Origin of the sequence: Pedobacter frigiditerrae (genome assembly GCF_004331645.1) — a bacterium.
Taxonomy (GTDB): Bacteria; Bacteroidota; Bacteroidia; order Sphingobacteriales; family Sphingobacteriaceae; genus Pedobacter; species Pedobacter frigiditerrae.
On record NZ_SJSK01000004.1, the window covers coordinates 1 to 57,671 of the forward strand.

Here is a 57,671-nt window from a genome sequence, read left to right on the forward strand (position 1 = left end):
CCTTCCGGCGATAGCGGATTACATCTGTGCTTGGGGTTTTCTAGATCAATGGCATAAAATTTAGGCTTTACCTTATAGTTCTGATGGTATTTCAGCAGTTTATTGTAGGCAATTTTAGAGAGATCGTCAAACTTAAAATCATAGATGAACATTGAAAAACCCTTTTTGATGTGCTGGTCGATGATATGCCTGATCACAAAATAGGTCTTTCCTGCGCCCGGTGTTCCAGCAACTAAAATTCCCCTAAAAGGATTAACAATATTGATCCAACTGTCCCTCACCTTATTTTTAAGCCTATATTTTGCAGGTAGGTTTATGGAGTATTCATTTTCCAATAGGCGCTCCTCCTGAGGAAAGGTTTCATTCTCTGAATTGAAAACATCCTTACTTAGGCCGCTTTTGATCAGCCTGCTCAAAAGACCTCCGCCAGTCAAGATAAGCATGTAACCAATAGCTGTTATGCCCATATACAAGACTGTAATCAGTTTTGGCGGTGCATAGATATAAAAGCAGAGCGAGCTAATAAAATAAAGCAATAGTCCTGTTAACAGGTATGCAATGATTGAATTCTTCTGTATTTTTTCGTCTTTCTTCCCTTTAACGGCAACCAGCGAAACGGCCAATAAAAGCAGTGCAAATAGCTTGGGCATAAGTATGCCTTTGAATAGCCCAGTTCTGGAAATATTTGCAATCAAACGATCCGTAATTTCTGCCGTCCATCCCCATTGCTTAAAAGCAACATAACAGCATAGGTAAAAATGAATAGCTAATATGAAAATGCTAATCAGCCTTGTAAAGTCAATGATTTTTCTAAGTCCCTGAATGTCTTCGCCAGTGTTCATAATAATATTTTTAGTTTACATACTTAATCTCTGTTCGTTATCCTGTGATTTGTGCTTTCTGCGCTTGCGCTTCTTTCTAAGGCCAGTTCCGAGCGGCTCGTTATGTTCCTTTTCCAGTAACAGACCCAAATAGTTGGTAGGCTCAGGTAGCTTGAGGTAAGTTGTCAGTTCCGTATAAGGTTCAATACTTTTTTCTGGCTCTAATGACCTTGTCTGATTGTTGCCTACTCGCATATCTAGTTTTTCCTGCAGGTTTCCCTTCGCATTTGTGTTGGCATATTTAAAGGTCTCTGAAATCGGTCTGTCGAAGCCAAATTGTTTATCGAACAGTTTTTCTCCCGAATTTTTGAATGCCACACGGTCAAACTGACCTAGTTTTTTCGAGTGTTCAGTATTCCTGCCCCTTGATTTGTTCATCGGGCTCAGCTTGATCTTGTTGGTGATGTCCTTGCGGCTGACGATGACCTGAACGTGCATCTGTTCCCCTGGCTTTGCCGTTCCCCGTTTTACCTGCCCGCTTTTTACCTCTTTATCCTTATGTGAATAGTAGCGGTGGTTTTCCAGTTTGCCAAACCATAATAGATCATTACCAGAATTGATGTCGGCACGTTTAAAATTCTTTGCATATTCATCCATTGCCTTTGCGGCATAGGTTTTTAGTTTTTCCCGTGCACCATCTTCGCCATAAAGTTCCTTTAGGTGGCTTATCTCCTTTTGGCTGGGGCTGATATTGATGAGAAAAAATTTTGCATCTTCCCGTCCCAATTTTGCAATGTTGTTATCCAGCTTGTTTTTGACCTCGTACGATTGGACGGCATTGCTATTGCCATTAAACCACAGCATCGGTTCTTCTGGTTTGTAGAGCCTATTCTCTTTGTCCAGGTAATGAACCAAAGTTCCGCTACTGGCCTTATTGTTTCCCTTTTCACTATCGGTGATATTGATGTACATTTTTTAAAGGTTAGATATCTGTTTTCGTACACTTTCGACTAGCTCTTCTTTTTCCCTCGTCTTGAATGAGCCGAGTTCTTCGCGGTTCCTGATGTAACTATTTAATATTTGCAGGAAATTTACTTTCAGTTTTTCCTTTCCCTCGATTACTTTGATCAGCAGGTTTTCTGTTTCCTGAAGCTTGGCCTTTTGCTCCAGCTGATTTTTGAGGATGGATTTGTTCGCGTTCACCACCTGTTCGTTAAAATATTTTACAATATCCTTTTGATTGGAAATCATCTTGTCCATGGCCTCCTTCATCGGAATCAGTAGCAACTGCTCTTGAGTTTTGATAAAACTGGTGTAGGTTTTATGACTTTTGGCAAAAGAGCTTTTTAATAAATCGTCATTAATATCGGAGGGGTCTTTTTTGGTCCTGTAGAAGTATTCAACCATTTTAACAAACAGTTCGCGTTTGGTCATTCCAAGGGACGAGGCTACTTTTATGAACTTTATATCGAGCAATGCGGGATACTTCACCGTGTTTACATTATCCTTTTCCATGTCTGATTATTTGTTTTCAGCATTCAGAAGGGAATTCCTTTTTTGCGATTTGATGCCTTTCCAGAAGGCCAAAGAATTCCTGGAGAATTCTTGAAACCCTGTAGCAGTAGCGTAGGGGCTAAAAGTAAGGCTCTGCCTAACTTCCGCTTGCTCCTTTTCTTGAAGGAGAAAAGGACACTGCAAGGTACCCGAAGCAGTGCGGATAAACGATAGAATTGTGATTGAGGGTACTGTGTTTTTCATAACTAAAATTAAGTGACAGCAAATTTGGTAACAGTGGATTAGTGGTGTTGGGTCAAATTGGTATATTCCAAATAAAATCTTAAGTTTCTGTTAGATGTAAAACCTTTAACTTTATTAAAATTAAAGTGTATGAAAATTAAGTTACCTCAGGGTAGGGCGATACTAGGCTACCATGATTTTTTTGGAGAAGAACATCAAGAACGATTAGCATTATTGAAAGGTATTTGTAGGACAAACTTAATTGCTGAAATCGGCGGGCTCAATTATAGGCTCAAACCTAATAATCAACTACATAATGATTATAGTATTCAAACACAGGATAGAGAACTATTATATTTTAGTGGAGAACAACGGGAAATTTATGAAAGATATGGAAAAATGGCCCAGAAATTCAGTCGCAGACCTGGAGACTTTCCACTTTTGTTTACCAGGCAAACCTGTCTTTTTGCTTTGGAAGAGATTATTAATTCAGACATTGCAGTAATACCTGAATTCTCTATGAAAGATTCATGGGAAAATTTGTTAAAGTATCTTCTAGCGGTAAACACAGCTATAACAAAGATTAAAAGAGAAGCGAATGAGGGAGAACTAGATCAAGTTGGGGATTTAAGCGAGGTTAAAGTTGACGAAGCAAAACCACCTCTAAGCCTAGAGGATATTAGTGTAAAAACACTTGTGCTTAACGAGCTAAATGTTAGTTCCAATCAGCTATATGTTCCCTATCGGGCGTATAAGCTTTTGCAATTTCTTACTTTACATCAGGATATTGGCCCCATAACTAAAGATTATCTCACTGCACAGTATCAGATGAATTTTGAGCGGTTTGTCTTTGAGATAATGAGCTTATATATGGGAAATAATCCAGATGGCAAGAATAATGTCAAATCATCAGGTCTAGGCCTGCCGATAGACACTACATTTATCTATTACCCAAAAGAGGATAGCCAAAAGCTCTTTGAGACCTTTAGCCAAGTATATCCAAATACAGAATATGAAAAGTTACTTTCTATACGGAAATATCCTTTCTATAATTCAGGTGAGTCATTTCTACTAACAGATAACACCATTCTTCTTGAAAAATCCTATAGCCAGTTTATCAACGATTTTTGGTTTGACAAGGTTAAGCCGATAAAGGATGAGAACAATAACGCTGTTTTTAATATTAAACGTTACCGTTCAATAATCGGTGAATTTTTTGAGAGTTATTTAAAAAGCATTGTTAATCATATTATAGCAAATACAAAACACTTTAAAGTAAAGTGTTTTGATGAACTGGTGATGCAAATTGAAGGACAACAAAACGAACTTACAGACATCTATATTAGGTATGTCGACAAAGTGTTTCTCGCCGAAGCTAAATCAACTGGTATATACGATAAGGAAAAGTATAGTGGTGAACTAAACGAGTTTTATAAAGAAAGCAGGGAAAAGTTTTTTGATTCATTTGGGATGAAACAAATTGTGCGTGCAATTACCTTGTTACCAGATCATGTAAATAATATCGATCCTGGCTTCCCTAAAAAAGGAACAATTAAAATTTTCCCTGCTTTAGTTGTAAATGAAAAAGCGTTGCAAACGCCTTTGATGGCTCACATATTTAACAAACGATTTCAGGAGCTAATTGCACCACTTGATTTGGGGAAATACAAAGTTGCTCCTTTAAGTCTTATTCATATCAGTGATATGGAAAACATGGAAGAACATCTATGTGAAAATCCAAATATGCTTTGGAAAATATTAGAGCACCATACAAGGCACGATGTTTTTATGCCCCCTTTTTATAATTCGTTGAATGTACTTCAAATTAAACCTAATTATAAAAAGCCTTTACCGTTATATATCGAATTAATCGAAAAGTTTGGCACTAAAGAGGCGCGAAAAGTTGTGGAATCTTAACTCTAATAATTTATGATAACTTAAAAGGGATATACCAAACCTACTCACAACACACAAGTCTAAAACTTCATCATTGTTCCTTAACTGTCATACCAATGAGGAACATTTTACAACAGAAACGAAATATTACCCCCGAAAAAGCCGTTAAAATCTTATCGAAGAGTGGCATAAATATAGATAAAAATGATGCGGAGGAAGTGCTGGAACTGATGTATTTTTTAGCTAAATTGATTGTCGATCAAAACTTTAAGAAATGAAAATAGCTGATTTATACATACGGGTTAGCACAGATGAACAGGCCGACAAAGGGTATTCTCAACGCGACCAAGAGGAACGATTACAGAAGTACTGCCAAACGGCACATATCACGGTAAGGAAGGTAATTTACGAAGATCATTCAGCAAAAACGTTCCAGAGACCTGCCTGGCAAAAGCTCCTTATCTTACTCCGTAAACAAAAGCACAAAACCGACTTGGTGCTATTCACCAAATGGGACAGATTTAGCCGCAACGCTCCAGATGCCTATAACATGATCAGCAAACTAAAATCATTTGGCGTTGAACCTCAGGCCATCGAACAGCCACTGGATATGTCTGTACCAGAGAACAAAATGATGCTTGCCATTTACCTCACTGCACCTGAAATAGAGAATGACAGAAGAGGGTTGAATACTTTTTACGGAATGAGAAGGGCAAGAAAAGAAGGCAGGTGGCCTGGACTTGCTCCTGTCGGCTATATTAACCTCACTTCAGAGAATGGAAGAAAGTATATTGCCCCAAACGGTAAGCAAGCCCAATTGATGGAATGGGCATTTAAAGAAATCGTCAAAGGAAAATACTCCACTGAACAGATATTTAATCAGGCAGTGGTGGATGGTTTGGTATGTAGTAAGAACAATTTTCTCAGAAGCATCAGAAACCCGATTTACTGTGGGGAAATTTTGGTGCCAAAATATAAGGACGAAGAGGCGAGATTGGTAAAGGGACTGCACGAACCCATCATTTCAGGTTCATTATTTTTTGACGTACAGGATATTCTTGATGGAAAGAAAAGAACAATTAAAACAAAAATCTTTTCTGACGATAAGCTTCCGCTGAAAGGCTTTATGCTGTGTTCCAGATGCGAACGTACACTTTGCGGGAGTGCTTCTAAAGGACGGAATGAGTATTACTATTATTACCACTGTTCTTCTAAATGTGGTTGCCGATACAAAGCGGAAGTAATCAATAAAGAGTTTATGCATTTTTTGGATGACCATAGCTTGAACGTAAAAACTGCGGAGTTATTCAAAATGGTCATCTTGGACGAATATGCCAGCGATACCTTAGAAAACAAGGAATATAAGACCTACCTAGCCAAGCAGCTCACCGAGAGTAACAATAAGCTTACCAGGGCAAGAGAATTGCTGTTGCTTGGAGATATTGATGGCAGCGATTATAAGACATTAAAGCTGGAATGCGAAGACAATATTGTTAGAACAGAGGCAAAATTGGAAGAAATTGTGAAAAAGAAATATACTATTGCACAGCTGGAACCTATCTTGGATGATGCCATTTTTACGCTAACCAGATTATTTCCTATTTTCACGAAATCTGCGATTAATGATAAGAGAAGGCTGATTGGTTCGATGTTCCCCGAAAAATTCGATTTTGAAGCTCTACAACATCGAACCACTTTGTTGAACGAAACATTTGAACGTATCTTCTTGATAAACAAGAAATTAGAGAGCAAAAAAAAGGGGCAAAAGACTGTTAAAAATCTTTTGCCCCGCACGGGGTGGCTGATGGGGCTCGAACCCACGACCCTCGGCACCACAAACCAATACTCTAACCAACTGAGCTACAACCACCGTGTTTTTTCAGAGCAACAAAAGTACGACTTTTAACAAGCTATTCAAATTTTTTTGAAAATTTAAAGACACATTTATTTTAAATAATTATAAGCCAACACATTGAATTTAAATTTATAATTGAATTTAAGTTACAGAACTAAAAATACGAGCTAAAAAGCTAGCTTTGCACTGTTTATGATAGAGATTTATACAGACGGTGCTGCAAGTGGAAACCCAGGTCCGGGTGGTTATGGTGTAATTTTACGTTCGGGAGCTCATTACAAAGAGTTGAGTGGCGGTTTTAGAATGACCACCAATAACCGAATGGAGCTATTGGCTGTAATTGAAGGCCTAAAGTCTATCAAAAAGCCAGGTGCACAGGTAACCGTTTACTCAGATTCTAAATATGTGGTAGATTCTGTAGAAAAAGGATGGGTATTTGGCTGGGTAAAAAAAGCTTTTAAAGACAAAAAGAACAAAGACCTCTGGATTCAATACCTTAACTTGCATAAACAACATCAGGTTAAATTCATCTGGATCAAAGGCCATAATGAACATCCAGAAAACGAAAGGTGCGACAGGCTTGCCGTAGCGGCTTCTCAAAACAAATCTGCCCTAGGCATCGATGCTTTTTTCGAAGAAGAACGCAAAAACGCTTAATTAAAATTCTTTTTTTAAAAATAATTAGATAGTCTCATCAAGGACATTACTTGTTCCTACATCTAATTTTCACAAGGAGTTCACAGGGTCATAACAAGGTGTAAACAGGGTGATCACTATATCGCCGACCTAATTATAAGCGTGTAAACACCTAATTATTAATTAATTAACTCTTTTTTCTATTTGGACAAGTGTAAAACACTGCATACATTTGAACAAAACAAAAGCATATGGCAAGGTTAGTAAATGGAATATTAGGAGGCTTCTCTGGCAAGGTGGGTACAGTGGTAGGCGTTATAATAGATGAGAATTGTTTTATCAGGGGCCTACCTAGGAAAAGAACCAAATTTACCGCGAACGAATTAGAAAATCAGAAAAAATTAGCAACGGTTCAAGCGTACCTTGATCCACTTATAGATCTGCTAAAGGTAGGTTTTAACAATTACTATACCAAAACAGGTGGTTTTCGTGCTGCTGTTTCTTATTTTAGAAAAAATGCCTTGGTAAGTGATGATGCCGGGCATTACATTGACCCTGCCCTGGCTAAAATCAGTGGTGGCGACTTGCTTCAAGCCATTAATCCGAGTATGGTGAGTCCTGAACCGGGAAAATTATTGATTAATTGGGATACTACCGATGTCAATTCCCAAGATGAGGCCGACCAATTAATGGTATTGCTGTATGATGTGAAAAATTCAGCTACCCAGACTAAAATATTTAATGGAGCATTCAGGAGAGACGGCAGCCTAAGCATAGCAGTTAAGCCCAGAATTAGAAATAAAGAATTAGATGTCTACATTGGTTTTGTAGCAGCAGATCGTAGTTCACAATCAGATAGTCAGTATTTGGGGAAGATTATTGTTTAACCAGAGTATTCGCCTAAAGGCTTGGAGTTGTTTTACGCCAGGCACTATAAAGAAGTGGGCATAGCAGCTATTATTGCACTCTCATTTAGCATTTGAATACAATGTATATTTAAAAATAAAGCGCTATATCAAAATCGATATAGCGCTTTATTATATGATATTATAAAAACTTCTAGGCCGTTTTAAACATCTTATTTACAGCCAACTGAACCTTAATCATATCTTCAGTTATGGTTTTCTGAATATTTTTATCAAAAGACGCAACAAATCTTGGTTCAAGTAAAACTTTTTCAGCTTCGTTTGTAATGTTTAACCTAAAAATATGTTTACCAAACTTAAATCCAGCTCCAATTTTAGTAATGTTAGTTTCAACAGTTTGCACAAACTCATAACTATTACTTACTTGGTCAAGAAAGTCTTTAACCGCTTGAAAAACAAAATCGGTTTCAATATCTAATCCATTAATGATAATGGTACTATCTTTTAAAGCATTTTTAAGTACATCATCCCCTTTTACAGTTTCATGAATGTTTTGTAAGGGTTCTAACAAGTCTTCACTGAAAATGATACTCCTACTATCTGTAATCAATATTGCGTTAGAACTACCATTTATACCTGATTCTTGCTTTAGAAGTATCTCATCGTTACCATCCCTCACAATATATTCACTTGCTGATTTTTGCTCTACTTTCGAACCTGCTATTGCTTTTGCCAAGGTGCCAACAACATAGGCTAAAGCTGGGTATTCTTCTATTTTTTTCATCCAGTTATTTTTTTGCAAAGATACGGTAGCAAATCCATTATTCTAAGCGCAAAAATGAATAAAGCACAGTCTTTAAAAATCAACTGAAAACAACAAAATCCATTCCTCCTACTACGCCTAATTGTCAAAACAAGTCTGCCCTAGCAGTCGATGCTTTTTTTGAGACAGAAAGAAACAATACTTTTTTACTTTAAACATATTGCTTATTTTCAGTCCAAATTAACAACTCTCAAATGTTTGGCTACTGGAACGATTTTTATTTTATCCCCGTTATCTTGCAAGTAATCGCCATTATACACGCCCTTAAAACAGGTAGAAGAGAATGGCTTTACTTATTGATATTCTTACCTTTAGTAGGTGCAGTGATCTATTTTTTTATGGAACTACTTCCTGAGCTAACCCAAGGCAGGTCTTTAAAAAAATACTTTTTTCCAAAGCAGCAAATCAATGAATGGGAAAGGAAAGTACAAATCTCTGATAGTATTACTAATAAATTTGGGCTTTCCAAAGCTTATGCTGAGCAAAAACAATATGATAAAGCAATAACATTATCATTAAGTTGTCTTAAGGGTGCTTATAGCGATGATCCTGCCATTTTGCTTCAATTAGCCAGGCAATACTTTTACAATAACCAATACAAAGAGAGCTTAACCTATTTTGACCAATTTAATGTAAAAAATGGCAATAAATTGGTTATGCCAGAGGATGAACTTTTATATATACGAGCACAAGAAAATATTGGAGCACTAGCGATTGCAGATAAAGGCTATAGACAAATAATACGTACACAACACTCACTTGAAGCCATGTATCACTATGGTTTATTTTTTAAAAAACAGCAGCAAAAAGCTGAGGCTCGTGAACAATTTCTGCGTGTTAGAAGTGAAATTAAACTCTTGCCAAAATACTTGCGCAAACGCAATGCGATATGGGCAAGAAAATCATTTAGAGAATTAATTGCTTTAAAGTAAGATAGTCGGAAAGTCCGAAAGTCAGTAAAGTCCGGAAGAGCAGAAGACAGTCGAGAAGACTGAAAGTTCGGAAGAGGTTAAAAAGACCAAAGCCACATCTTCTTATAAAATTGCTGGCAACAGGTATTTTTCTACAATTTCATCGGCCTGGGCATGTGCGAATCCTTTACCGTATGCAGAAGCGGTAATAACGATTACCAGAGGTAGGTCTTTAAACATATAGATCTTGTTACCTCCATTTCCACTGCTGTAATAAACTTCGTATGATTTGCCCGCTATAACAAATGCCTTGTTCCAAAAAAGAAGCCCATAGAAACCAGGTCTATCAGCAGGAAGAACCTGCAAAGGCGAAAGGCTTTTCTTTACCCAAGATTCTTCGAGCAGTCGCTTGCCATTATATATGCCCCCATTTAAATACAATTGGCCGTATTTTGCAAAGTCGAGCGCTCGCAGCCTAAGTCCACCACCTCCAAATGGTTTACCTTGGGGTGTTCTAGCCCATTCAAATTTAGTTATGCTCAATGGTGCAAATAGGCTTTTATTAGCATAGGCTTCTACACCACCAGGGATATTTTTGTCGAGGATGTCCATCACCAAATTGGTACCAGCGGTAAAATAAGTCCATTTTTTGCCATTTTCACGTTCAACAACCATCGGAAGGTCGAGCGTAAATTTTGTATAATCGGCAGTCGGATACATGTTCTCTTCATTTCCTACTGAGCTTTCCACCTCATCATTGCCATCAAACGCAGCGCTCATGCTCAGTAGGTCTCCAATTTTCACACTATCTTTTTTGCTGCTATAGTTTGCATAATCTTGAAGTTTATAGAAATCCTTTAGCATTTGGTTCTCCGAAGCCATAAAACCATCTTTAATAGCCATCCCTGTAAGCGTAGCGGTAACTGATTTGCTCACAGACCTTGGGTCGTGCAAAGTTTCCCTTTTCTCGCCATTGTAATACTGTTCTAAAAGCAACTCCCCTTTCTTTAGCACAACAATACCATTGATCATGCGATAGGTTTGTTCTGCAATTTTCGTATTTAAGGCCACAATCAACTTTTTGTCCAACTTCTCTTTAGAAAGCTTAAAACCACTTTCGGCGGCTATGGGCTGTGTTCCCATTTTTGATGGATCAATTACCTTGGGAATCCTTGTCATGTTGATTTTTGCCTGCGCCAACACCGAACTATATTTGGGCTCATTTTGGTTAACATAAACACTGATTTGTATTGCTAAGACTTTGGGCTGGGTGTTTAAAAGTGATAGTCCAGCTTTTGCCATAAAGCGATCCCAAAGGTTAATGCTCCACAGCCCAGACCTGCTTGAGCTCATCAACACAATATCTAGTGGACGATTAGTGATTTTATCTTGTGGCAGTATAGCTCCTGGACCTAGGTTTTCAGTATAAACCTTTTTACCATCTACATAAAAATCGAAACTATAGTTACCCATAGCCAATAGTTCTTCCGTTTTTATTGAAGGAGCAAGTTTGGCAAGTTCAGCTTCAAGAGAAACACTGGGCGATAATAGGAAGTACAAATCTTTGTCTGAACCGATGTTATAGGAAGAAATTGCACGAGAGGTTTGCACACTGTCTCTTGCGGGTCTAAAATCAAAAAAAGTCAGTTGCTGCGCATGGGATTGCGAGGCAAAAAGCGTTGAAATAAAAAGAAGGGCAATGGCATAAAATCGCTGCATCATGTTTTTTTATTCAAAAGTAAGGCAGTAAAACAAGATAATATAGAACGAGATTAACATCAAGTTAAATTGACGAGCTTTTTGAAAAAAAGTGGTGTATCTCCACTACAGGCTTTAAAACACCTGATCATGTGACTCTGATCGGCAAACCCACACTGATGAGCAATAGTACTCAATGAATTGCCTTTAACTGAGAGCTGAGCAAAAGCCCTTTCTACTTTTAACAAGCGGATATATTCGGCTATGGTGCAGCCGAAGTACTTACTGAACGCTCTTGATAAATGTACGGGGTGAATGCCTAGCACAGCCGCCATCTCTTTTAATTTTGGTGGGTAGAGGTAATTGTCTTGAAGAAAATCGTTTATTTGATCTACCCATGAGGGCCTAAACTTTGATTCCTGGGCACCAACAAATAATGAATCCGTTGCTTCAATCACTATATTTTGAATGCCGAGTTGGGTCAAGTCATCTGCAATTGTACTTTCCCTTAATAGCTTATAAAACAAGATTTTGGTTCTCGGGCAACACACTTCAAAGCTCCCTTCCTTAACATCCTGATTAGGGTACATTTCCTTGATCCAAGTGTTTTGGAGTTCAAGGTGCATGCCGCGGGTTTCCCCTTTTGGTTTGATGTTATAATGTGATTCTTGAGCGTTATGAAACAACAGGCTTCCAGCAGTGAGGGCTACTTTTCCTTTTTTATTGCCCTCAATTACTTTTCCTTTAAGGATAAAGGTAAAATAAACATTCTCATGGTGATGCCAATCTACATACTCATGGGTATAAGCTGTATTGGTTAAAATCAGTCCACCTGTTTCCAGCTTCTGGTTTGTTATACCGAAGAACTCACCTGAACTTAATTTTTCCATTGCTTTATTTAGAACACTGTATAGAACGTTTGTTACAATTTTAGATTATATACAGTAGAACAGTTATTAAAGTGCTAACTATTATTAAATAGTAAAGCCACTTACTTTTGGATAAGTGGCTTTTTAAATATGTTCAACAAACACTGATTGATACTGCTTATTTTTTCTCTAAAACCAACACAACCTTATTGAAATCTGAAGCTGAATTAATGATTTTCCTAAATGCTTCATATTGGCTTATCGGATAATGTGTGTTTCGATAATCTTCAACTACATTTATGGTCAACACATTACCATTTAACTGATAATCAGACATAAAACCCATCGTTTGCTCGCCTTTATCTTTATAAATTTCATTTAATTTTAGATCATTTAAGTTCTTTACAGCATAACCGTCAGGTATAACAAGATTAATTTTTCTGTCTAAAATATGGGCATATTCAATATTCATAGGAAATTGCCTTTCCTTTTCTTGGTACATTTCTACCTGAGGACCAATCGCTAGCCCAATCTTTATCAATAACTTGTTACCTGTAGCCTCTATTAGATCTCCAGATTTTGTCTTTACATGTAAAACTACTGGCTCATTGTTAGTGGCTTTTTCAAACTCCTGATTGGTTACTTTTGAAAACAATACATTTTCAGAGCTTGTGAGCATTTTCGACAATTGTTTAATGATATTTTGTCTATCCTCATCATTTGCGTAATTGAAAGCATCACGCATGTCTACAGCTGCATATCCAGTATATGATTGTTTTGCATCAATCTCAAGTGAGTCAAGTTTTTTATTTAACTGAATTGTACTTTCAATGGTATGCACACTTTTACTGTAGTGTTGCAACTCAATGTTTCTCACGTCGGCAATTGCTGTTGACACATTGCCCAGAGTAGTGGTACGGAAAAACACACCGTTGCTATTTCCCCATACTGGTGGAATCCATGGATAGCGATAATCTGGTCTTGTTGGAGCAATAAATTTATTTTGTGTTGGAAAAAAGAATAAGCCGTAATCACAGTTATTCCAATTTTCGAATTTGTAGTCAATGGTTGAACTGGATCTGTTGCCAGCCAAAACATGTTGATACTTAATACCTAGGTTTTGGAAAATAGCAGAATAAAGGCGCATCATACCTGTTTGACCAGCAATCTTATTTTTAATAATTACCGACAGTGCATTTGATTCATCATCATCTAGGTCTTCATTATAACCGAATTTTGTTTTAATATAATTCTCAACAGCTATTAACTTCTTAGCTTCATCAGTAAGTTTATCCCAACCATTTTCTTTAATAATTGAAGATACAAGTACAAGATCTTTAGCAGAATAACTAGTATACATTCCATGAATGCGATTACCCAAATCATTCCAAGTGTACAAACGTTCGCCCTTGCGGACCACATCATTATAAGACAGCTTAAATTCTATATATTTAACATTCGCCTCATAAAAAGCATATTTTTCTTCCTCAACACCTACAGTAGATGCCTGAAGGCATTTTACAAATCTTTTTCCATTTTGGACTGAATCTGTAGCATTCCAAACAAAATTGAAAGCTTTAAGCTCAAACCTAAGTCGTTCAGGGCAAATAAGCTCAAATGAGGTTTCCAATTGAGGTTTGTCGCTCTGCATATTTTCTTTTCCAATAAAGGAAGTTGGTCTTTTTACAGTGTAAGCATATTCAATTTCACAACCCTTTTCAAGTCCTTCTAAGGCAAATATCTTGTAAGTACCTCCATCTTTTTCTTTATAATCTTTAATATCTGATTTGTTAAGCTCAACTGTTTTACCGTTTGCTAGAATGGCTCTGGCACGAACATCTACAATGTCTGAATTGTCATTAACGTTGATATATATTTTATTATATTCTTCAACAGCTCGATCATCGTTAACGTGAACGATTTTATGAAGTGTATAATATTTTTCTACTTCTCCCTTAGCATTGTCTATGTATTCTACACGGCGAACATCTTTAATAACTACTGCAGATTCTTTGTTGTATTTAGCATCAAAAGTATGGATAGCGGGCTTTGAAGACCAGGGCTCAATTTTAACAGCTACTTGTTGAGCACTGCAAATTTTAATTGAGACCAGTAAAATTAAAAATGGGATTAAAGATTTGTTCATGGGATTAAATTTTTGAAAAGCTTAAGATTTCTTTGTATGTCGGAAATAAATTATCGAGCATTTTGTTCCAGGCCTCAAACTGATCTTGAATGAGCATTAATTCGTTATTGGTGTATTCTTGTGTGAAAAATATTTGATTATTTTTTTGTTCATAGGTTAACTTGAAACTCATTGCTCCAGCATTGTACACTTGCCCTTTTGGCATATATGTTAATTTATAATCTTTTGGCAGGTTAAGTATAGTAACGTATCTTTTAACATACTTGAAGTCATATTCCACTGGTACATTTCGTTTCATTATTTCAATTTTCGAATTTTCAAAGAAGCGAAATAGGTTAAGGTTTAGGTAATATTCATCCGCAACTTTAGTTGCATAACCAGGTAAAGTAAAATTGCCATTCCAGGTCACATGATTAGCAACAGGTTTCCGATCAATAACAAAGGAATCAAGGCTAAATTTATTTGTACCTCGTGCAAACTCATCCTTCATGTTTTCAAGAAGGTTTTTCTCGCCCCAATACATTAGCTTAGCATGGGCCTCGGATGCAAAATAACCTTTTAAATCTTGTTTAATACGACCTTTTATTCCATTGGGCACCATATCAACCCAAGTAGTATCTATAAGTAAATTTTCATCCTTTTCAACAGTTGGTACAATAGCAATTTTATATTCCTTTGTATTTATTGCAATCATTGCTTCCTTATCCTGAATATGAGAAGCAGGAACACCAAATACACAGGTAGGATCTGTCCCATCCAAATAAATATAATTGCCATTTAGCTTAATTGTACATATCATGTGATTGCTTACCAATGGCAACGGTGTTGTACTAAACTTGTAAGGAAGATCTCGGGTACCTATCCAAGTATAATAAGCATCTATACCTGCTACCTTCATCATCTGTGTTAAAATACTCGACATATCCTTACAGTCGCCAAAACGACGAGTACATACAAGCTCTGCTTCTCTAGGAATGAATCCGCCCATGCCATCTTCAAAAGCCACGTATTTTATGTTTTGTTGAACCCAGTTGTAGATTTTACGAGCCTTTTCTTCTGGTGATTTGAGGTCAATAATTAGGGAATCGGTGATGCGTTTTACTTGGCTACTTACATTGGAATTAATTCCTTTAATGTAACTGTAGTTTAAATTATACAAATCATCAGCATTAGCCAAGTACGAATTCATTTTACCCTGACTATCTTTATAGCTATCAATATAAAAAACGACATGTGGTGAATACCAAGCATACCCAGGAGCATTGGCATAACCCCTATCAGCAGTACAATTTTTATATTTGAACGAGTAAATGGTATTACGTTTGCCCTTATCAATGGTAACCAAGATATCAGCTGTATCAATGCCCATCTTTTTATATTTAATAAAAATACCATTAGCCACAGTTAGTTTTAACTCGCTATTAAGTATAGGCATATAACTTTTAAAGTAGTGTTTAGGTAATAGATGAGGATCTTTATTTACCCAAGAAACATCTAGAGAACCCAAGGCACCTGGTTCAATAGATGGATAGTTAAAAGACATTTTTTTTACGTCATCATAAAAAACAAAACTCTGTTTGTCTGATGTTGTCTTGAAATTACTAACCTTTATTATTTTATTGCTCGCTGTTCGTGTTTGTGCGGAATAGGTAATAAGCTCATGGAAAAAGCTGTGGTAAAAACTAAATGACCCCATATAATTTGACGCACTCTGGGTTAAAAAAGCAATGCTTTCTTTTTCCCTACTCTCCACATATGGTTTATCTTCCTTAAGAGTAAACGTATAGTCAACCAGCTTATCTACGAAAACAGCCTTCTCACCTGGATATTGCTTACGAAGCTCATCCATGTCTTGTGCTTTTAAAGAAAGAATACTGAAAGAAAGCAAGAGTAAAACAATGAATCTGATTGGTAAATAACTATCCATTCTTAACAGATTTAAGTACTCCCTGATCGTAATTTTTTGTTTGAAGTAGCTTGCCATTTTCATCATAGGTTTTAACAGCACCATGAATTACGCCATATTCATAATTGGATTCTCGTTTTATAGCGCCATTTTCATGATATGTTTTACACAAACCGTGTTTATTGTCATTTAAATAATTAAAATCTGTTTTTATTTTGCCGTTCTCATGGTAAGATTTAGCCGGGCCTTGTAAAATATTATATTCTAAATTTTCATCTGAATTAAGATTTCCATTTTCGTAATATATTCGATCATTTCCATTTCTTTCCCCTCCCGTATAAGTGCATTCTCGGGATGGCTTCCCATTGGCAAAAAAAGCTTTCATTATACCTTTCGTATTATCAATAGCAATTTTATCCTTTAATTTTCCGTTACCATCATTGTAGGTATAAGAAACAGCCAGATCATCATTATACAAGACCTGATAAGCCATGGCTCCTTTTAGATCGTATGTTTTACTTATTCCCTCTAAAAGATCATCCTTTATAAAAGAAACAAATTCCTTATTTCCATTTACAAAAAAACTCGTATGCTCTCCATTTAATTTATCACCTTTATAATTGGATAAATGAGAAAGTTTACCATCCTCATCGTAAACCTTCCACGCCCCTATTTTTTCTCCAATAGCATATTTTCCTTCTACAGATTTCATTCCACCATGTTGGTAGCTAACATAAATACTATCTAAAAGTCCAGACTTATAGTAAAAAACACGTTCGGGGCTTCCATCAAAATAATATGATTTAAAGACGCCATCAAACTCACCATCTTTATAATTAGTTTCGGCCATTAATTTACCATCTGGGTATAACAACTTAAATTTACCTTGCCCTTTATGAAAAATATCGGTTGCAATAACTTTTCCTTCTAGATTATAATTTGTAACTTCTTCCAACCATCCCCTGTAGTATTTATACTCTACAGATTTTTGCCCGTTTGAGTAATATTCTTCCTTGTAGCCATCAATTTCACCATCTAAATAATATTGTGTAGTGCTCAATTTCCCATTTTCGTTGTAAAATGACCAAAGTCCTTGGTATTGATCTTCAATTATCCATCCTTCAGACTGAATGTTTCCATTCATATAAAAACTAGTATAGTAACCTTGGTTTTTATCATCAACCATTGTAGTTTCCGACTTAATTTTCCCATTTTGGTAATAGAACACTAATTTTCCATCTAATACGTCATCTTTATAATTACATATCTCACTGATTCTGCCCGAACTGTAATAAGTGGTATCCGGACCGTTTAATAGGCCAGTCTTATTATAGCTTAGGCTAGATTTCTTAAGTCCATTACTCCCATAAGATATCAACTTATTGATATCTCCATTACTAACAAGTGAGCTAAGCGTATTACCTGATTTATCTAGGTAAGAAGCCTTCAAAAGCGAACCGCCTTTATAGGTACGACTTGACAATATTTTGCCATTTGCGTAGTATTCAAAAAGTTCTCCTTCTATCTTGCCTTTTATGGTATTATAAGTTGATGCCGGCTCTCCAGTTGGATAATATTCTTTTTGAAGTCCATTTTCTAATCCTCCAAGTCTTTGCGAAGTCCTTTTAAGTTTCCCATCATCATCGTAATACTTCCATTCTCCTTCAACAAGGTCCTTAACAAAATTCCCTTCTGTTACGAGTATGCCAGCATTATTATATTCTTTATAGGCACCGTGTGTCTTTCCATCTACATATTGAGTAACTGATTTTAGCTTTCCATTTCTAAAATATTCTTTTTCTATGCCATTTTTTACTCCGGAGGTGTAATTTCTTGAAGATGCCAAATCGCCACTGATGTAATAAAATTTCTCTTCTCCATCTAGTTTATTTGTCTTATAGGAAGATACACTCTTAATACTACCACCATAAAAATATATTTTAGTTAGCCCTTGAAGCTGTCCATTTACATAACTCTCAATTGAAGATTTATTGCCATTAAAAAAGTAATATTCCTGCTGTCCATCAAGTTTACCATTCAAGTAATTCTCCTTTGCTTTAATTTCACCTTTATTATTAAACCAGATCCAGCTTCCATTACGCTGGCCAGCCTCATTATACACGCCCTTAGATTTGATGTTACCACCTGCATAATATCCTTCCCAAAGCCCTAACAACGCCTTTCCAGTTTTAGAAAGTGTACCCTTTCCTATTAAATTCCCATTCTCATGGAAATATTCTTTAATAACTGTATCGCGTCGTTTAAACATCAGTTCACGCGTTGCTTTGATACGATCAAAATAAACACTCGCCTCACCAATAAAAGCATCTATCTGCTTTTTATTCTTTTCCACATAAGTTTCAATTGCAGGAATTTTTACATTGGAGAACATGTGATTGATCATTAGATCAAACTTTTTATCGGCGAAAGTTTTCTTTAGGAATGGGAGGTAATACTGTATCCAAAAATCAGAATCTTCATCTATATATTCTAATTTCTCTATAACAGCTTGAATTTGTCTACTGATAGGGTCGTCTAACTCTGTTTGTATTTTATATGATTTATTAAGGGCAATTTTTGAGAAGACCACATCCTCTACAGCTTGATAATTATCGTTTGGTTGTAGTTTTCTATTATTCTTAAAACCAATTATTTCATCAGTATTTACTGATATCTGCTGGAGCATGTTAATTGCTTTGCCCGAATACTTGCCTTTGGGCGAAAATAAAAGATAAGACATGTAACTAATATATGCAGGAATTATCTTTCCTTGAAGTACAGCTGACAGACCTAAATGGTAATGAGCCACGTACATATAAGGGTTAATCATCAGTGCTTTTTGAAACCATGCTTCTGCAAGATCATATTTTTCTGTCCTTAAATAAATAAGAGCTTTGTTAAAATACAATACGCTATGTGCCGGAAATTTCTCTATCCCTTTATCAAAAATTTTGGCTGCTTCATCATAATTTTCCATATCAAGCAATATGGTTCCGTATACATTATAGATATCATGTTCAAATGCATAATTGGACTTAAGGAGCAATGCTTGCTTGCAATATTTAATCCCCTCATTATATTGACTATCGGCATGGCAAACAATAGCCTTCCTAAGCAAAGCTGACACAAAGTTGGTGTCGCTACGGTTAACTTTATTAAGGAGGTTAATTGCATCCTTAAATTGACTAGAATCGGCCAGTTCAATACTTTTATTAATGATATCTCCTGAATTTATGATTTCCGATTTTTGAGCAAGAGCGAATTTTGAAAGAAAGAGTAGGGTTAAAAGCAATAAGTTACGAGACTTCATGAGATAGCGTTAGTTAAGCCCTAAAAATAAAGTTTTTTTCAAAAAATCAGCATAAAGAGTATTTTTTTTATTTGCAATTTATTTTTATGAAAACGAATTAAAACAACATGAATCTTATAAATGAGGTGCGCACCAAAATTGGCTATATTTTTAAGAAGGCAATAGCTTGATGGCTAATAGCGGTTTTTTCAATAGAACAATTCAATTACCCAACGTTAAGCTGGGTTGTTAAAAAACAAAAAAAATGGGTTAAAAGAAGTTTTTGTGTGTTAAAGTGATAACCTGCTAAATAATTATCGCATGATATATAACTCCTATTTTCCTTACAAACCAAGATAGTAAATCCAGAATTAAAGGCTCGAAACATTGCTTATAACTTATAAGAATACATTGGTTTGTTATACAAGCAATGAACAAGTATACCAATAACCAATGTTGAGTAAAACGAATTCCGTGCCGATAGTTATCGAGGTTTCTGAACTAATGACAAATGAAGCAGTGACACCAATGAACTAATGAACAAATGACTAATGAACTATTGAACTATTGAACCAATAATCTAATCTATCCCTCCTACTACACCTAATTGCTCTAATTTCTCTTCAACAATTTCATCAGTACTTAACGATTTTACTGGCGAAAACTCAGCCATAAATTCTTCTGCTTTTTTAACCATTTTAGGTGAACCGATAAATATGGAAGTTCTTTGGTGTAATTCTTTAGGTTGCATATCTAATATCCGGTTTAAGCCATCAGAGGCAACACCTCCAGCCTGTTCAATAATAAAGGCCATTGGGTTACATTCGTACAACAACCTTAATTTGCCATTGGGCGATGATGCCGTAGTTGGATACATATAAATTCCGCCTTTAATTAAATTACGATGGATATCGCCTACCATAGAACCGATATATCTTGAGGTATAAGGTCTGCGGGTAGATAAATCTTCTACCTGAGCGTATTTGATATATTTTTTAACCCCCTCTGGGAAATGAACGTAATTACCTTCGTTAATAGAATAGATAATACCATCTTCTGGCACTTTCATGTTTGGGTGCGACAGGCAAAATTCGCCAATAGAAGGATCTAAAGTAAAGCCATTTACACCGTTTCCGGTAGTATAAACCAACATGGTTGATGAACCATAAATTACATAACCAGCGGCCACTTGTTGTGTTCCTTTTTGTAAAATGTCTGTAATGGTAGCGCAACCATCAACAGATTTTCTGCGATAAATAGAGAATATGGTACCTACAGCCACGTTTACATCAATATTAGAAGAACCATCTAAAGGATCTATACACACAATGTATTTGGCGTTTTTAGAAACAGGCGAGTCAATTGGTACAAACTCATCTTCCTCTTCCGTTACCACGATACAGCATTCGCCTCCACTAGTTAAAGCAGAAATAAATTGCTCATTAGCATACATGTCTAACTTCTTTTGGTCTTCTCCCTGTACGTTTGTAGTACCCGCATCACCTAAAATATCTACTAATCCTGCCTTGTTCACCTCACGATTTACAATCTTAGAAGCAATTCCTATGTCTCTTAGCAACCTAGAAAGTTCTCCTTTTGCGTATGAGAAATCTGCTTGTTTCTCGATAATGAATTGACCCAGTGTAGTTATTCCAGCCATATTTACTTAGTGTATTTGTTACGTTATCTATTCCCTAATTCTATGACCTCTAAGGTATGTATTTTTTCTTCAGAAATGCAAAACCTAATTAAAGTTCTTACTTTATGCCAGCCGCTTTTTCCTGCAGCACCTGGGTTAATATGCAAACATTTTATTTTTTCGTCGAACATCACTTTTAAAATATGGGAGTGACCACAGACAAATAATTTTGGCGGCTTAGTGTAAATTTCTTCTTTTACCTGTGGCGCATAGCGATTGGGATAGCCGCCAATATGGGTCATCCAAACATCTACCCCTTCACAGTTAAATCTTAGATGTTCGGGAAACTCGGCCCTAATTGTTTTACCGTCTATATTTCCGTATACACCTCGCAAAGGTTTAAAGGCTGCCAAAGGTTCGGCAACACCTGCGCCAAAATCTCCTGCATGCCATATTTCATCGCAATCTGCAAAGTATTTAAAAACGGCATCGTCTAAATAACCATGGGTATCTGAAATTAAACCTATTCTTTTCACGCTATCAATTTTTTCTTAAAGCTTTAAAAGTACCATTTGGCTGAATAAATGTTAAGGATGGTGCTTTTTTATTAGGCACTGCCTCAAATTTAGCGCTATAACCATTTAAGCCTTTTAAGGTAAAAGTATCATCATTAACGTATTCGGTTTCATATTCTGGCTGACCAGGAACAAACACAAACAGCGTATTTCCTTTTAGGGAAACCTTAACTACAACCTGACCCAAAGCATACTCTCCAGTAAAATTTTCAAGGTCTTTTTGACTTAAGGTTTTTACTTCTGGTTTGAAATTAAATAAAACCGGCTCTCTATCCGCATCGAGCTGAACAGTTAAGCCGCTTATTTTCCCTTCATTATTACTAGCGAAATTAAATAGCATTTTACTTGATGTAGTGTCTACAACTCCTTTCTTATCCAAAGAATGCGGTTCAAAAACATCATAATATAAATGTTTAAGCAGTAACCTATTATCACCAGCGATGGCATAAATTGCATTTTTTTCTTCAGTTAATTTTATTGAACCATAGGCTGGATTTTCAAACAAGCCGATGTAACTTTTTAAGTCATGCGAAGGATTAGTATTTATAATAGCAATCTTTTTTGCATTTTTTGCTATTTGTTTTTGGTTTAAACTAGCTGTTTTTGCACGTGCTGTTGCTTCGCCATTCCAGTCGATGGGTTTCAATTTTAAAATCTTATCTGCAATTAGGCTAGTTACCACATCTGGTACTTGTGATACATTCTGATTGGTTAAAACTACAATACCAATTCCATCTGTCGGGAAAAAGGCAACATTAGCAGAAAAGCCATTGATATTACCGCCATGCTCTACCAAATAATGGCCACGATAAGAACTAAGCATCCAACCCAAGCCATAGTTAGAGAAAAAGACATCCTTATGCTGACCTGGCAATCCGCCACTCATGACCATTTGAGCACTTGCAGCCTCCCCCACATAACTACTGGGTAAAATTTCCTTTTTATTATAATAGCCGCCACCAATCCATACTTTTAACCAATTAGCCATGTCATTTACACTGCTGTTAATGCTCCCAGCAGGCCCCATTCCATTAATATTGTAATAATCTATCTTTTTAATCACGCTATCTTGAATGGTTACATATGGTAAAGCCGCATCACTATCATTTTCAAAAACCTTAATATCAGTATTTGAACGTGTCATTTCTAGTGGTTCAAAAAACTTTTCCTTAATGTTTTGCTCCCAAGTTTTACCACTTATCTTTTCTACAATCATTCCCTGCGCCAAATACATGAAATTATTATAGAACCATTTTTGGCGAACTCCCGCACTTGGCACCATGTATTTAACCCGAGCGATGATACTATCTCTATTGGAAGTATTAAACAATAACCATGAATAATCGTACCTAGTAAGTCCCGTTCTATGCGCCATTAAATCACGTATAGTAATTTGATTATTCATTTCATCGTTATTAAAACGCAAAGTTGGAAGATGACTAATAGCCTTATCGTCTAATTTCAGCTTACCATTCTTTTCAAGCAAACCTAGTAAGGAAGCTGTAAATGCTTTAGTACTTGAACCTATGGCAAAAAGTGTATTGGGCGTTACTGGTTTTTTATTTTCTATATCGCGATAACCAAAGCCCTTACTATAAATTACCTCATTACCTTTTACTACAGCAACAGCAAAGCCAGCAATATGCTGATCCTTTAAAACCTTGTTAAGTACCGAATCGATACCAGGGAGTTGATCGCTTATTTCTGCTTTTTTAACTTGTGAAAATGATGTAATTGTAATAAAGGAACAGACCAAAAAGAGTATAGGAAATTTCATGCTAACGAAGGGTTTAACTGAGCCTCTAAATTACTAAATATAGCTCAGCTATAAAATCAATATCCCAAAAAGAAATCCTTCAATAAATCCTTGTAAGCATTGGTATAAACCTTTTCGCTCTCATAAATATGAAAGTTCTTGAATTGTGGTTTTGTTTGTCTTTTACTTAAACATACTATCCACCTAAATTCGGGTCTTGAAATATCTGAGTGTAAGTTAATTTGTACTGATAAATGTAACCCTAAACCTTCCGCTTTTGCTATCAACTGCTTAGCTTGTTTAACAGGTAAAATAAACCAGAAGTTCCCTTGTTCCGTTAACAATGAAGATACTTTTACTATCAATTCATTAAAAAAGACTTCATCGGTATGCCTGGCAAGTCCCTTTTTTTGTTCAGCGTTTTTTAAATCATTAACAAAGTAAGGCGGATTGGAAATGATTAGATCAAATTTATCAGTATTGTGCCCAAGGCATCCCTTTGGGATATATTGTTCTATTGCTGTATTGTTGATAGTTAATCTATTGCTGAAAACTGAAGATTGAAAATTTCTTTCGGCAGTTGCGGATGCTTGTTCGTCTATCTCAACCGCTTCAATAAATGCATCAGGAAAACGTTGGGCAAGCATTAAAGCTATAACACCTGTGCCAGTGCCGATATCTAAAATATGATTAGGAAGATTACTTTCTGCAATTGCAGCCAACAATACGCCATCGGTATTGATCTTCATGGCACAACCTGTTTGATCTACCTCGAATTGTTTGAATTTGAAAATTGACTTGTCAGATTTATAATTTGCCTTAGTCATCAATTTAATTTTTTGCTGAAACTTCCTTTACCATTGGTCTTACAAATAGAAAAACTGTAGCCATAATCAATAATGTAAATTGCGTTAGCAGAACAAAATCAGCTACTAGCCAATCTTCAAACCCTTTCCCTTCAAAGGAACGATAGATACCTAAAAATGAAATAAGGGATAAAATTATCGCAAAAAATTTAGCCCATTTATTTTGTTGTAACACCCTAACTATTAGGAAACCGAACAAAAATACATAGAAAAGCACACCTGCCATAACCGACAAGTCGTCGCCAACATAAGAAAATCTGGGGGTAAAAGTGGTATAAGTTAAGATATGCAAAACTATCCTAAGGAAAATTACCATCACAATAAACATAATCGAAATTCTATGGTTTTTCGAAATATTAGATGAGTTTTTAATCATCGCTCATAAATCTCCAAAGGCAAACCATCGGGGTCGGTGAAAAACGTAAATTGCTTCCCTGTAAACTCATCAATCCTTATGGCTTCTGTTTCCACTCCTTTTTCATTTAGCATTTCACTCACCTTTGCCACGTCATCTACTTCAAAGGCTAGATGCCTTAAACCCGCAGCCTCAGGTCGTGATGGTCTTGCAGCTGGATTTTCAAAAGAGAAAAGTTCTATCTGATATAAACCGCTAACCGCCAAATCTAATTTATAAGATTTTCTTTCGGCACGGTAAACCTCAGCCAATACCTCAAAACCTAATTTATTGACATAAAAGTCTTTAGAAACTTCATAATTAGTACAGATAATGGCGATATGATGAATGCGGTTGAACATATAATTGGTTAATTGTTTGACCTGGTTAATTGGTTAATTGTTGAGATGTTGAGTTGGTTAATTGTTTAACTGGTTAATCGTTAAGTCGGTTAGCATACGAGCTTATAAATTATACACTTTCGACTTACTGACTTACCAACTCGTCAACTCACCATAATTCAATCAAATGTAATAAAACGTGAATATATTCCCTGCTTTAACTGGCATTTTTAAAATTTTAACGCTAAATTTGCATCTTCAAAAAACAAGCATGATTCATTTCTTCTTAAGTCAATCCGACGAGGTTTTTGTTCTCCAAACAGAACAAGCCCTTTCAGCAACTGATGTTACAAAACTTGAATGGTTATTCGGCGGTGCCAAAAAACAAAATGAAACTGCGCTGAGCGGTTTTTTTGTTGGTCCACGTGCAGCGATGATAACGCCTTGGAGTACAAATGCCGTAGAAATTACCCAGAACATGAGTATCTCAGGCATCATTAGAATTGAAGAATTTAAAAAAGTAGCTGAAGATTTTTCTGGTTACGACCCAATGCTTTCTCAAAAATACCAAGATTTAACACAGGCTGTTTTTACCATCGATATTAAACCTGAGCCGATTCTTGAAATTACAGATATTGCTGCTTACAATAAACAAGAAGGTTTATCACTTAGCGATGAAGAAGTAGAATACTTGGTTTCCCTGGCAAACAGGCTAGAAAGACCTTTAACAGATTCTGAGGTTTTTGGTTTCTCTCAAGTTAATTCAGAACACTGTCGCCATAAAATTTTTAACGGTAAATTTGTAATTGACGGTGTTGAACAACCTACTTCACTATTCAAATTAATCCGCAAAACTTCAGAAGAAAACCCTAACGATATTGTTTCGGCTTATAAAGATAACGTTGCCTTTATTAAAGGTCCTCTTGTACAGCAGTTTGCACCAAAACGCGCAGATGAGCCAGACTATTATACTTTAAGCGACTTCGAATCTGTTATTTCTATCAAAGCAGAAACACATAACTTCCCTACTACAGTTGAGCCTTTTAATGGTGCGGCAACTGGTTCAGGCGGCGAAATTAGAGATAGGTTAGCTGGCGGACAAGGTTCATTGCCTTTGGCAGGAACTGCAGTTTACATGACAGCCCTTTCTCGTTTAGAACAAGATCGCCCATGGGAAAAAGGTGTTGAAGAAAGAAAATGGCTGTATCAAACTCCGATGGATATCTTAATCAAGGCATCTAATGGTGCTACTGATTTTGGTAATAAATTCGGCCAACCGTTAATTACCGGCTCTGTTTTAACATTCGAACACGAAGAGAATTCACGTAAATTGGGTTACGACAAAGTAATCATGTTGGCTGGTGGTGTTGGATATGGTAAGGCCAGTCAGGCACAAAAAAAGAAACCTCAAGAAGGTGATAACATTGTAATTCTTGGTGGCGAAAATTATAGGATTGGAATGGGTGGTGCGGCAGTTTCATCTGCTGATACTGGCGAACATGGAACAGGCATTGAGTTAAACGCCATTCAACGTTCGAACCCAGAGATGCAGAAAAGAGCAGCAAATGCCGTTCGTGGAATGGTAGAAAGTGACCACAATTCCATCATCTCTATCCATGACCATGGTGCAGGTGGCCATTTAAACTGTTTATCTGAACTAGTGGAAGAAACAGGCGGTTTAATCAATTTAGATAAACTTCCTGTAGGCGACCCAACACTTTCATCAAAAGAAATTATTGGTAATGAATCTCAGGAAAGAATGGGATTGGTTATTGGAAATGAACATATCGCAACATTACAAAAAATTGCAGATCGAGAACGTTCGCCAATGTACACTGTGGGAAAAGTAACTGGCAACCATCGTTTTACTTTCAAATCTGAAACTACTGGAGTTAAACCAATGGATTTAGAATTGAAAGACATGTTCGGCAGTTCTCCAAAAGTAATCATGGACGATCAAACGATTGATAGAAAATATCAAGCCGTTGCTTACGATAAAAATCAATTAAATACCTATTTAGAACAAGTTTTACAATTAGAAGCTGTTGCTTGTAAAGATTGGCTAACCAACAAAGTTGATAGATGTGTTGGCGGTAGAGTGGCCAAACAGCAATGTGCCGGACCATTACAGTTACCATTAAACAATTGTGGTGTAATGGCATTAGACTTTAAAGGTAAGGAAGGTATTGCAACTTCAGTTGGTCATGCTCCCCTATCTGCTTTAATTGATGCTGGCGCAGGAAGTAGAATTGCCATTGCAGAATCGCTTTCTAACTTAGTTTGGGCTCCATTAAAAGACGGTCTAAAAAGCGTTTCGCTTTCTGCCAACTGGATGTGGGCTTGTAAAAACGAAGGTGAAGACGCAAGGTTATACGAAGCGGTTAAAGCTTGTTCAGACTTTGCCATTGATTTAGGAATCAACATCCCGACAGGAAAAGATTCTTTATCAATGAAACAAAAATATAAGGATGGCGATGTAATTGCACCAGGAACAGTTATTATTTCTGCAGGTGGAAATTGCAACGACATCACTAAGGTGGTTGAGCCAGTTTTACAAAAAGATGGTGGTGCTATCTATTACATTAACCTTTCTAACGATGCTTACAAATTAGGCGGTTCTTCTTTCGCTCAAATCTTAAATAGAATTGGCAATGAAACACCTGATGTTACAGATGCCGCACAGTTTAAAAAGACTTTTAATGTTATTCAGGATTTAATTAAGGATGAGAAAATTGAAGCGGGACATGATATTGGCAGCGGAGGTTTAATTACAACCTTATTAGAAATTTGTTTTGCCGACCGTGATTTAGGTGCAAGCTTAGATTTAACTAGTTTAGACGAACCCGATAGCATCAAATTGTTATTCTCAGAAAACATTGGTCTTGTTTTTCAGGCAGGTGTCGACGTAGAAAAAACATTAAGCGAAAACGGAATAGTTTACCACAAAATTGGAGAGGTAAACTCAGCTGCAACTTTAAAAGTGAAAAACTTTGAAGAAGAATTAAGCTTCGACATTGATACTTTACGTGATATTTGGTTTAAAACTTCTTACTTACTAGATACTAAACAAAGTGGAGCTCTAAAAGCTAAAGAGCGTTTCGAGAACTATAAAAACCAACCTTTAAAGTATACTTTTCCAACTCAATTTGATGGTAAAAAACCTGTAATAGACGAAACTAAACCTCGTCCGAAAGCAGCGATTATACGTGAGAAAGGTAGTAACTCCGAGCGTGAATTAGCTAATGCGATGTATTTAGCTGGTTTTGACGTGAAAGATGTACACATGACCGATTTAATATCGGGCAGAGAAACATTAGAAGACATTCAATTTATTGGAGCAGTTGGCGGTTTCTCTAACTCAGATGTTTTAGGTTCGGCTAAAGGTTGGGCTGGTGCGTTCATGTACAACGAAAAAGCGAGAATTGCCTTAGAGAAATTCTTTAGTCGCGAAGACACGCTTTCAGTTGGTGTTTGTAACGGTTGCCAATTATTTGTTGAGCTTGGCTTGATTAATAAAGACCACGAGCAAAAACCAAAAATGCTACATAATGAAAGTCATAAACACGAGAGTATTTTTACTTCATTAACCATACAAGAAAACAAATCGGTAATGCTTTCTACCTTAGCTGGTAGTACCTTAGGTGTTTGGGTATCGCATGGCGAAGGAAGATTCCAATTGCCATATAGCGAAGACAAATATCAAATCGTTTCTAAATACGCTTATGAAAGTTATCCTGCTAGTCCGAATGGTTCTGACTATAACACCGCAATGATGTGTGATGAAACTGGAAGACATTTGGTCATGATGCCACACATTGAGCGTTCATTATTCCAATGGCATTGGGCAAACTATCCAAAAGGCAGAAAAGATGAAGTCTCGCCATGGATGGAAGCATTTGTAAATGCTAGAAAATGGATTGAAAATCAAAAATAATAAAGGATTAAAAATCAAAAGCCTCGACAAATTTGTCGGGGCTTTTTTGTTCCAATCATATTCTGGTGCAAGTCTTAAAGCCAGAGCCATTGCACAAGGCAGACTTGGGCCTTAGTCAAACTTCAGAATTAATCTTAGACACAAGTCCCCATAGGCTCTTGCCCATCACACAAGACTTGCGCCAGAGAGTAATATGTACTGGCGCAAGTCTTAAAGTCCAGGCCATTGCAAGGGCCGACTTGTGCCTTAATTAATCACCCTAACCTATCTATTTCAATCAATCCTTTATCATCCTCATAGTCGATGGCACTGCTATAAAGATAATCTGAACCTTTGACCACCAGTCCCGCCTCAACTGGATTATCGTGAAGATAGTTAATCCGTGTGTCAAACATATTGGTTTGCGGATCCAACTCTATTGGGTGATTATCCTGTTGCCAAAATTGAAAAACCTTATTGTTGCTATTCTTTTCCCCTGCCTTTCCAAAAAGATACAACATCCAATCCTTTCTACTCTCTTTTGGATACTCCCTAATCTCTTTTAATATTCTATAGGATGAATATTTTTTCAAGTCACGCATAATGTTGGCCAAATGCTGCCCTTCCATACAGCTGATGATTAAGTGAACATGGTTGCTCATAATTACCCAAGCGTGAAGCCTCAACCCTTTTTCTTTACTACAGTAAGTTAGACTTTCCAAAAACAGATCTCTATAAACCCTTCTGGTAAAAACATCAATCCAACCTACCGTTGCAAACGAAACGAAATATATGCCTTCCGAATTACTGAATTTATATTTTATGCTCATTGTTAAACATAATAAGTTTAGAAGTTCGTCACACAAAACGTGCGCCAAGAGAGATTTTTCTTTCAATGAAACATGTGAATGTACTTGCGCAAGTCTTAAAACCAGAGTCATCGCAAGGGCCGGCTTGGGCCTTAGTCAAACTTCAGAATTAATCTTAGACACAAGTCCCCATAGGCTCTTGCCCATCACACAAGACTTGCGCCAGAGAGGGGTACCTTAGGTGTTTGGGTATCGCATGGCGAAGGAAGATTCCAATTGCCATATAGCGAAGACAAATATCAAATCGTTTCTAAATACGCTTATGAAAGTTATCCTGCTAGTCCGAATGGTTCTGACTATAACACCGCAATGATGTGTGATGAAACTGGAAGACATTTGGTCATGATGCCACACATTGAGCGTTCATTATTCCAATGGCATTGGGCAAACTATCCAAAAGGCAGAAAAGATGAAGTTTCGCCATGGATGGAAGCATTTGTAAATGCTAGAAAATGGATTGAAAATCAAAAATAATAAAGGATTAAAAAGTCAAAAGCCTCGACAAATTTTGTCGAGGCTTTTTTTTACAGTTTCCTTTTGGTATCATTAATTTACAGCGACGACTACTGAAGAAATACTATCGTTAAAACCGATATCTGTTAGGCAATCTTCATCAGCAGTAAGCGTGGTTACAGCACCAGCATAATTGTTGCTTTTGTATATCGTAATTTTTAAGCCAGTAGGTACTTTTATTGAAGAAGCATCATCGTTTACAACACCTAAAGCTTCTAATTGAGACATGGTATAAGAGCCAACACCCAAGCTAGCGCTCCAACCGCCATAGTTACAATTTTGATAAATACTAACAGCAGAAGGAGGTGGTGGCGTGCCCGCTGCCTCTGCATATGTACTTGCAATTCTGATGTGTTTTACAAAATGTGTAGCCTGTGAGTCATCACCCCCATAAACACCCCATTTTGGATCGCAATAATCACTATCCAAGGTTCTGCAATTGTAACGTTGTGAGCCATTACTTAAGGTTTGTTTAACGCCATTATACCATAACTCTACATAACCAGTTGAGGCACTATAAGACGCATTAATGCGCATGGTAATGTCAGTCCAGGTACTCGTTACTAATGGTGTAGACCACAATATAAATGCTGTATGACTGGCATCAAAATACTGTAGTTCTAAATTGCCATTTTTGGTCCTGAGCATCAAAGGGTGGTTCGCCAATGAGCCTGCTGTTGGATAAGATTTCCATTGCCAAATGGCTTCAGTTTCTAGGGAGGTAGGCATATAGATTTTACTTTGCCAACCTATATAAAAATTAGTGCCTTCTGGAGCGCTAAAGCCAACAGATCCATGGCCTTCTGCCCTATGGCTTCCTGCTGGCTTAAGGAATTTCCATACGGGCGTACCTGTTTCATCGTTCACAACGGTAACTGTTCCATTTTGCTCTACGTTAATAGCTTTCCACACAGCAGAACTGGAAAGCGAAGCATCTCCATTGTGTAAAATGGTTTGAACTGCCCTGTTTCCAGGATCTACTTTTGGCAAAGCGAGGTCTTTTTCATTGGCAGCTTCTGGCTTTTCTTCAGTGTTTTTCTTGCAGCTTTGCTGGGTTAATGCAAGCGCAACAACAAGCATAATAATGTTGATTTTTTTCATGATTTTGGTTTTAATATTTGGTTAATAATAGTTTTGCACATCAAATCATTGGTTATTGCAGAAAGGCGGCCGCCGTCCATAACAAAGGTGCCTGACCATGCAGGTCGCCAGTAATGCGCTTACGGTCTAAGTAATATTGCAAGTCGTTTTTCTTATTGGTTCCTTCACATACATCGCTTACATCGGCATTATCATCAATTCTAGCTACCAGAGCCAACCAAGCTTTGCGCACAGCTGGTGCATACTGTTTTTGGTTTAGCCAACCTTTTTTAACACCTGTTACCATGGCATAGGTAAACATGGCGGTACCAGAGCTTTCTTCCCATGAGGCGGGTACATCTACTAACTGTCGCCACATGCCTGATGTTGCTTGATGTTTTAACAGCGAGCTCATCATCACTTGATATCCTTTTAAAATTCTTGGTCTATTAGGGTGGTTTTTGGGTAATGAGCTTAAGATTTCGGCCATACCTGCCGCCATCCAGCCATTGCCCCTTCCCCAAAAGAAAGGCACATCTGGGGCATGGTAAAACAGACCATTTTTTTGTTGTAAGGAATCAAGGTAAACTACCATCTCTTTTGCAGCACGATCTAAATAGATTTGATTACCTGTAGCACGATATGCCTGTGTTTGTAAGGCATTGATCATAAACATATCATCAATCCACATTCTGGTTTGCCAGGTAAGTCCGCGGTTATAGAAAACATGTGATTCTGGAACTACGCGTTTACCTTCTGGTGGCCCCCATTGTTTATCGGCTATGTTTTGCCCCATGACCAAATACTTTTGCTCTTTAGTTTGTCTATAAAGTTCTAAGGGCACAGCGCCAAACACACCATAATCTACATGGTCTGGAATGGGAATGAGCGATGCCTCTTCTCGAAAAAACGGTTCGAATCGTTTAGCCAATTGCACTTTCAACGCTGCATCATTGCTTTCTTTGGCAAATTTTAGGGCGCCATACCAAGCACAAGATTCTGGATAGGTAATTACTTTTGGTGGTGTTGGCCTGCCAAAATTGGTATGTGGTGTAGCAACAAAACGATCGGCAATGCGTTTTCCAATAACCAAAGGCGAGGTACCTTTAGGCCAATTTTTAAATTCATTTACCGATTGTTTGGGCTGAGCGAGGGCTGTTGCGCTAAAAAATAGCGCAATCAATATTGATATGTTCGTTTTCATTTCTGAGGATTAACTAATTGATTTATTGGATGTAATAGGCAAGAAATCTGCTCTATGCGGACAAAAAACATCAATCAACATACCTGGTTCTAGGCATACACAGCCATGTATCACGTGAGGTGGAACATAATAACCATCTCCCTTTTTAATGATCCTTTTCTGGTCGCCAATAGTCATTTCAAAAACACCACTTTCTACATAGGTTACTTGCGCATGATGATGCTCATGTAATTGTCCTACAGCATCTACTTCAAACAATACCTTTACCAGCATAACGTTTTGGTCATGGCCATAGAGTTGTCTTTTAATGCCATTTCCTAAATCTTCCCATTGGATTTCGGATTCGAACTGAAATAACTTTCCTTGTAACATAGCTTCAATTTTAGGTTTTATGTTGATGTTAATGTTTAATATCGGGTACGCTGTTTCGGTAAATAAAATCGGCAATGGCGGCAGGATTTTCTATGGGAAAATGATGTCCTTCCAAGCTTTGTATGCCTTTAGTCATTGGGATGACGGTTGCTGGCCCTCCTTTTAAAATATAATTTTGCACCAACAACATGGTATTTTCTACAATAGGCACAATTCGATCGTCTAAACCAATTACGTGTAAGATGGGCACTTTTAAGGCGGCAAGCTGATCTAAATTGTCTTTAGGTTGATCCTTGTATTGGCTTGCTTCCTCTTCCGTCAGGTTGTACACCGTTAATAATTTCTTCCAATCGGCAACCGAACCTTTACTCGTCCCCTTTCCTCCTGGCCAACTGTTGAAATCGCACACTGGCGCTTCGGCATAAATACAGCTTACCTTGGTAGGATTTCGCTTTGACCAGCCGTAAACGTACAAACCACCACGGCTTATCCCTTCTAAGGCTACTTTTTGGGCGAAGGCTTTTTTCGCAATGAGGTATTCATAAAACTGATCCCAGCTATCTAATGCTTTGGCATGACCAAATAAATCATTGGTTTGGAGATAAGCCACATGGAAACCTCTTTCTAAAAGGATGCTATCTGGCTGTGTATGCCAATCGGGGAAATAAGCTTTCCAAACCCAAGGATTACCTGCTATAGCTTTTTTGGGAGCAATTACCCAAGCGGATAGCCCATTGAACTTAAATTCTGTTTTATCGAAATGATGCCATTTAACGGTTTTTTCTTCGGTGATGTGTTGTTGTGCCATCGCCGAATAGGTAAAACCGAGATAAAGAAGAAATAAAAAGAGGTATCTCATCATTAGATCATTTAACAATATTTTTTCCAGTTAAACGCAAGACCAATTGCGCTTCAAACAAAGATTTTGGCAATACTGCTTTACCTTGATTTTGGTTCAGTCCAACGTTTTCAAAAGTCACTTTACGGTTAGACTGAAAACCGACCAACAAGGGTTGTGCAATGGTATAATTACGTCGCCTGCTCAAGTCCCAGAAATTGTAAGCCTGGTCTTTGATGGATTGATGCTGAAAATTCCATAACACCAACTGTTTACCATGATGTGGATGCCCAGGTTCAGGACCGCCTAGGTTATAGAAAACCCCTCCCTGTATGTCATCATATAATGTTGCAAAAGGTTGCCCAGAATGGATATCTATATTTTGATCTATGCCTAAAGTACATTGCGTAATCACTGTGCCCACAGCACTATACCCTGTACCTGCTCCATGATGCTGTGCACCATTGAAGTTGCAGTTTTTGATCAATACACCATAACCTGTTCTTGCATGTATCGAGGCGTGTCCTTTTTTGCCTTTAAAATTTACGTTAGCTACTGTTACTTGGTAGCCCGAGCGGATAAACAAACCTTCATTCCAATCATGGAATTCGCAGTTCCTTATCCAGCTATTTTTTACATATTCCATCCCTACAGCTTCATACGCATAATCATGGATGGCATTTTTATGGTGGATAAATTCTTCATTGTATGTTTTCCAATTACTGGTAAACAGGATATCTTCTATGCCACATTCTTCGATAAAATTATAACTGGTTAATTCAAATGTTGCACTTTTCACCATCCGCACATCAAAATGCAAAGGATTTTTAAACTTTACCTTATTACCTTCAATCTTTTCAATGGTATGAATTTCATTGATCAACATCCCTCCTTTTTCGCCAAACAACCTTGTCCATTCTGGTTTTAACTGTAAGGGTGCAAAATAGATCTTGGTGAACTCTTCACTTCGGTGACGAATCACTACATCTTGACCAACCTTTAAAGCGGAAACATTTGCTACTTCTACCCAGAAACTTTCACGATCAGCATCCTTTGTTAAGGCAGTTAAGACTTTAGTGCTTGTATTACTAGGTTTAAATAGTATTTGTCGGCCATTGATCCGCATTTGATCTTGATGGATTTCAGTCCCACCTGCCCCAGTACCACTGCCTTTTAATACAATGTTACTTTTAGAGATCAGGATGTGTTTAGTGCTATCCTTATCTTTAGCAATCAGGTATTTTCCTGGCGGGAAGAAGACCACGCCTCCATTTTCATTTCGCTCTGCTGCATTTATAGCTCGCTGAATGGCTTCATCATCATAATTGGCATCGTTGGGTTTGGCGCCATAATCAACCACATTAAATCTCTTTTTACCAACTAGTTTCGGGATTTCCTTTTCAGAGAAATGGTAACCAGCATAAGAAAAATCTGGCAGTAAAGGTGTTTTGCCAGCTTGTTTTGCGCTCACAAAATCTACCCACGCTTTGGCTACTTCTTGGGCAGACAAAGAATTGGTTAGGGATAAAAGCAATACAATTACAATCAGTTTTTTCATGATATTATTAATGAGGTATGACTTATAATTATCTTAGTCTATGGCTCCTGTTTTCATTTTAGCTGCAGGTTTCATGTTTTTTGCCTTCACTTCACCGGCTACTTCCAACTTAATTACGGTAGCAATTTGACCTACTGCTGTTGCAGGCACCTGTATGCTCACAATATCTCCTTGCGCACTTACTTTTAACTTTGTGCCATTGTAAAGCATACTAGCTGCCACTATTTTATTTTGTATTCCAGGCACTTTCAATTTTCCATCTTTTGGCCAATCAAATACAGAGAGGTATAAGTTGGTATTATTCTTTGTGCTCTTTTTGGTGATACGTCCCCAAGGCACTTCTGCTAAAGGGTTGGCTGCAGTGGCGTAGATGGCTTCATGGTTTACCTTCATCCATACGCCAATGTCTTTTAACCGATCTAAACTTTCTTGCGGAAAAGAACCATCGGGTTTCGGACCAACATTAAGCAGGTAATTCCCTCCCTTAGAAGCAATGTCTATTAAGTTTTGGATTAAAGTGGTTGAAGATTTCCATTTTTGATCTGATTTACGGTAGCCCCAAGTGCCATTCATCGTCATACAGGTTTCCCAATATTGGCCATCGAGTTCACTTAAGTCGGGTATTTTCTGCTCTGGAGTTTTGGTATCACCCGGAAAGTTTGGACGTTTTAATCGATCATTGGTAATGATTTTTGGTTGTGACTTTAATGCATCCTGTAACTTCAGCGCTGCCTCATCTGTCATATTAGTTGGCGTATCCCACCAAAGCACAGCAATTTCACCGTAATTGGTCATCAACTCTTTTAACTGTGGTACAGCAACATCGTTGATGTATTGATCAAATGTTTTCGTATCCTGAACAGGATCCCACTTTCCTTTATGAGCTGCCGTATAAGCATCCACCTTTGCACTATCAGGATTAGGCCATCCTTCACGCATCAGTTTACGTGCAACCGAGCCGCCAGCATTACCCCAATCTTGTGCCTGTGAGTAGTAAAACCCTAGTTTAATGCCATATTTTTTGCAAGCTGTTGCTAAAGGTTTCAATAAGTCTTTTCCATAAGGCGTAGCATCGGTAATGTCCCAATTACTAGCTTTTGAATTGAATAAAGCAAAGCCGTCATGGTGTTTTGCAGTAATGATCAAGTATTTCATCCCTGCATCTTTAGCTGTTTTTACCCAAGCATCGGCATCATATTTTACCGGATTAAATTGTTTAGCGATCTCTTTATATTCAGCCACAGGAACCTTCATTCTATTCAAGATCCATTCGGCTCCGCCTTTTGCTTGCTCATGACCATTGTACTGACCAGCCATTTGTGCATATACGCCAAAATGGATAAACATACCGAAACGTGCTTCAGTCCACCATTTCATTCGTTCTTCTTTAGAGAACGTCTGTTGCGCATTGGCGGAAAACATTGTCAATAGGCACACAAATATTAAGCAGCTTAGTTTTTTGATCATGATTTATCGTTTTTATTAGCTTATTCTTTATTAATTTTTAATAAGGGAAATAGTTAATGAGATGTTACTTGCTTGTTATGGTTATTTTATTTGTGCTTAGCCACGCAGGGCCCACATTTTTCTGTTGTAAAATCGACAACTGATCTTCGTTTAAACTTGCGCCAACATCTTTTTTATTGATGAAAGGAAAACTCCCAACAAAGGCACCTTTTACTGCACTTGTTGATGCGGGTTGCCAGATTACACCCACGTTATTAAGCCGGACATCTACTTGTTTAAATCCTGCTAGCAAACTAACTGCAACTCCCTTTTCATCAACCATGTTTCCATTAAAGACAACATCAGCAGCTTGATCTACCATTGTAACACCATTACTTACTTTGCTAATGAGGTTATTGGCAATCATCACTTTTTGTGGTGGTAAAATCCGCTCTGCATTTTTTCCTGCGCCTATAGAAAAAGCTTCTTTACAGTCAACAATAGTATTGGCAACAACGGTTGCATTTTTAACTTGCCAGTGGCTTACCAAAATGGGATTTGGCAGTCCGTTCATGACCGAAATTGCAGCTCTTAATCCTGTCCCTGTTAAACCTTGCAGGTAATTATTATAAACATTGTGGTATTCTCCAATGATCCTGATGCCGCCAGTATCTTTGATGTGATTGCCGATAAAGATGTTTCCAAAAACAGCATTGTAATTCCCATGTCTTAAGGTTAAAGTGCCAACACTTTCATAGAAAAGATTGTTAGAAATGGTATTGCGACAAGATTTTACAGAAACGATTTCTGTTTCTCCATTACAATGGGCAAAGATGTTGGCATTCACCGTAGTAAAGGAATCGTACATAGACCAGGTGCTGGTTCCAATACGGATGGTCTCTCCACCATTTCCGTTAATATCTGGTCGGGGTCCGAAATAATTATGATCTATTTGATGATAATTGGCACTAGCCGAAAGCCAAACCACAAGCGTTGGACCGATATTGGTTTTGCCTTCAAAATAACAATGGTCTACACGATGGCGGCTACCATAAAGTGAAACATAGGTATATTCCTTAGCTTTATCTGTTGGATTGTAATTAACTACACTTGAATTGCTTAGGCGACAGTTAGAAGAGCTTTCTGCAAATAGGATCACATCTTCGCCATTGGTAGCCCCACCCTTAAAATTCAAACCATCTACCAATAACCAAGTCCCTTCAATTTTAATGGATGATTTGCCAGTGAAATTAACTTTCAATGGATTTTCAGCTTTTAATACAATTGGATTTTGACTGGTGCCTTTTCCTTTAAAAAGCAATTGTTGGTCTTTCCAATCTCCATTAGCAAGTATGACCTGATCGCCAGGTTTTAAAACCAATTGCTCAAGCTCAGCAGCCGACTTAACAGTGTAATTCTTTGAAAAACCCTGTAACGCTAGACTTAGCAAACAAAAGGTTAAAAAAAGCTTGAATCTCCTATTCATTTTGTTAATTCTTTAAAGGTTTAATCAGGTTTTTACTTCTCAATAAGGCTTCTAGGTAATAATAATCTGCATAACTTAAAGGCACATCTACCTCAGAGTTGCTAGGTCTAGAACCAGTGCTGTGCAATAAAATAAAGCCAAATGAAGAACCTACTGGCGCAATGTATTTGGTAGCTAAAGATTGCAGCATCTGGTCTGCCTTTTTGCGATAATTCTTTCCTTCTTTACTATAGTCGGCCAATTCATATAATGCCGATGAGATTACCGCAGCAGCTGATGCATCTCTTGGCTCATTAGGAATACCAGGTGCATTAAAATCATAATAAGGCACTAAATCTGCGGGTAAGTTCGGGTGGTTCAGGATAAACTTTGCTACGTTTTCTGCCTGTTTCAAGTAAGCTGGGTTTTTCGTATATCTGTAACACATCGTATAACCATATACTGCCCAAGCTTGGCCACGAGCCCAAGCAGATTCGTGACTATACCCTTGATGGGTGTTTTTCTTTAATACAGCACCAGTATTCGGGTCGTAATCTATTACATGGTAAGAACTGTAATCGCTACGAAAATGATTTTTCATTGTTGTGTTTGCGTGACTTACGGCAATTTTATAGAATGATGAATCGCCTGTTAGTTTTGTGGCTTCAAATAAAAGCTCCAAGTTCATCATGTTATCGATAATGACTGGATTGATCCATTTATCTCTACTATGATCCCAAGATAAAATCACTTCTGTTTTTGGATTAAAACGAGTAGACAATGTTTTTGCAGCCGTTATTAAAACTTCACGGTAATTTGGATCATTGGTTAAGCGATAACCGTTTCCAATGCTACAATAGATTTTAAAACCCATATCATGCGTAACTCCGTTAGTTTTTTCTTTCTCTATGTCTGCAGAATATTTTTTTGCGGCTGTTAACCATGCTGCATTGTGATCATATTCATACAGATACCACAACACTCCAGGAAAAAAACCACTGGTCCAATCTTTAGAAGCAACCAATTTTAGTTGCTCATTTTCTATTGTTCTTGGCGAAACAAGTTCTGGTTTTGCACTGCTTTTGGCTTTTTCTACCTCTTTTAATAAGGTTGCTGTTTGTTTTGAAGCGTGATTAAAAGCTTGTTTGACGTCATTTACGTGTTGGGCAACACAGCTAGTTTGTATAAGGGCTAAAAATGTGATGATATAAATTGATGTTTTGCGTATCATGATATTGATGATATTTTATAAAATTTAAGTATTTGCACAAGCTATTAATTTAACCAGATATAGGGATGGCGAATGGGCAAGTTCCTGATCACTTCCTCAACATTTGGTTGATGTTCTAACTTTTTCCAGGTATTGAGCCAGTCTGCATTATGGTAAGCATTAGCACCCATGACTAAAAATGGTTGTGCTACAGGCCAATTTTCCCAATACATGACATCCTTTTTAAATGGCCACTTATTTTTGTCTGCAACAAATGGATAAAGAAATTCTATCCCTTTTTTAATTGATCTTCCATCCCCAGTTTTATAGTTCCATAAGTCATGTCCATCTACTGTTAATATCTGGCAAATCATGGTCATGGCATCAAGGTTAAAAATGGAATAACCAAAAGGTTTGGTGCGAGCAAGCTCTAATGGAAAACTTCCATCAATTGCCATTTGATCTGGCAACAGCACTGTTTGATAGCGCTCCCTACAAAAATCAAGTAACTTTTTATCTCCAGTTAATGTAGCAAATGAAGCCACTTGCATGACCCAACATGTGCCATGGTTGTTTTTTGCGTTTAATTCATCCTTACCATATTGATGGCTAGTTAACCAAGTTAAATAATCAGTAAACCATTGTTTGATGGTTTTTAAAATTGAGGGTTCGATAGCTTGTTGCATCACCAATATGCCCTGTGCAACTTCCATCAGTTGAATGGTATCGATAATACCAATACCACGACCTGTAAACCTGCCTTGTATGGCTTGTGCATACAATAGATTAGGATTCATCAGCGTTGCTGGATCACTAAACCATGCTTTTAAATGCACCACAGCGGCTATTGCATATTTTTTCTCACCAGTCAGCTTATAAGCTGAAGCGAATGCACCGATAATGCGACTGAATCGAATCATCGCCAAGCGATGTGCTACAAAAATCTCGGGATTGGTTAATCCGTCCTTTTGAATATAGGGCCCAGTTGGATTTTGAGGATCAGGCCACCAATAATCACCTTCAGAAAAGAAATCATGTTTGCCACCAGCACTCCTACTAGAGCTTTGTGCGGTAACCGTAATTGCTTCTTGTTTTATGGCCCAAGCAGCCTCGCTTAGGATTTGTTTTTTTAATGTTTTTGCAACTTCGTTTGCATAGGATTGTGCCACTACATCGTTTGAAGTACCAATTACAGAGAGAAATAAAATAAAGGTAAACCAACGTTGTTTCATTATTTAGTCATTAAAGTCCATGTAATTTTACCAATTGTATTTGGCTTATTTTTCTCTGGCGCTGAAATTGTTCCTTTTAATCCATTGCCACCGCGTTGCACTTTTAGCTCTCGCCAGCTGTATTGGCCTTTCTCATAATCAAAAGTCTCCCCATCATCATCATATAAACGATAAACCCCGGGTTTCTCTCCATAATAACGTATTTCTAGGTCAACCTTTTCGCCAATTTTTGGAGCGTGAAGGAGTCCTGGCATCATTGGGATAATTCCTCCATCTTTTACAAATACCGGAATTTGATCTAAACCTGGTGTAATCGTTATCACCGAACCATCGCCCACAAAAACACCTGTGTAAAAATCGTACCATCGCCCTTTGGGTAATACCACTTTTCTCGTTACCTGACCAGTAAACATTGGCGCCACTAAAAGGTATTCTCCTGCCATGTACTGATCCTTAATTTCTTTTGATGTTGCTTCTGCGTAAGGGTTTTCTTCGAGGTTAACTTTAGTGCTTATTTCTTTTTTAGGCTCTTGGTTAAATCCATCTTCTAAATTTATGGCCCTAAAAGGAGGTGTACCTTCAAAATGATATTTTGCAAATTCGGTATACCAATACGGCATCATTTGCATACGCAAGAGCGCAAATGTTTTTACTTGTTTCTCAACTTCTGGATAGCTCCAAGGTTTGGTACCACTAGACCAAGCATTGATCATGGCCATGGGCGAGAATACATTCGATTGAAATCTCCTTAACCATTCTTCTCCAGTTTTTGAAGCACGAACTTCTGGTGTCCATAACACGCCTGCAAAACCACTATTAATTAATGCCGTGATAAAATCTTCGTGGTTGTAATAATCATTGTAAATTACGTATGGAAATGAAGTTCCTCCACCATTTGATGCCCTCACTAAACCAAAAGTTCTTTGGTTGCGTTTCTTGAATATTTCTGCGCTATACCTTTGCATAAGCAATCCGTAAGTTTGTCGCATTTGCTCGGCACTCAAACCCGATGGAAAAGTAGCCACATCGGGCCAAAGGTAATGATCGTAGCCATCTACCTCGTCTATTTTATAGCCACTAACACCTATGTCTACCTGATTTTGCTGTAACTGCGAAAAGAAAAGATCCCTCGCCTTTGGCAAGCTTAAATCTGGCACTGCACCCAACCAAACCGTATGTGAACTGGTTAAAGGAAGGATTTCTTTGTAAAATGGTGCTGCAGGAGAAACATAAGGATTAAGCCATAAATTAAGGCGTATGCCCTTATTTAACATATCGGAGACGAACTTTTTAGGACTTGCAAAACGGGTACTGTCCCAAGTAAATGTTCCGGGATAGGCTTTACTTTGCCAACCAGGTTCTAGGCCAACAAAATCAAGCGGATAACCTTTTTCAGTAAAGGTATTCACTTCTTTTTCTACATCTGCAGCTGTAGATTTAGTCATTACCCTTTGTGTAAATCCCAAACCCCATCGTGGAGGAAGGTAACCGCCTCCATTAAACAAATTATATCTCTTAACAGCATCTAATGGTTTTGGTCCAGCAAAAACATATACTTCTACGCCTGCCGCAGGCACCAAAATTTCTACTGCATCTGAATATGGTCGAGATGACCATGTTTTATCGGTATTTCTATCTTTTGGTGTAGGGAAGTTTTCACTGTCTCTTCTTACGCCAGTTCCTGCCCATACTTTGACGTATCTAGCGGTATTGACAAACACCCCATAACCCTTAGAAGAGATATAGAATGGCGTTGGTGCATGGGTACGTCCATTGTCTTTTCCTCCATAATGATCTACATGCAGTTCAAGAATTTTACCACGTTGATGTACGGTTTGAAAGTTTAGTCCGAAACCATAAAGCTGTTCATTTTTTTCGAGTGGGAAACGTAATTGTGTTTTTCCATCGTTAAGACTTGCTGCAATGGCTTGTGGCAGAAAAGGAAAGTCGGCTTTACCTAGTTTTGTTAATGCGGCTAAGTTTGGTGTAGCGCCCGATGCTTTTAAGAGATCATAACTTTCTGGTGTACCTATTAGCCCTTTCCAAACACCAGGTGCAATTTCAGTCCAGCTGATATTTTGGGAGCGGGCGCAAAAAAATTGCAACAGCAATAGCACAATACACATTAGTATTCGAACAGCCTTCATTGTTTTAGTATATTTGGTTATATGCAAATAAGGGATAAATAACGAAGATTTATTCTGTCTTTTTACCTCATTAATCAGCAATATTTACATCAATAGTAAATGATTGAATTAATCTCTTGTTTATTGAATTGAATTTGGCTAATCTTATTTGATCGGAACAATGGTGTAAGATTTTCCCTTCTCTGTTTTAAAGTTAATGGTATAACCATTGTTCGCTTTAAGCACTTGAAGTTTTGCCTTCGTTTGGTTTTGATAAGGTGTCTGTTCAAAGTTTGGCATTAAGGCATTTGATGTATTTCCTCCTCCATTAGCAATTGCCACTTCTACCAATTTCACAGGAATGGGTGTTCTTAATCGGCAGTGGCCACCAATAATAGATTTTATTTTTGCCGTGCTAAGCTTTCCCTTTTCCCAAGTGATGTCTATTTCGAAATTTCCCCTTGCTTTAATTCCTTTGATTTTACCATTAGGCCAAGCATCAGGTAAGGCTGGCAATAAGCTAATTTCACCTTCGTGGCTTTGCATTAACATTTCTGTAATACCTGCTGTACCACCAAAATTACCATCAATTTGAAATGGTGGATGCGCATCGAAAAGGTTTGGATACGTTCCACCGCCACTCATTTGCGCTTTGTTTTGTGTAGGATCGATATAATTAAAGGCCGTATTTAAAATCTCGTAAGCGTGATTGCCATCCTTCATTCTTGCCCACCAGTTTATTTTCCAAGCCATAGACCAACCTGTACTGATATCGCCTCTGTGGATAAGCGTTTGTTTAGCAGCTGCAGCTAGTTCTGGTGTTTGAAGCACCGAAATTTGGTTTCCAGGAAATAGACCGAATAAATGGGAGATATGTCTGTGTGTATCTTTAGGGTCATCCCAATCGCCATACCATTCTTGCAATTGCCCATATTTACCAATGTGATAAGGGTATAATTTACTTTTCGCCGTCTCTAGTTTAGCCCTAAATTCAGCATCAATATTTAAAACCCTAGTAGCTTTAATACAATCGTTAAACAGTTCTCTGATAATAGACATGTCCATTGTACTTGCCAAACTCAATTGGTATTCCTTGCCTTGTATCTTCACTGTGTTTTCTGGAGAGGTAGAAGGATTGGTAATTAAATATCCGCTTTTAGTATCTTTGATGAGCCAGTTTAACAGGAATTGTGCTGCACCTTTCATTAAAGGATAGGCGTCTTTCCCTAAAAAAGCCTTATCGCCTGTATATAGGTAATGTTCCCACAGGTGTGTGCTTAACCAACCACCTGCCATAGGCCAGGCCGACCATCTTGGTGCACCTTTTGGGTCCCAATCATATCCACCAGGAGGTGATGTTTTTGCCCATAGATCAGAATTGTGATGTGCGGTCCACCCCTCCTTAATAGCATAGTTTACCTTTGCCGTTTTAGCGCCATTTACTGCCAACTCTTTCATGAAATCAAATAAGGGTTGATGGCATTCTGAGAGATTGGTGTTTTCTGCCAACCAATAATTCATTTCTGTATTGATATTGGTAGTGTAGTTACTACCCCAAGGTGGAATAATTTTATCATTCCAAATTCCCTGTAAATTGGTTGGCCTAGATCCAGGGCGTGAACTGGCAATCATCAAATAACGACCGAATTGATAATATAACACTTGCAATTGATGGTCGTTTTTATTTTCCTTGAAATTCAAAAGACGTTCATTGGTGGGGTACTTCACTAATTCTTGATTGCCATCCAAGTTAAATACAACACGATTAAACAGCTGTTGATAATCATTTTTATGTGTGGCTTTAATTTGGGCAAATGACTTTACAAATGCATTTTGCAGTTTACTTTTAGCCTCAACAGCAGGGTCTTTTCCTTCAAAACCTGGAGATTTATCAAAACCATTAAAACTGGTTGCCTCAGACAGATATAACGTAACTGAATTTGCGTTTTTGATTGTCAGTTGATCTCCATTAGCCTTTACGCTACCACCATCTAATTTTACCTTTACATGAATTTCAAAGTTCATCCCCTCTCCTTTTGGGTCTTCATCATATGCCACTTGAAAAGGTTCGTAATCACGATTGGCAACATGCTTAGGTGCTTTACCTTTCAACAACAAATAATCATCAGCATTTGTTGAAGTTTTGAAACGCAACAAGCTCGAAAGACCTACAGTAAAGTTTAAAGCACCTTTTTGATCAGCTGTTAAATGTACCACCATCATCTTGTCTGGGAAACTGACTAATGTTTCGCGGCTATAGGTAATGTTTCCTACTTTATAACGGACGGTAGAAAGGGCATCATGAAGATTTAAATCACGACAGTAAGTAGTTGCTACTGTATCTTTCAAATCATAATTAATCAATAAATCGCCCAAAGGAAGATACCTAGCCGAATATGGTCCTTGCATTTTTCGCCAAAGTATGGCCGCCTTATTGTAATCGCCTTCATATATAGCTTTCCGCACCTGCGGAAGTACTGTTGGACCATCTGGATTATTACCAGAAATTGGATAACCAGACCATAATGTATTGTCGTTTAACTGATATCTTTCTTTTTTGATTCCCCCGAAAACCATTGCTCCAGTTTTACCATTACCCAAAGGCAAGGCCTCTTCCCAAACACTCGCTGGGCGATTATACCAAAGCTTTAAATCTGCTGGTGTTTGCACATTTTGGCTACTAGCGTTAAATGCACAAAAAAATAAGATTAGAAACAGTAATCGATTCATAAATAAAGATTAAAAATTTAGAGAAAATACGCAATCTGCCTTAGGCGTTGCAGGTTTAGCTAGCGTTTACTGATTGGCGAGTGCTCGATCTAAATGTACATAACCCCCATCTACATAAATCAATTGACCTGTAGTGTGGCTTGACTTTTGGCTTAATAAAAATGCTGTCGTGTTGCCAATTTCTTCGGCTGTGGTCATTCTGTTCTCGAATGGAATTCTAGAAGTAATCTCTTTTAGCATGGCATCTGGATTGTCTAAAGTTGTAATCCATTTGGCATATTGCGGTGTCCAACATTCTGATACCACAACTGAGTTCACCCTTATTCCATATTTCAAAAGCTCTACTGCCCACTCTCTGGTTAATGCATTTCTGCCACCATTTGAAGCGGCATAGGCAGAAGTATTTCCCTGACCAGTATCAGCAGTTTTTGAAGTAATGTTTACGATAGCTCCCTTGCTTTTTTTCAATTCGGGCAAGGCGTGATGTGCCATTAAATAGTAGTGGATTAAATTGCTATGCAAACTTTGCATGAATTGCTCGTAACTTCCATGTTCCAGTCCAACACCATCATTTAAACCAGCATTATTTACAATGCCATCTATCCTACCAAATTCTTCAATTACACTCTTCACGGCCATTTTAGCAGCAACTGGATCACTCAACTCTGCCTGAATGGCAAATGCTTGAACACCATAAGACTGCAATTCTTGTATGGCAAGTTCATTGTCTTGTTTATTCCTACCAATTACCACAGGGATAGCTCCTTCTGTAGCCAATACTTTTGCAATACCTAAACCAATTCCCTTAGCTCCGCCTGTTACAATGATTACTTTATCTTTTAATTCTAAGTTCATTTTTGTTGTTCGATTTTCGTTTCTCGTTGTTCGTTGTCCGTTTGTAGTTTTGTCATCCTAACTTGTACCGACCCGATAGCTATCGGATTTATATCGACAACTTGTAGAAGGAGACTGATTACTTTTTCTTTATTGATTCAGTTTATGTATCCAAAACTGTTAACTCAAAACTGATAACTGATTAAAGACTCACCCCTCTTTTCCAAGGGATAAAATCATCTTGTTCTAGTTGTACTGCCTTCGGAATTTCTTCCCCACTTGCTACTGCGATAATGTAACGTAAGATTCGTTCGCCTGCCTGTTCAATGGTTTCTTTACCTGAAATAATGGTACCGCAGTCGATATCTATGATATCGGGCATCTTTTGCGCCAAAGCTGAATTGGTTGAGATTTTAATTACTGGTGTGATCGGATTGCCTGTTGGGGTTCCCAATCCAGTTGTAAATAAAACAATATTAGCACCAGCGGCAACTTCTGCCGTTGTACTTTCCACATCACTGCCTGGTGTACAAAGTAGATTTAATCCGGGTTTGCTTACCTTTTCTGGATAATCTAATACGGCAACTACGGGAGAATTGCCACCTTTTTTAGCAGCACCGGCTGATTTGATCGCATCGGTGATTAGTCCATCTTTGATGTTACCCGGAGAAGGATTGGCATAAAAACCAGAACCGTCTTGTTCTGCCTTTGCATTATAAGTTGTCATTAAATCCATGAACCTTTTGGCAGTACCCTCATCAATGCATCGGTCGCTTAATTCTTGTTCCACACCACAGAGCTCTGGAAATTCGGCGAGAATTACGGCACCACCCATTGATACCAACAGATCAGAAACATAACCAATTGCAGGATTTGCAGATATTCCAGAAAAACCATCAGAGCCACCGCATTCCATTCCGATGCAAAGTTTATGGAGCGGTGCAGGTGTTCGTTGCTGTTCATTAACCTTCATCAAACCTGCAAAAGTTTGTTTTAGCGCATCCTTAAGCATTTGTTGTTCTGTTCCTGAAATCTGTTGTTCCAATACAACCAATGGCTTATCAAAGGTTGCATCTCTTTTATAAATTTCATCCATCAAGATACTGGTTTGTGCATGTTGGCAACCCAGTGAAAGTACCGTTGCGCCAGCAACATTAGGATGTGTGATATAGCCTGCCAACAAACCACAAAGGGCATCAGAATCTAAACGAATTCCGCCACAACCTAAATCATGTGTTAAAAATTTAATACCATCTATATTAGGGAATACCCGATCAGTAAATGTTGTGTTAGGCTGTTGATTAAACTCTGTAGCTAAAATATCGTGAACAGATTGTCCGGTTTGGTATAAACCTATCAATTGATCCACTTCTGGCGCCCAACCTTTTGCTTTTTTATAACCCAATTTTTCAACCAGGGCCTCCTTTAGCACATTTACATTTCTGTTTTCGCAAAAAACCATAGGGATAACTAACCAGTAATTTGCTGTACCTACACTTCCATCAGCACGGGAAAATCCGTTAAAAGTTAAATTCTCAAATTTTGAAACATCTGGCCTTTGCCATTCAAGCTTACGTTTACCCATGTTAAAAGGTGCTGCAGCATGATGAATGTTAGCTGTGGTAAGTGCCGAGCCAGCTGGAATAAATGTTGTGGCTTCCCCTACCAAAACTCCATACATGTAAAGTTGAGCACCTTGTTCTAAATCGGTGGTGCTAAATTTATGCTTACACTGCACATCATCTTTCAGGTAAATAATTTTATCATGAAAATGTACTGGGAAACCTTTTTCTAAATCTTTTAACGCTACTAATATGTTATCTTTTGGATGAATCTGTAGATAACTTATTTCTGTTTCGATTGTTAACATATTATAACTCAAATATTTTTTTCATTAAAACCCATTTTTCGTCAGGTGCAGTACCTGGTATTTTCTGTTGATATTTCCACATCAACTCTTCCCATTCTTGAACCTTTGTATTGCCTAAATCCATTTCTGATTTTCTCTCGAAAAAAAAATCATCATTGGCACGTATGGTCATGAAAAGTTTGGTCCCTGCTCTATATATTTCCATTTCTTGAATGCCAGCGTCTGTAATACTATTTAATACTGCTGGCCAAACCGCTTCATGGTATTCTTCATATTCCTTAATTAATTGAGGATCGTCTTTAAGTGCTAATGTGAGTGCAAATTTTTTCATCTTAAGCTTGTTTCACTTTATAGGTTTTTGTTGCGTAATATAAAATGACTGCAAAGCATAACAGTGGAACAATGTATGCCTTTTGAATACTGTTGGTTGCATCAGAGATAAGTCCCATTGCTACTGGAGCTAAAGCGCCACCAATGATAGACATCACAATAAAAGATGCAGCAATTTTTGTTTCTTCTCCAAGGTCTTTAATGCCAAGCGCAAAAATGGTTGGGAACATGATCGACATGAAAAATGGAACTGCGACTACAGCATATAACGAAACTTCTCCACTAGTGAAAAGTGCCAAAACCAAAAGCAACATATTGATCAATGCATAAATTGCCAATAGTTTTGGAGCCTTGATATACCGCATTAAAAAGGTACCCAAAAACCTGCCAGCCATGAAACCAACCATGGCTATAGAACCCCAAATTAATGCAGCATCTTTTTCACTAACTCCATCTACAAACTTGGCATATCGGATAAAAAAACTACCAATACCAACCTGAGCACCAACATAAAAGAATTGTGCAATAATTGCCCAACGCGTATGTGAGTGTCTTAACACCTTAGCCGAAAATTTGGTTGGCCCATGAATATTATCATCATCTCCTTTAATTTCTGGGATTTTGATAAATGCAAAAAGAATAATCAAAAGGATAACAATAACTGCAATAATCAAGTATGGGATTTTAACGGTGTTCGCTTCGGTCTGCAAATAAGTATTCAGCTCTGTGGTAGACATTTTATCCAAGGCATCTTTACTGTATTCAATCCCCGATAGGATAAATTGACCACCCAAAATTGGGGCTAGAAAAGAGCCTACACCATTAAAGGATTGTGCAAAATTTAAGCGTTGTTCAGAGTTTTCTTTAGGCCCTAGCACTGCGATATAGGGATTGGCTACCGTTTCTAAAAACGTAGCTCCACTCGCAATGATGAAAAAGGCACATAAGAAAAACATATAGCTTCTTTCGGTAGCTGCAGGGATAACAAGCAAGGCACCAACTGCGTAAAGGCTAAGTCCGAATATGATCCCCTTTTTATAGCCATACTTATGCATGAACAACCCAGCGGGCAATGCCACTAAAAAGTAAGCCAAGTATACAAAAAGGTCAATTAGCGAAGATTCAGTATCAGTTAGTCTACAGGCCTTTTTTAAATGGGGAATGAGAATGGGATTTATGTTATGTAACAGGGCCCAAAGGAAAAATAGAGAAGTTACAAGTATAAACGCAAGTAGGTATTTATTTTTCGACATATAAATTTGGTTTCTAGGTTTGGCCAAATTCTTTGCTATAGAAAATTCCTTGATCTTTTTTAGGCAAAAGGAAATTTGTTCAGTATAGTTTATATCATTTGGTTAATGCAAAGAAAGAAGTATTCAAATTTAAATACTTGCCAAGATTACCCAAATAATCAACAATATTGGCATTATTATGAAACATTATATAATTTTCCAGTATATTTATTTGACCATTTATAAACTTATTAACGATATGAAACCGCAGCTATTAAAAGTTTCGACCGGGCCTGCCCAATCTTTTAGCGTAAGGAGAGATGTAGTTCCTTACATGAACAACAAGTGGCATTATCATCCAGAAGTAGAGCTTATCCATCTCAAAAAAGGAGTAGGAACACAGTTTATTGGAGACAGCATTAAAAGTTTTAGATCAGGAGATATTATAATGGTGGGCGCACACCTTGCACACTACTGGAGATTTGATGATATTTATTTTAGCGAGCAATCAAAAGCTTGTGCCGATGTAAGAGTAGCTCATTTTAGCGAAAACTTCTGGGGCGACCAATTCCTCAACCTTCCAGAAAATAAAGCCATTAAAACCTTATTAGAAAATAGCAGAAGAGGACTTCAAGTAAACGGCAAGATTAAGCTCAAGGTTGCTGATTTACTGGAACAAATGGTAGTAGCCGATGGCACCCACCGAATTCTATTATTATTGGAAGCATTAACACTCATTGCGAACTGTAACCAAACCACTAAATTATCTTCCATTGGCTTTAAACAAGACTATGATGAATCGGAAAACTTAAGGATTAATGCTATTTATGATTATACCTTAAAAAACTTCAGAAGAAAAATACACTTAGAAGAAATTGCTGGCGTAGCAGTTATTAGTCCAAATTCATTTTGCAGATATTTTAAATCTAAAACCCGTAAAACCTATTCTAGGTTTCTAACTGAGATTAAGGTAGGCCACGCATGTAAACTCTTAATGGAGAATAAATTGAACATGAAACAGCTTTGTTATGAAAGTGGGTTTAATAACTTAGCCAGTTTTCATAAGTACTTCAAAATCACAACTGGAAAAAGCCCTATGAACTACCAGAAAGAGTTCATGTCTCGTCATAACAACTAGGTACTTTCTTGACTTCCCATTTCAATAGAAAGTGGAATAATCATGTTTAACGAATTACTTACAAATCCCTTATATAAAAAACCTCAGGAGCTGATTGCCCATGAGGTTTTTTATTAATTAGGTAAGAAGTTATACTTTTTTAGTTTAGTACTCCTGGCGCTAAAGAGGCCCCAAAAACATGCACAATACCATTGGTAGCTACATAACCAGCACTTCTATCATTTGTTCTGTTGTTATGCACAATGGGTGCCTGATCACTGTTATTTAATATTTTCAAGTAGAAATTACCCCCCTCATCAAACCCTTTGCCGGCATTAAAATAACCTAACATGGTTGATTTTGACAAAACTGCACCGATAGGAAGCATTGATTTTACCGTTTTATTGTTTGCATTCAAGTTATCAAAATTATGTCTGCCCTCACCAATAAGGTAAAGGAAGTAATTTTTTACATCCTCCTTTGGATAGTCACTCCACTTTGTTGCAGGGCGAGTAACAGGAACACCTGTAGTAGGATTTACTGAGGTAACAATAGGGAAATCGAACCATAGACCAGCAGTAGGAATATTACTCGTTGTAGTTACTACGCCATTGGTTGTTCTAGTAGGTAAAATCCTAACCCCATCATTGTGCAAAAATAGAAAGGTACGGTCTGATTTTTCATATTCGGCTAAATCGATTCCTGCGTATTCCAAGCCCAACTTCATATATTTAAATACAGTATCATTTACACCATTGGCTACTCCTGTACCTGTTGCCCTATCTTGTAGAAACTTACCAGCAGAGATACCAATGTTTGGATCCAGTGTTTTCTTTACATAATCGTAGTCTGTTTGGCGGTTTAAACCAAATAATTTTTTACAACTGCTTTGAGTTAATGCAACCAACAACAATAAAATTGCTGGAAACAAGTTATTTTTTAAAATCTTCATTTTATATCCATTTAATTACTTGCTTGGCAAGTATCATTATCAAATAAACTATTATTACTCTCCGTAACCTGGATTTTGCACCAATTTTTTATTAGAGTTCATTACTGCCCTACTGATTGGCCATAAAGTACGACGAATATCACCAAATCCTGCTAAATCAGTATTCCCATTTCTAGCTTGACGATCTTTCAATACTGGATCCATGATCTCTTTTACCTTATTAGTTCTAACCAAGTCAAACCAACGTTTACCTTCTCCAATCAATTCATACTGGCGTTCTTCTAAGATTGCATTTTCCATTGCCTCTTTAGTGCTCACTTTTGGATCTGTTGCAAGGTATTCTGTTAACGTTGCTCTTTTTCTAATAAAGTTCAAATATCTAAGCGCGTTTGGCAGGTCGTTACTACCGTTTAAAGCTTCTGCATACAATAAATACATATCAGATAATCTATACATGGTAAGATAAACTGGCGCTTGTTGTGTATAAAATTGATTTAGTTCGGCAGTAGAAGTTGCAGCAGTTGGATTTGTAGGGCTTGCGTACCACTTCACGAAACGATCTCTGTTGTTATTGGCGGGATTAGCAACGGTATATAAATCCAACGTTTGCTTAGGTCTAATATCAGTATTAGGACGCACAGCTTGGCTATGTGGGAAGAAATACTTAGTGTACAACAGTGGATCAACCTGAAACGTTTTGTTATTCTGAGTAAAAGATATTACGTTACAAGCACATCCGTTAGCCACAAAATCCCAATGTAATGACCAAATTGTTTCTGGACTAGTTGTTGGCGAAGTAAATATGTTCTTCCAAGTTGCAGTAGGCTCTAAATTTGCATCAGAAGTACCCGCATAAACGATACCTTTCGGAGATTTAGCTTTAAAAAGATTTTTGATCCAGATAATGGCGTTAGCATAATCTTTTTTCCACATGTAGGCATCTGCCAATGCAGCACAAATTGCTCCCTCATTGATGCTGTATACTGCAGCAGTTTGGTTTTTCACAGCTAGGCCATATGCAGTAGTCAAATCCTTAATAACCACCTCGTCCAAAATTTTGGCAGCTGATTCACGAGGACGTTCTGCATTAACCTGAACATCTTCATAAGGTTCTAGCCAAATAGGTGCATCGCCCCAAACTCTTATGATATAGAAATAACACATGGCACGCATGGCATAAGACTGCATTAAATTTGCATTTACAACTGCTGGAGTTACGTTTTGATCTAAGGATTGTACACCTGGAATGTATTTGATATTGCTATTTGCCCTTGCGATAACCGTATAAAGTCTTGACCAATCGGCAAAGTTATTATCTGGTGTAATGGCGTTCATGGCAATTTCTGTAACATGTGTTGTCGTGTAGCTTAAGAACCTATCAAAATTATCGGATCTAAAATCTCCCCAATAGTGATAACGGTCCAAGTACTGTCCTTCACCAACCATTGTTTGTTGAAAGGAAGAATACATACCTGCAGTAGCGGCGTCAATGTCAAATTTAGATCTATAGAAATCACTTATTTTTACCTGCGCAACAGGCTTTTCATCAAGAAATTTTTTACAGCTGCCCATGGTTAGAAACAGTGTAAGGATGCAAATGTATTTTATCGTTTTCATAAAAAATTTTATAAACTAATATTTAAACCTAAACCAACTTCTCTTCTTCTTGGATATCTTCCTGTATCATCTCCTGGAGTAAGAGGATTTGAAGAACTAAATTCAGGGTCATAACCTCTGTAATTTGTCCAGGTTAATAAATTTGTACCATAAATAAATGCTTTAACATTTCTTAAATACATCTTTTTGGCAATTTCTGGATTTAAGCTATAAGCTAATCTCATGCTAGCTAATCTTATGAAAGTAGCATCTTCCAAGTAGGCACTATTTCCATGCTGTTTTAAATTACCACGACTCGGCCTATTAGGATAGTAAGGATATTTAGCAATATCGCCTGGTTTTTGCCATGAGTTATACAATACATCTGGATTACCAGGACCAGTATTTGAAGGATTATTGGCATTATATTGTAAGGTATTATAAATTTCTCCTCTTACAGAAGCATTAAATAACACATTGAAGGTAAATCTTTTATAAGTGAAATTATTACCAAAGCCCACATTGTATTTAGGTTGTGCATTACCAATCACATGGCGATCTCCATCATCAATTAAACTGTCTAATTTAATGTTTTTCCACTCTGTATCTCCCCCTACTAATTTACCTCCTGGATCATACATGTTATGAACTGTGCCCGTGTATGGCTGACCATTATAAGTATATTGTGGTTTACCACCAACGTACAATGGTTTATTATCTGCACCTAAAACCACAGTCAGTTTTTGCCAATTGTCATTATAAGCATTTGACTCATTCCATTGGTATACACCTAAGTTTTTCCATCCATAAAAATCTCCAATTTTTCCACCTTGTTGAACATACCATTTATTACCGGCAACAAATGAACCTGCACCTGAGAGATCTTTAATTCTTCCTCTTTCAAAATAAATGTTTGCATCTATACTCCACGAGAAGTTCTTTTTTAAAATAGGTGTTCCAGAGACTGATAATTCCAGTCCTTTATTTGCAATGGTTCCCACATTTACTAGAACCGTTGAAAAACCTGTTTCTTTTACCAATTGTTGTGGGTATAACAAGTCTTTGGAGCCTTTTTCATATACCTCTCCTGTAAATGTTACTCTTCCTTTTAGGAAAGTAAGATCTAATCCTAAGTTCTTTTGAATTCCAGTTTCCCATTTGATCAAACTGTTACCAAGCGTGTTGCTATAGGTAGCTCCTGGTGCACCATTATAACTTGCATCAAAAACGATTTTATTTATAAATCCATAATCTTCAATCTGGTCATTACCTACACGGCCATAACTTGCACGAATTTTAGCATCGTCCAAAAACTTGTTAGACCATGACATGAATTTCTCCGCAGAAAAACGCCAAGCCAGTGAACCAGAATAGAATGAGCCTCTTTTATTTTCAGGGCTAAACCTTGAAGAACCATCGTTACGATAAACCGCACTAGCAAAGTATCTACTCTTATAATCGTAGTTTACCCTGGCAAAAACCGCTTGGTTAGTATTCGCAGTACCATTGGTATAGGTGTTAACCACTGTTAAAAATGATGGAAGCGCCACAAAAATCTCCTCACTTACCGAATTTAAATATTCTAGGTGAAATGTATTTAATGTTCTGCGAATGGCATTCGCACCTAATGTTGCACTAATGTTATGGTCCTTAAATCTTTGGTTATAGTTAAAATAACTTTGCGCCTCATACCTAAAGTTTTTGCGCATCTCATTGATACCATTATTTGTGTTTTTATTGGCACTTACATAACGAGGTGAAAAAAATGTAAGCTGTGGATTATCAAAAGCTATGTTAAAAAGAGTGGTCCATTTAATATGTTTTGTCAGATCGAAATCTACTTGATTATTAACTTGCGCCGAATGAGTCTCTGTTTTATTTGTCTCATATAAAGCATTAGCTAAAGGATTTCTTTTAGAAGCAATATAACTCGTCAAAGATCCATCTGGATAGTAAATTAATGATGATGAAGGCCTATCGAAAACAACTGCCACAGTTCTTGCCAACGGAATCTCATTTTTTAGTTGGTAAAACAACGAGACATTGGCGGTATATTTCAATTTAGGCGAAGCTTGATAAGAAATATTTAACCTAGACTGCAATGATTTTGCATAGCTATTAACCACAATAGATTTATCGTCAATATAATTTACGCTTGCATAAAAATTAAATGTTTTAGAAGCACCAGCCAAACTTGCATTAACCTGGTTACGATGACCAGTATTACCAAGCAAAATATCTTGCAAATCATTATCTGCATTGAAGGCAACATTTAGTGAATCTGTATTAACTCCAGCTGTTGAAGATGTTGGTGTTTGCATTCTACGAAAAGCCCTAACTTCATCAGAATTACTTTGAGGAAGTTTATGAGCAAGCCTACCAAAAAGATGAGTGTATTGCACATCTACCCTTGCTTTACCTTCTACCCCTTTTTTGGTAGTAATTAAAATAACCCCATTGGCTGCCTGCGCTCCATAAATAGAGGCAGAAGCTGCATCTTTTAAAATTTCAATTCCTGCGATATCTAAAGGATTAATATTTCTACCATTATCGGTAATTACCCCATCAACTACATAAAGTGGTCCTGCCCCAGCATTTAAAGTAGTTACCCCTCTAATTTGGATAGTACCTTCTGAGCCTGGTGCCCCATCAGTAGTAACTAATACACCAGATGCTTTACCTTGTAAGGCATTGAACAAATCTACAGGCTGCCTGTCTTCAATATCTTTTGCAGAAACAGAAGATACTGCAGAGGTAAGGTCACTTCTTTTCACCTTCCCTCCAAAACCTGTTACCACAACTTCATCTAAATCGCTCAAAGATTCGCTCATCAAAATATTTATTGGAGTGGTAGTTGCCGGCTTTTCAACTGTGGTATAACCTACAATACTAAATACAAGTGTTGCATCTTTTGCAGCCATAATGGTAAACTTACCATCTCCATCCGTAGATACACCAGTGGTTTGGTCTTTCACCCTGATGCTTACGCCAGGCAGTGCGCCACTTGCATCTTTTACTGTTCCAGTAACCTTGATCTGGCCTGGTGCCTGAGCAGCTGCGTTAAGAATAAACAATGTGCATAACAAAGCAATCATCGCAAATCTTACCGAAATAGCCTTCACAGGAAAAATTTGAGTAATTTTTCTTTTCATATTGTTTAAGTTAAAGTAGTGGGAACTAATTGATCATTGCGCTGCAAAGTAGAACAGCATGTGGTTAACGAATTACATGTTAACCGCAAATGGACATTTGTCCAAGGGTGGGTTTCTAATTTCATTGTTCAAGTATATTTGGTTAATGCAAGTAAATGATAATACTAAAATTAATACCTATCAGAATTGGCGAATTATTCAATAATTTTGGCATCCAGATTTTTAAGCCTTAAAGTGCAGTGTTAAAATAAATTTGAAATACAGCTTGTTTAAACAAAAGTATTAAGCCCTAAAAAACAGAAATAATTTCCATTTAAACGCACGATAACCACCTTTAAGCCGAAATGGGCTTTAAATTTGTATCGGTTCTGGAAGTATTTGTTTTAAGTAATTTAGATTTAACTTAAAATGCAATTTGTCAAAATAGTTGAATTAAATGAATAATCTGAAGAATGATAAAAACAGATTTACATTTAAATTAATTATTTAAATACAAAGATTATATCAAGAAAAAATCAGCTTTATTTAACCAACAAGTCTATTTCCATTAACCTCATTAATCCGATTTTCAAAATATGACTAGGCTTAATAGAAATTTTATGCTGACCAGTATTGAGCGATAAATCAGCTAAATCTATCTCTATTACTGTGTCTACCCTATCTGCTGTTTTTGCGCTTGATTTTTTAAATACTTTACCATCAACAATTACATCAAAATCTCCTGCATTCTGGTTGTCTGCACTATATTTTAGCAGCAGGTTAAAAGTTGTGGCTTTTAGCAACCTAAATTCCCAATTAATTTCTTGAGCATTGCTTGTAAATCCCTCTACATAATACCTTCCGGGTTTGCCATCTCCAAACTTAAAGCCTTTACCAATTAAGTTCGCATCAAAGGCCAACAGCTGATTTGAGGTGTTGCTTGCTGAAGATAAAAGCCGGACATCATCAACTTTAACTGGAGTTTTTATTTCCAAAACAATTACAGTACTAGCGGTATCAATGGCTTTT

Annotated in this window: 42 protein-coding genes, 1 tRNA gene and 2 pseudogenes (1 of these 45 running past the window's edge); 9 read left to right on the forward strand and 36 right to left on the reverse strand. The window is 37.3% G+C overall.

The window, feature by feature from the left end; translation table 11 throughout:
• The 3 genes from EZ428_RS15165 to EZ428_RS15175 form a co-directional block, all read right to left on the reverse strand.
• Window positions 1–842: YWFCY domain-containing protein (locus EZ428_RS15165; protein WP_205945724.1), on the reverse strand; the 842-nt coding region annotated here is incomplete at its 3' end.
• Window positions 843–857: 15 nt separating this feature from the next.
• Complete coding sequence (locus tag EZ428_RS15170; protein WP_131554042.1) at window positions 858–1,793, reverse strand: DUF5712 family protein; 936 nt, start codon at window positions 1,791–1,793, stop codon at window positions 858–860.
• Window positions 1,794–1,796: 3 nt separating this feature from the next.
• The gene (locus EZ428_RS15175; RefSeq protein ID WP_131554043.1) at window positions 1,797–2,336 is read right to left on the reverse strand and encodes a BfmA/BtgA family mobilization protein; all 540 of its coding nucleotides are present in this window, start codon (window positions 2,334–2,336) and stop codon (window positions 1,797–1,799) included.
• Window positions 2,337–2,708: 372 nt separating this feature from the next.
• Here EZ428_RS15175 and EZ428_RS15180 point away from each other — a divergent pair, with 372 nt between their 5' ends.
• The 3 genes and pseudogenes from EZ428_RS15180 to EZ428_RS24235 form a co-directional block, all read left to right on the forward strand.
• Window positions 2,709–4,475, forward strand: a complete 1,767-nt coding sequence (locus EZ428_RS15180; RefSeq protein ID WP_131554044.1) for a hypothetical protein — start codon at window positions 2,709–2,711, stop codon at window positions 4,473–4,475.
• A 95-nt stretch (window positions 4,476–4,570) separates the two neighbouring features.
• Entirely contained in the window at window positions 4,571–4,732 is a 162-nt protein-coding gene (locus EZ428_RS24000) for a hypothetical protein (protein ID WP_165501790.1), read from the forward strand.
• Window positions 4,729–5,508: pseudogene (locus tag EZ428_RS24235) on the forward strand (recombinase family protein); the annotation flags it as partial. The gene EZ428_RS24000 and the pseudogene EZ428_RS24235, both read left to right, overlap by 4 nt.
• A gap of 742 nt (window positions 5,509–6,250) precedes the next feature.
• Here EZ428_RS24235 and EZ428_RS15190 read toward each other — a convergent pair.
• Window positions 6,251–6,324 (reverse strand) — tRNA-His (locus EZ428_RS15190).
• A gap of 177 nt (window positions 6,325–6,501) precedes the next feature.
• Between EZ428_RS15190 and rnhA the strand changes: the two genes are divergently transcribed.
• Both rnhA and EZ428_RS15200 read left to right on the forward strand, forming a co-directional pair.
• On the forward strand, window positions 6,502–6,966 hold the full coding sequence (rnhA, locus tag EZ428_RS15195; RefSeq protein ID WP_131554045.1) for a ribonuclease HI: 465 nt from the start codon (window positions 6,502–6,504) through the stop codon (window positions 6,964–6,966).
• A gap of 230 nt (window positions 6,967–7,196) precedes the next feature.
• Complete coding sequence (locus EZ428_RS15200; protein WP_131554046.1) at window positions 7,197–7,832, forward strand: DUF6266 family protein; 636 nt, start codon at window positions 7,197–7,199, stop codon at window positions 7,830–7,832.
• 172 nt (window positions 7,833–8,004) lie between these two features.
• On the opposite strand, the gene EZ428_RS15205 is transcribed toward EZ428_RS15200, so the two are convergent.
• A complete protein-coding gene (locus EZ428_RS15205; RefSeq protein WP_131554047.1) occupies window positions 8,005–8,595 on the reverse strand; it encodes a hypothetical protein in 591 nt (196 codons plus the stop codon).
• Window positions 8,596–8,870: 275 nt separating this feature from the next.
• Between EZ428_RS15205 and EZ428_RS15210 the strand changes: the two genes are divergently transcribed.
• Window positions 8,871–9,566, forward strand: coding sequence for a hypothetical protein (locus EZ428_RS15210; protein WP_131554048.1), 696 nt, complete (start codon window positions 8,871–8,873; stop codon window positions 9,564–9,566).
• A 102-nt stretch (window positions 9,567–9,668) separates the two neighbouring features.
• On the opposite strand, the gene EZ428_RS15215 is transcribed toward EZ428_RS15210, so the two are convergent.
• From EZ428_RS15215 to gloA2, 11 genes are all read right to left on the reverse strand, one after another.
• On the reverse strand, window positions 9,669–11,267 hold the full coding sequence (locus EZ428_RS15215) for a serine hydrolase domain-containing protein (RefSeq protein WP_131554049.1): 1,599 nt from the start codon (window positions 11,265–11,267) through the stop codon (window positions 9,669–9,671).
• A 56-nt stretch (window positions 11,268–11,323) separates the two neighbouring features.
• Window positions 11,324–12,133, reverse strand: a complete 810-nt coding sequence (locus tag EZ428_RS15220) for a helix-turn-helix domain-containing protein (RefSeq protein ID WP_131554050.1) — start codon at window positions 12,131–12,133, stop codon at window positions 11,324–11,326.
• Between the two features lie 157 nt (window positions 12,134–12,290).
• Complete coding sequence (locus EZ428_RS15225; protein ID WP_131554051.1) at window positions 12,291–14,258, reverse strand: DUF3857 domain-containing protein; 1,968 nt, start codon at window positions 14,256–14,258, stop codon at window positions 12,291–12,293.
• A 4-nt stretch (window positions 14,259–14,262) separates the two neighbouring features.
• Complete coding sequence (locus tag EZ428_RS15230; protein ID WP_165501791.1) at window positions 14,263–16,185, reverse strand: transglutaminase domain-containing protein; 1,923 nt, start codon at window positions 16,183–16,185, stop codon at window positions 14,263–14,265.
• Window positions 16,178–19,474 (reverse strand): toxin-antitoxin system YwqK family antitoxin, encoded by a 3,297-nt coding sequence (locus tag EZ428_RS15235; RefSeq protein WP_131554053.1) that lies wholly within the window; start codon window positions 19,472–19,474, stop codon window positions 16,178–16,180. The genes EZ428_RS15230 and EZ428_RS15235 overlap by 8 nt, the downstream gene beginning before the upstream one ends.
• Window positions 19,475–20,033: 559 nt before the next feature.
• Entirely contained in the window at window positions 20,034–21,113 is a 1,080-nt protein-coding gene (gene fbp / locus EZ428_RS15240) for a class 1 fructose-bisphosphatase (protein WP_131554054.1), read from the reverse strand.
• Between the two features lie 23 nt (window positions 21,114–21,136).
• Entirely contained in the window at window positions 21,137–21,628 is a 492-nt protein-coding gene (locus EZ428_RS15245) for a metallophosphoesterase family protein (RefSeq protein ID WP_131554055.1), read from the reverse strand.
• A gap of 4 nt (window positions 21,629–21,632) precedes the next feature.
• Complete coding sequence (locus EZ428_RS15250) at window positions 21,633–23,444, reverse strand: serine hydrolase (RefSeq protein WP_131554056.1); 1,812 nt, start codon at window positions 23,442–23,444, stop codon at window positions 21,633–21,635.
• 56 nt (window positions 23,445–23,500) lie between these two features.
• Window positions 23,501–24,250: a tRNA1(Val) (adenine(37)-N6)-methyltransferase gene (locus EZ428_RS15255; RefSeq protein WP_131554057.1), complete on the reverse strand. Its 750-nt coding sequence runs from the start codon at window positions 24,248–24,250 to the stop codon at window positions 23,501–23,503.
• A gap of 4 nt (window positions 24,251–24,254) precedes the next feature.
• The gene (locus EZ428_RS15260; protein ID WP_131554058.1) at window positions 24,255–24,515 is read right to left on the reverse strand and encodes a hypothetical protein; all 261 of its coding nucleotides are present in this window, start codon (window positions 24,513–24,515) and stop codon (window positions 24,255–24,257) included.
• Between the two features lie 146 nt (window positions 24,516–24,661).
• Entirely contained in the window at window positions 24,662–25,045 is a 384-nt protein-coding gene (gene gloA2 / locus EZ428_RS15265; protein ID WP_131554059.1) for an SMU1112c/YaeR family gloxylase I-like metalloprotein, read from the reverse strand.
• A gap of 250 nt (window positions 25,046–25,295) precedes the next feature.
• Here gloA2 and purL point away from each other — a divergent pair, with 250 nt between their 5' ends.
• Window positions 25,296–28,958: a phosphoribosylformylglycinamidine synthase gene (gene purL / locus EZ428_RS15270; protein ID WP_131554060.1), complete on the forward strand. Its 3,663-nt coding sequence runs from the start codon at window positions 25,296–25,298 to the stop codon at window positions 28,956–28,958.
• A 254-nt stretch (window positions 28,959–29,212) separates the two neighbouring features.
• Here the strand turns inward: purL and EZ428_RS15275 are convergent, their stop codons facing one another.
• A complete protein-coding gene (locus EZ428_RS15275; protein WP_131554061.1) occupies window positions 29,213–29,767 on the reverse strand; it encodes an REP-associated tyrosine transposase in 555 nt (184 codons plus the stop codon).
• 213 nt (window positions 29,768–29,980) lie between these two features.
• Here EZ428_RS15275 and EZ428_RS15280 point away from each other — a divergent pair.
• Window positions 29,981–30,280: pseudogene (locus tag EZ428_RS15280) on the forward strand (phosphoribosylformylglycinamidine synthase subunit PurQ); the annotation flags it as partial.
• Window positions 30,281–30,352: 72 nt separating this feature from the next.
• Here the strand turns inward: EZ428_RS15280 and EZ428_RS15285 are convergent.
• The 15 genes from EZ428_RS15285 to fucP all read right to left on the reverse strand — a co-directional run bounded on the left by EZ428_RS15285 (window position 30,353) and on the right by fucP (window position 49,867).
• Window positions 30,353–31,420 (reverse strand): heparin lyase I family protein, encoded by a 1,068-nt coding sequence (locus EZ428_RS15285; RefSeq protein ID WP_131554062.1) that lies wholly within the window; start codon window positions 31,418–31,420, stop codon window positions 30,353–30,355.
• A gap of 52 nt (window positions 31,421–31,472) precedes the next feature.
• Entirely contained in the window at window positions 31,473–32,603 is a 1,131-nt protein-coding gene (locus EZ428_RS15290; RefSeq protein WP_131554063.1) for a glycoside hydrolase family 88/105 protein, read from the reverse strand.
• A gap of 9 nt (window positions 32,604–32,612) precedes the next feature.
• Window positions 32,613–32,975 carry a cupin domain-containing protein gene (locus EZ428_RS15295; protein ID WP_131554064.1) on the reverse strand — a complete coding sequence of 121 codons (363 nt, stop codon included), beginning with the start codon at window positions 32,973–32,975 and terminating at the stop codon, window positions 32,613–32,615.
• A 28-nt stretch (window positions 32,976–33,003) separates the two neighbouring features.
• Complete coding sequence (locus tag EZ428_RS15300) at window positions 33,004–33,837, reverse strand: alpha/beta hydrolase family protein (RefSeq protein ID WP_131554065.1); 834 nt, start codon at window positions 33,835–33,837, stop codon at window positions 33,004–33,006.
• A 4-nt stretch (window positions 33,838–33,841) separates the two neighbouring features.
• Window positions 33,842–35,371 carry a DUF4955 domain-containing protein gene (locus EZ428_RS15305; protein WP_131554066.1) on the reverse strand — a complete coding sequence of 510 codons (1,530 nt, stop codon included), beginning with the start codon at window positions 35,369–35,371 and terminating at the stop codon, window positions 33,842–33,844.
• 33 nt (window positions 35,372–35,404) lie between these two features.
• Window positions 35,405–36,838, reverse strand: coding sequence for an alpha-L-fucosidase (locus tag EZ428_RS15310; protein ID WP_131554067.1), 1,434 nt, complete (start codon window positions 36,836–36,838; stop codon window positions 35,405–35,407).
• 64 nt (window positions 36,839–36,902) lie between these two features.
• Complete coding sequence (locus EZ428_RS15315) at window positions 36,903–38,303, reverse strand: polysaccharide lyase 6 family protein (RefSeq protein ID WP_131554068.1); 1,401 nt, start codon at window positions 38,301–38,303, stop codon at window positions 36,903–36,905.
• A 4-nt stretch (window positions 38,304–38,307) separates the two neighbouring features.
• Window positions 38,308–39,513: a glycoside hydrolase family 88 protein gene (locus EZ428_RS15320; protein ID WP_131554069.1), complete on the reverse strand. Its 1,206-nt coding sequence runs from the start codon at window positions 39,511–39,513 to the stop codon at window positions 38,308–38,310.
• 44 nt (window positions 39,514–39,557) lie between these two features.
• Entirely contained in the window at window positions 39,558–40,724 is a 1,167-nt protein-coding gene (locus tag EZ428_RS15325) for an alginate lyase family protein (protein WP_131554070.1), read from the reverse strand.
• Window positions 40,724–42,871: a glycoside hydrolase family 31 protein gene (locus EZ428_RS15330; protein ID WP_131554071.1), complete on the reverse strand. Its 2,148-nt coding sequence runs from the start codon at window positions 42,869–42,871 to the stop codon at window positions 40,724–40,726. The genes EZ428_RS15325 and EZ428_RS15330 overlap by 1 nt, the downstream gene beginning before the upstream one ends.
• A 144-nt stretch (window positions 42,872–43,015) precedes the next feature.
• Window positions 43,016–45,580, reverse strand: a complete 2,565-nt coding sequence (locus EZ428_RS15335; protein ID WP_131554072.1) for a glycoside hydrolase family 95 protein — start codon at window positions 45,578–45,580, stop codon at window positions 43,016–43,018.
• Between the two features lie 66 nt (window positions 45,581–45,646).
• The gene (locus EZ428_RS15340) at window positions 45,647–46,435 is read right to left on the reverse strand and encodes an SDR family oxidoreductase (protein ID WP_131554073.1); all 789 of its coding nucleotides are present in this window, start codon (window positions 46,433–46,435) and stop codon (window positions 45,647–45,649) included.
• A 181-nt stretch (window positions 46,436–46,616) separates the two neighbouring features.
• Window positions 46,617–48,284: a UxaA family hydrolase gene (locus EZ428_RS15345; RefSeq protein ID WP_205945727.1), complete on the reverse strand. Its 1,668-nt coding sequence runs from the start codon at window positions 48,282–48,284 to the stop codon at window positions 46,617–46,619.
• A gap of 1 nt (window position 48,285) precedes the next feature.
• Window positions 48,286–48,615 (reverse strand): L-rhamnose mutarotase, encoded by a 330-nt coding sequence (locus EZ428_RS15350; protein WP_131554074.1) that lies wholly within the window; start codon window positions 48,613–48,615, stop codon window positions 48,286–48,288.
• 1 nt (window position 48,616) lies between these two features.
• A complete protein-coding gene (fucP, locus tag EZ428_RS15355; RefSeq protein ID WP_131554075.1) occupies window positions 48,617–49,867 on the reverse strand; it encodes an L-fucose:H+ symporter permease in 1,251 nt (416 codons plus the stop codon).
• A gap of 238 nt (window positions 49,868–50,105) precedes the next feature.
• On the opposite strand from fucP, the gene EZ428_RS15360 reads away from it, so the two are divergent.
• Entirely contained in the window at window positions 50,106–50,984 is an 879-nt protein-coding gene (locus EZ428_RS15360; RefSeq protein ID WP_131554076.1) for an AraC family transcriptional regulator, read from the forward strand.
• A gap of 139 nt (window positions 50,985–51,123) precedes the next feature.
• On the opposite strand, the gene EZ428_RS15365 is transcribed toward EZ428_RS15360, so the two are convergent.
• From EZ428_RS15365 to EZ428_RS15380, 4 genes are all read right to left on the reverse strand, one after another.
• A complete protein-coding gene (locus EZ428_RS15365; RefSeq protein WP_131554077.1) occupies window positions 51,124–51,915 on the reverse strand; it encodes a hypothetical protein in 792 nt (263 codons plus the stop codon).
• 54 nt (window positions 51,916–51,969) lie between these two features.
• Window positions 51,970–53,532, reverse strand: coding sequence for a RagB/SusD family nutrient uptake outer membrane protein (locus tag EZ428_RS15370; RefSeq protein ID WP_131554078.1), 1,563 nt, complete (start codon window positions 53,530–53,532; stop codon window positions 51,970–51,972).
• 8 nt (window positions 53,533–53,540) lie between these two features.
• Window positions 53,541–56,663, reverse strand: coding sequence for a SusC/RagA family TonB-linked outer membrane protein (locus tag EZ428_RS15375; RefSeq protein ID WP_131554079.1), 3,123 nt, complete (start codon window positions 56,661–56,663; stop codon window positions 53,541–53,543).
• A 521-nt stretch (window positions 56,664–57,184) separates the two neighbouring features.
• Window positions 57,185–57,671, reverse strand: the 3' end of a protein-coding gene (locus EZ428_RS15380) for an alpha-L-fucosidase (protein ID WP_225871076.1). 1,406 nt of this gene lie beyond the right edge of the window; 487 of the gene's 1,893 nt are visible here — the last part of the coding sequence; its start codon lies beyond the right edge, outside the window; the stop codon is at window positions 57,185–57,187.

Excerpts from the sequence above, each read along its gene's own strand:
- EZ428_RS15330 (WP_131554071.1), bottom strand. The coding sequence starts at position 42,871 with ATGAAGGCTGTTCGAATACTAATGTGTATTGTGCTATTGCTGTTGCAA.
- EZ428_RS15225 (WP_131554051.1), bottom strand. The coding sequence starts at position 14,258 with ATGAACAAATCTTTAATCCCATTTTTAATTTTACTGGTCTCAATTAAA.
- EZ428_RS15360 (WP_131554076.1), top strand. The coding sequence starts at position 50,106 with ATGAAACCGCAGCTATTAAAAGTTTCGACCGGGCCTGCCCAATCTTTT.
- purL (WP_131554060.1), top strand. The coding sequence starts at position 25,296 with ATGATTCATTTCTTCTTAAGTCAATCCGACGAGGTTTTTGTTCTCCAA.
- fbp (WP_131554054.1), bottom strand. The coding sequence starts at position 21,113 with ATGGCTGGAATAACTACACTGGGTCAATTCATTATCGAGAAACAAGCA.
- rnhA (WP_131554045.1), top strand. The coding sequence starts at position 6,502 with ATGATAGAGATTTATACAGACGGTGCTGCAAGTGGAAACCCAGGTCCG.
- EZ428_RS15335 (WP_131554072.1), bottom strand. The coding sequence starts at position 45,580 with ATGAATCGATTACTGTTTCTAATCTTATTTTTTTGTGCATTTAACGCT.
- fucP (WP_131554075.1), bottom strand. The coding sequence starts at position 49,867 with ATGTCGAAAAATAAATACCTACTTGCGTTTATACTTGTAACTTCTCTA.
- EZ428_RS15375 (WP_131554079.1), bottom strand. The coding sequence starts at position 56,663 with ATGAAAAGAAAAATTACTCAAATTTTTCCTGTGAAGGCTATTTCGGTA.
- EZ428_RS15350 (WP_131554074.1), bottom strand. The coding sequence starts at position 48,615 with ATGAAAAAATTTGCACTCACATTAGCACTTAAAGACGATCCTCAATTA.
- EZ428_RS15300 (WP_131554065.1), bottom strand. The coding sequence starts at position 33,837 with ATGATGAGATACCTCTTTTTATTTCTTCTTTATCTCGGTTTTACCTAT.
- EZ428_RS15290 (WP_131554063.1), bottom strand. The coding sequence starts at position 32,603 with ATGAAAACGAACATATCAATATTGATTGCGCTATTTTTTAGCGCAACA.
- EZ428_RS15220 (WP_131554050.1), bottom strand. The coding sequence starts at position 12,133 with ATGGAAAAATTAAGTTCAGGTGAGTTCTTCGGTATAACAAACCAGAAG.
- EZ428_RS15275 (WP_131554061.1), bottom strand. The coding sequence starts at position 29,767 with ATGAGCATAAAATATAAATTCAGTAATTCGGAAGGCATATATTTCGTT.
- EZ428_RS15170 (WP_131554042.1), bottom strand. The coding sequence starts at position 1,793 with ATGTACATCAATATCACCGATAGTGAAAAGGGAAACAATAAGGCCAGT.
- EZ428_RS15235 (WP_131554053.1), bottom strand. The coding sequence starts at position 19,474 with ATGAAGTCTCGTAACTTATTGCTTTTAACCCTACTCTTTCTTTCAAAA.
- EZ428_RS15370 (WP_131554078.1), bottom strand. The coding sequence starts at position 53,532 with ATGAAAACGATAAAATACATTTGCATCCTTACACTGTTTCTAACCATG.
- EZ428_RS15345 (WP_205945727.1), bottom strand. The coding sequence starts at position 48,284 with ATGTTAACAATCGAAACAGAAATAAGTTATCTACAGATTCATCCAAAA.
- EZ428_RS15365 (WP_131554077.1), bottom strand. The coding sequence starts at position 51,915 with ATGAAGATTTTAAAAAATAACTTGTTTCCAGCAATTTTATTGTTGTTG.
- EZ428_RS15255 (WP_131554057.1), bottom strand. The coding sequence starts at position 24,250 with ATGACTAAGGCAAATTATAAATCTGACAAGTCAATTTTCAAATTCAAA.
- EZ428_RS15200 (WP_131554046.1), top strand. The coding sequence starts at position 7,197 with ATGGCAAGGTTAGTAAATGGAATATTAGGAGGCTTCTCTGGCAAGGTG.
- EZ428_RS15260 (WP_131554058.1), bottom strand. The coding sequence starts at position 24,515 with ATGGCAGGTGTGCTTTTCTATGTATTTTTGTTCGGTTTCCTAATAGTT.
- gloA2 (WP_131554059.1), bottom strand. The coding sequence starts at position 25,045 with ATGTTCAACCGCATTCATCATATCGCCATTATCTGTACTAATTATGAA.
- EZ428_RS15180 (WP_131554044.1), top strand. The coding sequence starts at position 2,709 with ATGAAAATTAAGTTACCTCAGGGTAGGGCGATACTAGGCTACCATGAT.
- EZ428_RS15175 (WP_131554043.1), bottom strand. The coding sequence starts at position 2,336 with ATGGAAAAGGATAATGTAAACACGGTGAAGTATCCCGCATTGCTCGAT.
- EZ428_RS15305 (WP_131554066.1), bottom strand. The coding sequence starts at position 35,371 with ATGAAAAAACTGATTGTAATTGTATTGCTTTTATCCCTAACCAATTCT.
- EZ428_RS15315 (WP_131554068.1), bottom strand. The coding sequence starts at position 38,303 with ATGAATAGGAGATTCAAGCTTTTTTTAACCTTTTGTTTGCTAAGTCTA.
- EZ428_RS24000 (WP_165501790.1), top strand. The coding sequence starts at position 4,571 with ATGAGGAACATTTTACAACAGAAACGAAATATTACCCCCGAAAAAGCC.
- EZ428_RS15230 (WP_165501791.1), bottom strand. The coding sequence starts at position 16,185 with ATGGATAGTTATTTACCAATCAGATTCATTGTTTTACTCTTGCTTTCT.
- EZ428_RS15340 (WP_131554073.1), bottom strand. The coding sequence starts at position 46,435 with ATGAACTTAGAATTAAAAGATAAAGTAATCATTGTAACAGGCGGAGCT.
- EZ428_RS15325 (WP_131554070.1), bottom strand. The coding sequence starts at position 40,724 with ATGAAACAACGTTGGTTTACCTTTATTTTATTTCTCTCTGTAATTGGT.
- EZ428_RS15250 (WP_131554056.1), bottom strand. The coding sequence starts at position 23,444 with ATGAAATTTCCTATACTCTTTTTGGTCTGTTCCTTTATTACAATTACA.
- EZ428_RS15320 (WP_131554069.1), bottom strand. The coding sequence starts at position 39,513 with ATGATACGCAAAACATCAATTTATATCATCACATTTTTAGCCCTTATA.
- EZ428_RS15205 (WP_131554047.1), bottom strand. The coding sequence starts at position 8,595 with ATGAAAAAAATAGAAGAATACCCAGCTTTAGCCTATGTTGTTGGCACC.
- EZ428_RS15285 (WP_131554062.1), bottom strand. The coding sequence starts at position 31,420 with ATGAAAAAAATCAACATTATTATGCTTGTTGTTGCGCTTGCATTAACC.
- EZ428_RS15310 (WP_131554067.1), bottom strand. The coding sequence starts at position 36,838 with ATGATCAAAAAACTAAGCTGCTTAATATTTGTGTGCCTATTGACAATG.
- EZ428_RS15215 (WP_131554049.1), bottom strand. The coding sequence starts at position 11,267 with ATGATGCAGCGATTTTATGCCATTGCCCTTCTTTTTATTTCAACGCTT.
- EZ428_RS15295 (WP_131554064.1), bottom strand. The coding sequence starts at position 32,975 with ATGTTACAAGGAAAGTTATTTCAGTTCGAATCCGAAATCCAATGGGAA.